Below are 57,671 nucleotides of genomic sequence, written 5' to 3' on the forward strand. Positions count from 1 at the left end.
TGTTGATCATCTTGCGCTTGATGTCGTCATCCATCTCCTCGAAGCCGTTCTTCGAGGCGACGACCGCGATCCCCAGGCCCTCCAGGCAGTCGTTGAGCAGACCCGAGAGCTCCACCAGGCGCGCGAGAGTCCCGTCGTACGCCGCATAGGCGCCCTCGGCCTCGCCCCAGGCGCCGCCGCCTCCGCCGAACTGGGAACGGGTCACCGGGTCTGCCTTCAGCTTCCCGGGCCCGGCGTAGGAGCCCTGTAGCTGGTCGATGAGTCCATCGACCTGCTTCCTGAAGGACTCCATGGAGTCGGCGCTGTACTTGACGGCCGCCGCCCGCATCCCGGACGCCATCCCACCCAACGAGGCTTCCATGCCCGCGCTCCTCCCCCGTGTGAACAACCGTGCGCGTTTTACCAAGTCTAGGAGTCCACTGTAGTCAGGAACGACGACAGTCCGCACCTCTCGGTTGCACAAGCAACGGACATCACATGGTTACGAATTGGGCACGGCCACAGCCGCCTGCGGGCGGATCGGGAGCCTGTTGACGGGGCGTCCGGTCGCCGCGCGCACCGCTGAGGCCACTGCGGCGGGTGAGGTGACGACCGGGACCGCGCTCGCCGCCTTCGCGCCGAAGGGGGCTACGACATCGCGTTCCTCGACGAGTTTCACGATGCGAATGTCCGGGGCATCCAGGGATGTCGGAAGTGCGTAGCCGGTGAAGTCGGGGTGCCGGACCAGGCCGCGGGCGGTGCGGAGGTTCTCCGTGAGGGCCGCGCCGACGCCCTGGGTGACGCCCGCTTCGATGCGGGTGGCGAGCTGGGCCGGGTTGAGGATGCGGCCGACGTCCTGGGCCACGGCCATCTCCACGACGCGTACCGCGCCGAGTTCGATGTCCACGTCCACCACCGCGCGGATCGCGCAGAACGCGAGGCCGACGAAGGCGTCGCCCTGGCCGTCCGCGTCGAGGGGCTCGGTGGGGTGGGGGCGGCACTGGGCGGTGGCCCAGAGTTCCTTGCCGTCCATCGCCTCCATGACCGTCGTCGAGAGCACTCCGTCGTACGAGGTGATCTTGCCGTCGGTGATCTGGAGCAGCTCGGTCGACATGCCGAACTTGTGGGCCAGCGGCTGGAGGAGCTGCGTACGGACCATCTTGGCCGCGCGCTCCACCGCCCCGCCCGAGACCCAGGTGTGGCGGCCGTGGGCGGACGGGCCCGCCGGCGGCTGGTCGGTGTCGACCGGCGCGACCTGCACGTCGTCGATGCCGAGGGTCTCCTGCACGATCTGCCGGGCGAGCGTGGAGAATCCCGAACCGGTGTCCACGGCCGAGCAGATGACCGTGGCCACCCCGTCCATGACCCGCACGGTCGCCGTCGAGACCTCGTCCATGCCCTCCGCTCCCAGCATGTGCACCATGCCGAGGGCGTAGCCCACGCCCCGCCGCACCGCGCCGGGTTCGCCCGCGCCCTCGGGGCCGCCGGGCAGCAACCAGTCGTCCTCCGGGGTGTCCTTGGGGAGCGGCGGGAGCGGGAAGTCTCGTACGGCCGCGAGGAGTTCGGCCACGGGGGCCGGGCAGGTCACGGTCTGGCCGGTCGGCAGGATGTCGCCGGTCGCCATCACGTTCCGCATGCGCAACTCGGCCGGGTCCACGCCCAGTTTGGCCGCCAGCTTGTCCATCTGCGCCTCGTAGGCGGCGCACACCTGCATCGCGCCCTCGCCGCGCACGTGTCCGGACGGCGGGTTGTTCGTCCGGACCGCCCAGCCCTCCACGAAGGCGTGCGGGACGACGTACGGGCCGCAGGCGAAGGCCACGGCCGCCGCGAGGGACTCGGACGACGAGTCGGCGTACGCGCCCGCGTCGAGCAGGATCTGCGCCTCCACCTTCACCAGGTGGCCTTCCGCGTCCGCGTGGTGGCGGTAGCGCAGCAGGGTCGGGTGCCGGTGGGCGTGGCCGAGGAAGGATTCCTCGCGCGTAGCGGTGAGCTTGACCGGGCAGCCGGTACGGAGCGCGAGCAGGCCCAGCGGGATCTGGAAGCCCGGGTCCTCCCGGTCTCCGGTGGCGCCGGGGACGCCCGTCACGACCACCTTGACCTGCTCGGCCTGGAGGCCGAAGCAGGCGGCGGCCAGGTCCCGGTCGGTGTGCGGGTCGGTCGAGGCCGTGTACAGCTCGACGCCCCCGTCGGGGCGGGGCACGGCCAGGCCGGCCTCCGCGCCGATCGGCGCCGGGTCCTGGCGGCCGATCCGGTACAGGCCCTCGACGATCACCTCGCCGGTCGCCTCCGGGTCGCCGAAGCGCAGCGGGATGTGCCGGATCAGGTTGCCGTCGGGGTGCAGCGCCTCCGCGGCGAAGGCCTTCTCGGGGTCGGTCACCGGGTCGAGGACCTCGTACTCGACGCTGATCGCGGCCGCGGCGAGCCTGGCCGTGTCCGGGTGGTCGGCGGCGACCGCCGCGATGGCCTCGCCGTGGTGCCGCACCAGGTCGGAGGCGAAGACGGGCCGGTCCGCGACGCGGCGGCCGTACGTCGCCGCGCCCGGCACGTCCGCGGCCGTCACCACGGCCCGTACGCCCGGCATGGCCGTCGCGGCCGTCGTGTCGACGGAGACGATCCGGGCGTGCGGGTGCGGGGAGCGCAGGATCGCGGCCCACAGCAGGCCCTCGGCCCACAGGTCCGCGGCGTACGGGAAGGTGCCCTCGGTCTTCGCCCGTGACTCGGCCTGCGGGAGCGAGGTGCCGAGGCCGTGCGCGGCCGGCTCCTGGTCCAGTGCCCCGGGGGTGTCCAGGACAGGGGGAACGGGAACGGCGGTGGTCGCGTCGCTGCTCACGCCATGCCTCCGTCGTGCGGGTGGGGAATCTGGTGCGGGACGCGGGCCTCGCCGGCGGCCTCGTGCCCGGTGGGCGCCGCGGCCGCGGCGCTCGCCTCGCGCTCGGCGACGACGTCCCGTACGGCTTCGAGGACGCCCCGGTAGCCGGAGCAGCGGCACAGGTTGCCCGCGAGCGCCTGGCGGGTCTCCAGCTCGGTGGGGGCGTGGTTGCCCTCCAGGAGGTCATGCACGGTCATGCACATGCCCGGGATGCAGAAGCCGCACTGGACGGTGCCGCACTTCGCCATCGCCCGCTGCACGTCGGACGGCTCGCCGTCGGTGGCGAGGCCCTCGACCGTCCGCACCTCGGACCCGGCGGCGGTCGCCGCCGGCACCAGGCAGGACGCGACCAGCCGGCCGTCGACCTTCACGTTGCACGCGCCGCACTCGCCCTGGGAGCAGCCGTCCTTGGCCCCGGCGAGGCCGAGGCGCTCGCGCAGGACGTAGAGCAGGGACTCGCCGATCCAGGAACCGGTGACGGGCCGGTCGGTGCCGTTGACCCGCAGGGTGTACGAGATGTGGGGGTGCTCGTCGCTGTCGGTGGAGTGCGCCTCGGGAGCGGGAGCGGTTACGGGGGCGGGATCCGGTGCGAAGGTCGTCTCGGCCGTGGCGTCCGGGTTCGTGTCCGCGTCGGGCTCGGGCTCCGACTCCGGCTCGGACTCGTCCCCGGCCTCCGCCACCGGCTCCTCCGGCAGCGCCCACGGCGCGGGCGCGCCGCCCGGCAGGGTCGCCGGGGCCTGGTCGTACGACGTGGGGAGCGCGGGCTCGACCGCCTCCGGTACCGCGATCTCCGGTACCGCGATCTCGGGTACGGCGATCTCGGGTGCGGCGACCGTCTCCGGGACGGCCGGGATCTCCCACTGGCCCGTGGAGGTGTCGACCGCGCCCGCCGAGCCCGCGAAGTTCCACTCCGCCGTCGCGTGCGGGTCCTGGCCGAACCCCTCCGCGTGCTGCTCCACGTGCTGGACGTACTCGCCCTGCTCGAAGTACTCGGTCCCCTGGCTCTGGCCCTGGCCCTGGCCGAAGTCCTGGGCGTGGTCCTGGCCCTCGTCGAAGTGCTGGACCTGCTCCGCCTGCGTCGGCAGGTGCACCGTCCACGTGCCCGTCGCCGCCGGGTCGGTCGCCGCCCCCGGGGTGAGCGGCTGGAGCGGCATGATCATCGGCGGTACGTAGCCGTGGCCCGGCGCCTCCAGGGGCACGCCGTCCAGCATGAAGTCGGGCGGCAGCTGGACGAAGGCGGTCGCGTCGCCGTCGTAGCCCTCGCTCTGCGGGATCGGCTCCCAGCCGCCCGGGTTCCCGTGCTGTTCGTCGTTGCTCATGCCAGTGCCCTCCCCAGTGCCCGTCGGGCGAGAGCGGCGACCGTGCGCCGCAGGTGCAGTACGGCGGGCGGCAGCTGTTCGTCGCCCGGCGGGTCAGGAATGCAGGCGGCGGCGACGTACTCGCCGAACGCCGTGAGTGCCTCCGGGGCCAGGCCCCGGTCGTTGTCCCAGTCCACCAGCGAGGCGATCCAGCGCTCCGCCTCCAGCGGGCGCAGCGGCATCGGGGCGACGGCGCCGACCGCGCAGCGCACCCCGCGGCGGGCCGGGTCGAGGACGACGGCGACGGAGGCGGTGGCGCGGGCCGGGCCGGTGCGGCCGGTGGCCTTGAGGAAGACCTGGGGGGCGTGGAGCAGCGGTACGCGGACGAAGCCGACCAGCTCGCCGGGGGCCAGCAGGTCGCGGCCGGCGAGCAGGTGGGAGACGGGGATCTCGCGGGTGCCGAGCGGGCCCAGGACGACGAGGTCGGCCTCCAGGGCGGCGAGCACGGGCAGCGAGTCGCCGGTCGGCGCGGCGGTGACCACGTTGCCGCCGAGGGTGCCCGCGTTGCGGATCTGGGGCGGTCCCGCGGCGCGGGCGGCGGCGGCGAGGGCCGGGATGAGGGCGGCGAAGTCGGGGCGGCCCATGCGGGCGTGGGTGAGGCCCGCGCCGAGGAGGGCGTGGCCGTCCTGGTACTGCCAGCCGCGGATCTCGTTGATGCGGCTCAGGCCGACGAGTCCGGCGGGGCGGAGCTGACCTCTGTTGACGGCGGCCATCAGGTCGGTGCCGCCGGCGACGGGCACGGCGGCCGGCATGGCGGTGAGCGCCGCCACGGCCTCGTCGAGCGAGGCGGGCAGCGTCACGGACTGCGCCGTCTGTGGTGCGTGCGTGGTCAACCCGCTGCCCCTTCCCGGTGTCCCGGTGGTCCCCGACTGTGCCCGGCGGTCGCGCCTGCGTGTGGGCGTACCGTACGTGCTCACAGGCCGGACGTGGCAACTCTGGCACATCTTCCGAGCCGTCCGGCGCGAGGGTCCGCGAAGGACTGTTCCGCCCGGGACGCCCCAGGAGCGACGGTAACTTCCCTTTCGCCGCTCTTGGGTGAACCGCGGGAGCGAGGTGCCTCACACGATCGGGGGCGTCCCTTCCAGGGGCCGGCCGAGCACTCCCGGACGCCGCTGCCGGGGGTGGGGGCCGGCGGGCGGGCGGTAGTCGACGCCGAGGGCGTCCAGGCGCCGGTAGTGGGTGTCCATCCGGCGGGCGAAGCCGGTGTAGTCGCGGGCTTCCGGGGCGGGCAGCGCGGACCAGGCGACCTCGGCGAAGGCGGCGAGGCGCGGGAAGACCTGGTAGTCGACGCGGGACCGGTTCTCCATGACCTCGGTCCAGACGTTGGCCTGGGTTCCCAGGATGTGGGCGGCGGCCTCCGGGGAGAGCCCCGGCGGGACGGGCTCGAAGCGGTAGACGTCCTCCAGGGTGCGGACGTACCCGATGGGCATCGGCTCGTCCTCGCCCGGCGCCTGACGGTGGTCCAGGTACACCTGCTGCTCGGGGCACATGACGACGTCGTGGCCGGCCTCGGCGGCGGCGATCCCGCCCGCGTACCCCCGCCAGGACGACACGGCCGCGCCCTCCGCGAGGCCGCCCTCCAGGATCTCGTCCCAGCCGATCAGACGGCGTCCGCGAGCGGCGAGCCAGCGGTCGAAGTGGCGGATGAACCAGGACTGGAGGCCGTCCTCGTCCCCCACCCCCAGCTCCTTGATGCGGGCCTGGGCGGCCGGGGAGGCCTTCCACTGGTCCTTGGGGCACTCGTCGCCGCCGACGTGGACGAAGGTGGACGGGAAGAGGTCGAGGACCTCCTCGAAGACGCCCTCGTAGAAGCGCAGGACGGCCTCGGTCGGCGCGAGGACGTTCGGGTTGATGCCCCAGGTGTCCCAGACGGTGAGCGAGGCGGTGTCGACGACGTCGGTGTTGCCGAGTTCGGGATAGGCGGCGATCGCGGCCTGCGCGTGGCCCGGGAGGTCGATCTCGGGGACGACGGTGATGTGCCGCTCGGCGGCGTACGCGACGATCTCGCGGATGTCGTCCTGGGTGTAGAAGCCGCCGTACGGGGTCTCGGTCCACAGCGGCGAGGCCCGGTGCCCCCACTTGGTACGGGCCCGCCAGGCGCCGACCTCGGTCAGCCTGGGGTGGCGCTTGATCTCGATGCGCCAGCCCTGGTCGTCGGTGAGGTGGAAGTGGAAGACGTTGAGCTTGTGGGCGGCGAGGAGGTCGAGCTGGCGCAGGACGTCGTCCTTGGGCAGGAAGTGCCGGGAGACGTCGAGGAGGAGCCCGCGCCAGCCGAAGCGGGGGCCGTCCTGGACCGTGACCGCGGGCAGCTCCCACGGCCCGTCCGCCACGGGCGCCTTGCGGTACGCCTCCGGGCCGAGCAGCTGCCGGAGGGTCTGGGCGCCCCAGAACACCCCGGCGGGGCCGCCGCCCTCGATGACGACCGCCGCGCCGCCGGCCGAGCCGTCCGCCGGGCCTCGGGTGGACAGGCGGTAGCCCTCGGGGCCGTGCTCCCGCGCCACCTCCTCGCTGATCCGCAGCCGGATCGCGTACGGGCCGGGGCCGTCGGCGAGCGGCAGTCCGGTGGCGGCTCCCAGGGCGGCGCGCAGCCAGCGGGCGGTGGACCCGGTGCCGGGGCCCGCGTCGAGCGTGGTGCGTTCGTCGAGCGCGACGCGGGCGGGGGCACTTTCACCGCGCTCGACGGTCAGCGGCGCGGGAATGAGGTTCACGTCGTCGGTCATCGCGTCAGTCCTTCACCGCCCCGCCGAGTCCCGAGACCAGGCGGCGCTGTACGAGTACGAAGAAGACGAGGACCGGGATCGTCATCACGGTCGAACCGGCCATGATGCCTCCCCAGTCGTTCTCGTCGGGCTTGAAGAAGACGAGCAGCGCCATCGGCAGGGTCGACTGCGAGGTGTCGCTGATGAGGAAGGACTTCGCGAAGAGGAAGTCGTTCCAGGTCGAGATGAAGGAGAAGACGCTCGTCGCCACGAGGCCGGGGAAGACGAGCGGGAAGAGGATCTGCCACAGGAACCGGGTGCGGCTCGCCCCGTCGATCTGGGCCTGCTCCTCCAGGGCCTCGGGGACCGCCTTGACGAAGCCCCTGAGCATCCAGATCGCGAAGGGGAGCGAGAAGGCGAGGTGCGGCAGGATCAGCGAGCCGAGGGTGTTGAGCTGCCCGAAGTCCCGCATGAGGAAGAACAGCGGGATGGTGAGCGCCTCGACCGGCACCATCTGGGCGACCAGGAACATGACGAGGAGCGTCGTCCGGAACCGGAAGCGGAACCGCGTGACCGCCGTCGCCGCCAGGAAGGCGATGAGCGCGGAGGCGAGGACGACCGTGCCCGCCACGATCAGCGAGTTGAGGAAGTAGCGGCCGAAGTCCTGCTGCTCGAAGACCCGCCGGAAGGAGTCGAGGGACGGGGAGAGCGTCCAGGGCCGGGGGTCGGTCGACTGGATCTCGCCCGCCGGCTTGAGGGCCGAGAGGACCATCCAGTACAGGGGGAAGGCGACGACCGCCGCGACGAGGAGGGTGACCGCCTCGGCGGCGAGGCGCCCGGGCCGCCGGATGCGGAAGGAGGACGGGGCGCTCACAGTTCTTCTCCCTGGCGTCGCAGGAGCCGCAGGTAGACCAGGGTCACGGCCAGCAGGATCAGGAGCATGACCACGCCGATCGCCGAGCCCAGGCTGTACTGGGACGAGGCGAAGGCCTTCTGGTACGCGTACACGTTGAGGACGAGGTTCTGGCCGGCGATGCCGCCGCCGTTGGTCATCACGTAGATCTGGGTGAAGAGTTTGAAGTCCCAGATGATCGACTGGATGGTGACGACGACCAGGATCGGCCGGAGCATCGGCGCCATGACCGAGCGCCAGATCCGCCACTGCGAGGCGCCGTCGAGGGCGGCGGCCTCCAGGACCTCCGACGGGATGGCCTTGATGCCCGCGTAGACGGTGACCATCACGAACGGGAAGGAACACCACACGACTTCGAGGAGTACGAGGGCGAAGGCGCTGTACCGCCCGTACGTCCAGGAGAAGTCGCCCAGGCCGAGGAGCCGGTTCACCGGCCCGAAGTCGGGGTCGAAGAGGAAGACCCAGACGGTGGAGCCGGTGACGGCGGGCGTGGCCCAGGCGCCGAGTGCGGCCACCATCAGGACGAGCCGGGGCAGGGCCCGGACCCGGGTCAGGAGGACCGCGAGGGCGCAGCCGACGGCGAGCGTGGTGACGACGCAGGCGGCGGCGAAGAGGACGGTGGCGAGGAGGACCTGCCAGAACTGGGGGTCGGTGAAGAGGGCCGTGTAGTTGCCGAAGCCCTTGAAGGACGTGGGTTCGCCGCCGCTGACCTGGGCCTGGGTGTACTCCAGGAAGGAGATGAGCCCGAGCTGGTAGACGGGGTAGACGAGGAGTCCGCCGATGACGACGAGGGCGGGCAGGAGGTACAGCCAGGGGGTCCAGGCGCTGGTGCGCCGGGCGGTGCGGGGGGCCCGCACGCGGCCCCGGGGGGCCGGGCGCGCGGTCGTGCCGGTCCGCTTCTCGGCGAGGTCGAGTGGGGTCGTCATGCGTCTCAGCTCGCCGGCGCGAAGGCCGCGTCCATCTTCTTCGCGGCGTCGTCGGCCGCCGCCTTGACGTCCTTACGGCCGCTCACGACCTCCTGGAACATCGTCGGCAGGACGAGGGAGGAGTCGATCTGGCCCCAGCCGGGGGACGCGGGGACGAACTTGGTGCCGGCGTCGAGGGTGTCGATGAAGGGCTTCACGAAGGGCTGGCGCTGTGCGGCGGCGGCCCGCACGTCGGTGTAGGTGGGCAGGAAGCCCATCGCGTCGAAGAGCTTGGCCTGGGTGTCCTTGCCGGTGAGGGACTTCAGGAGGTCGACGGCGAGGGTGCGGTGCGAGGAGCTCTTGAGGACGCCGATGTTGTTGCCGCCGGCGAAGGCCGGGGCGATCGAGCCGGGGGCCGTGCCGGGCAGCGGGACGACCGCGTACTTCCCCTTGACCGTGCCGGCCTCGACGGCCGCGTGGCTGAAGTCGCCGCCGATGGCCATGGCGGCCTTGCCGGAGGCGAAGGCGGTGACGGTCGCGTTGCCGCCCATCTGGGCGCACTTGGCGGCGGGGCAGTTGTCGTCGCCGAAGAGCGAGGTGTAGGTGGTGATGCCCTTGAGGGCGGCCTCGCTGTTGATCGCTGCTTTGTATGAGCCGTTGTTCTCGGTGGCCAGTTCGCCGCCCGCCGCCCAGACGAAGGGCATGGCTCCGTAGGTGTAGGCGCCGCCGACGGCGATGCCGTACAGGTCGGGCTTCGCCTTGCGGATCTTCTTCGCGGTGGCGATGAGTTCGGCCTGGCTCTTGGGGGCGGCGAGGCCGAGTTCCTTGAAGACGTCCGTGCGGTAGTAGAGGGCGCGGAGGCCGACGAAGAGCGGGGAGCCGTAGACCTTGCCGCCGACGGTGACGGACTGCCGGGCGGTCGGGTCGGTGTCCTTGGCCTCGTCCCAGGCCGCGAACTCGGCGCTGATGTCGGCGAGTCCGCCGTCCTTGACGTATCCGGCGGTGTCGGTGTTGCCGTACTCGATGAGGTCGGGCGCGGACTTGGGGTCGTTGAAGGCGGCCTTGACGCGCTGGGCGCGGGTCTCGACGGGGATGTACTCGACCTCGACCTTCGCGCCCTGGTTGCGCTTCTCGAAGGCGGCGACGGCCTGTTCGACGACCTGCTCCTTGGGCTTGTTGCTCACCTCCTGGAAGAGCCAGACGCGCAGGGTGCCGCTCTTCTCGTCCGCCGCGGCCTTGCCGTGGGCCGTCTGGGGTTGGGGCGCGCAGGCGGTGGCGGTGAGGCCCGCGAGCAGGAGTGCGGCGGCCGTGGCGGCGATGGGGGTCCCCCCTGCTCGAGCGAAGCCGAGAGCTCGGGGGCGGGCAGGAAGCTTCATGGGCGGATCCCCTCCAAGTGCGTGCGTTGCAGCATGCGCAATGCGCGTTTCGTTCTGCACAACACGCGTGAGGTTAGGCGCGCTTCCGGTGAGCCGACAAGAGGTCTCGACCACCTCAACCACTCCGTGACCGGCGAAAGCACCCTGTGCAACGGCGGAGCGCCCCGGAAACGCGGAACGGCCCCCGTCGCACGTGCCGAAGCACGCACGACGGGGGCCGTCCCCGACGTCAGGACCCGAAGGCTCCCCGCTTACTTGTCCTTGCCGCCCTTGTCCTTGTCGCCACCGCCGGCGCCCATGGACTCGTAGATCTCCTTGCACATCGGACAGACCGGGTACTTCTTGGGGTCACGCCCCGGTACCCAGACCTTTCCGCACAGCGCCACGACGGGAGTCCCGTCGAGGGCGCTCGCCATGATCTTGTCCTTCTGGACGTAGTGGGCGTAGCGCTCGTGGTCGCCGTCACCGTGGGACACCTGCGGAGTCGGCTCCACGAGGGTTCCCGTACCTGCCCCGCGCTCGGGCTCGAGAGTGCTCATAACCGCCAAGGGTACTGAAAGCCGTGGGGGTCAGTTGAGGGACGGGTCGTCGGGGTACGTCGCGATCATCGCGAGTTCGCCGCGCTGGCGCCGCAGGACCTGCCGCCAGAGGGTCTCGGGGTGCGGCGAGGAGACGTCGCCGGGCTCCGACTCGACCACGTACCAGGCTCCCTCGCCCAGCTCGGACTCCAGCTGGCCGGGGCCCCAGCCCGCGTATCCGGCGAAGATCCGCAGGGAGCCGAGGGCCGGTCCGAGCAGCTCGGGCGGGGCCTCCAGGTCGACGAGGCCGATCGCCCCGTACACCCTCCGCCAGCCGAGGGGGCCCTCGTCTCCGGGGATCACGGCGACGCCGAGCGCCGCGTCGAGCGAGACGGGTCCGCCCTGGAAGACGACGCCGGGCTCGCCGGCGAGTCCGGCCCAGGGCGCGAGGATGTCGCCGACGGTCACCGGCGTCGGCCGGTTGAGCACGACGCCGAGCGAGCCCTCGTCGTCGTGGTCGAGCAGCAGGACGACCGCGCGGTCGAAATTCGGGTCCGCCAGCGCGGGGGTGGCCACGAGCAGCCGTCCTGTGAGCGAGGACACCTCGGTCATGCGACACATGATCCCGCATCTTCGGCGTTCGCGGGGGCTGTCGGGCGCGATAGGGGTGCGGCGACGGCAAGTCGGCGGCCTTCGCAGTTCAGAAGGGCGCGGCGGGTCTTCCCGTACGGACGAACCACCACAAGCGGACGGTGACGCTCCGCAAGATCACGGGAACAGAGGGTGTTGTGCCGAATTCATTACATCTGACAGACCCCCCGACACACCCGATCGGGGTCTCATGGCCCCTTACCCTTTTCTCTGGCCACCCGACCGACCCCACCGGAACGCGAGATTCATGACCGGCAAAGACGATGTCCTGCTTGTCCACGGCGGAACCCCGCTGGAGGGCGAGATCCGCGTTCGCGGCGCGAAGAACCTCGTGCCCAAGGCGATGGTCGCCGCCCTGCTCGGCAGCGGTCCCAGCCGACTGCGCAACGTTCCCGACATCCGCGACGTCCGCGTGGTCCGCGGACTGCTCCAGCTGCACGGGGTGACGGTCCGTCCGGGCGAGGAGCCCGGCGAGCTCGTCCTCGACCCGACGCACGTGGAGTCCGCGAACGTCGCCGACATCGACGCGCACGCCGGCTCGTCCCGCATCCCGATCCTCTTCTGCGGCCCGCTGCTGCACCGCCTGGGCCACGCCTTCATCCCGGGTCTCGGCGGCTGCGACATCGGCGGCCGGCCGATCGACTTCCATTTCGACGTCCTGCGCCAGTTCGGCGCCACGATCGAGAAGCGGGACGACGGTCAGTACCTGGAGGCCCCCCAGCGCCTTCGCGGTTGCAAGATCCGCCTCCCGTACCCCTCGGTCGGCTCGACCGAGCAGGTGCTGCTCACCGCCGTCCTCGCCGAGGGCGTCACCGAGCTGTCGAACGCGGCCGTGGAGCCCGAGATCGAGGACCTCATCTGCGTACTGCAGAAGATGGGCGCGATCATCTCGATGGACACCGACCGGACCATCCGGATCACCGGTGTCGACCGCCTCGACGGCTACACCCACCGGGCGCTCCCGGACCGCCTGGAGGCGGCCTCCTGGGCGTCGGCGGCGCTGGCCACCGAGGGCAACATCTACGTGCGCGGCGCCCAGCAGCGCTCGATGATGACCTTCCTCAACACGTACCGGAAGGTGGGTGGCGCCTTCGAGATCGACGACGAGGGCATCCGCTTCTGGCACCCGGGCGGCTCGCTCAACGCGATCGCCCTGGAGACGGACGTGCACCCCGGCTTCCAGACGGACTGGCAGCAGCCGCTGGTCGTCGCCCTGACGCAGGCCTCCGGCCTCTCCATCGTCCACGAGACGGTGTACGAGTCGCGCCTCGGCTTCACCTCCGCGCTGAACCAGATGGGCGCGCACATCCAGCTGTACCCCGAGTGCCTGGGCGGCTCCGACTGCCGCTTCGGCCAGCGCAACTTCCTGCACTCCGCGGTCGTGAGCGGCCCCACCAAGCTCCAGGGCGCCGACCTGGTCATCCCCGACCTGCGCGGCGGCTTCTCGTACCTGATCGCGGCGCTCGCGGCCCAGGGCACGTCCCGGGTGCACGGCATCGAGCTGATCAACCGCGGCTACGAGAACTTCATGGAGAAGCTCGTCGAGCTGGGCGCCAAGGTCGAGCTGCCGGGCAGCGCACTGGTCTGACCGGGGCTGTACGGCCCCGAGCCGGGGCTGTACGGCGCCTCCCCAGGCCCGTACAGCACCCCCGAGGCCCGTACAGCGCCTTCTGAGGCGCAAACGGAAGGGCGGCCACCCCCTGACAGGGTGGCCGCCCTTCCTGCGCCTACAGGCTGCCTTACTTGCCCTTGGCGGCTTCCTTGAGCTTCGAGCCCGCGGAGACCTTCACGCTGTAGCCGGCCGGGATGTTGATCGGGTCGCCGGTCTGCGGGTTACGAGCGGTGCGAGCGGCACGGTGGGTGCGCTCGAAGGTCAGGAAGCCGGGGATGGTGACCTTCTCGTCGCCCTTGGCGACGACCTCACCGACGGTCTCGGCGAGAGCGGCCAGCACGGCGTCGGCGTCCTTGCGGGTCACCTCGGCGCGGTCGGCCAGGGCGGCCACCAGCTCACTGCGGTTCATGTTGTTACTCCCGTGTTCTTCTTGCCTGTGAGGCGTGCCACGCGGCGGAAGCCGCGTGATTGGGTACAGCGAAGCCGATGCTGCCAGGGCCTTCGGACAGTCCCCGGACCCGGGTCTAATGACAGACCCTCGCGCCCAAACACGCATCCTGCCCCCACCAGCGGCGGGAACGCCAATCCGGCACCCCCTGGGGTCACACGAAAAGCGCCGGAGCCCCGTAGTGGTGACGTTCCGTCGACTCCACGATTTCCGTGCGGAGCCGAAAAGCCACCCTAAAGGCGGGTTTGCGGCATCGCGAATCGCGACGCGCCGTCAGCGCCCGCTCGCCGCCTTGGCGGCGTTGCGCACCGCGCCCGCCACCGCGCCCGCGACCTTGTCGTTGAAGACCGACGGGATGATGTAGTTCGGGTTCAGCTCGTCCTCGGTGACCACGTCGGCGAGGGCCGAGGCCGCCGCCAGCATCATCTCCGTGTTGACGGTACGGGACTGGGCGTCGAGCAGGCCGCGGAAGACACCCGGGAAGACCAGGACGTTGTTGATCTGGTTCGGGAAGTCCGAGCGGCCCGTGGCGACGACGGCGGCCGTCTGGCGCGCGGCGGCCGGGTCGACCTCCGGGTCGGGGTTCGCGAGCGCGAACACGATGGCGCCCTCCGCCATGGCGGCGACGTCCTCGGCGCCCAGCAGGTTCGGGGCGGAGACGCCGATGAAGACGTCCGCGCCGACGACGGCCTGCTTGAGGGTGCCGGTGACGCCCTCGGGGTTGGTGTTGTCGGCGATCCAGCGCAGCGGGGTGCCCGGCGCGGCGTCGACGAGGTCGGGGCGGTCCGCGTGCACGACGCCCTGGATGTCGGCGACGACGGCGTGCTTGACACCCGCCGCGATGAGCAGCTTCAGGATGGCCGTACCGGCCGCGCCCGCACCGGACATGACGACCCGTACGTCGCCGATGCCCTTGCCCACCACGCGCAGGGCGTTGGTGAGGGCGGCGAGGACGACGATGGCCGTGCCGTGCTGGTCGTCGTGGAAGACGGGGATGTCGAGGGCCTCGCGCAGCCGGGCCTCGATCTCGAAGCAGCGGGGCGCGGAGATGTCCTCCAGGTTGATGCCCGCGAAGCCGGGGGCGATGGCCTTGACGATCGCGACGATCTCGTCGGTGTCCTGCGTGTCGAGGCAGATCGGCCAGGCGTCGATGCCGGCGAAGCGCTTGAAGAGGGCGGCCTTGCCCTCCATGACGGGCAGGGCGGCCATCGGGCCGATGTTGCCGAGGCCGAGGACGGCGGAACCGTCGGTCACGACCGCGACGGAGTTGCGCTTGATGGTGAGGCGGCGGGCGTCCTCGGGGTTCTCGGCGATCGCCATGCACACGCGGGCGACGCCCGGGGTGTAGATCATGGAGAGGTCGTCACGGTTGCGGATGGGGTGCTTGGACGCCATCTCGATCTTGCCGCCGAGGTGCATCAGGAACGTACGGTCGGAGACCTTGCCGAGGACGACGCCCTCGATGGTGCGCAGCTGCTCGACGATCTCGTCGGCGTGCGCGGTCGAGGTCGCGGCGATGGTGACGTCGATACGGAGCTTCTCGTGGCCGGAGGCGGTCACGTCGAGGCCGGTGACGGATCCGCCGTGGGACTCCACCGCCGTGGTGAGCTGGGAGACCGCGGTTCCGCTCGCGGGAACCTCCAGCCGGACCGTCATCGAGTACGAGACGCTGGGCGCCGTTGCCATGGCCGAGTTCCTCTGCTTTCCCTGAGCTTCGTTGCTACGCCGCCCCGGCTGGTTGCCTGGCGGCGCCCTCCGATGGTCGCACCTACCTGCCGGTAGCAGGTAATGCGGTCATTTTGTTTTCGGAAAGTAGTTTCCACCATACGAGAAGTGCCAGGGAAACAGAAGAGGCCCCGGTCACCGGAGGTGACTGGGGCCTCAACTTTGTGCGTACGTCTAAGTGGCACCGACCCGCCATGCTCGCCTCGCGGCAAGTGGTCCCTCAAAGGGACGAAGGTTGGGCCCGGGGGCTTGGATCGAGCCGGTGCCACGACAAGGCTAACAAACCACCCTGCTTGGTGATTCCAGCGCCACAGGTTGACCGGAAATCAACCCCTGACGGCCCTCCGAGCCCGCCCCTGACGGCCCCGAGCCCCGTCCCTGACGGGCCGGAGCCCGGCCCCCGGCGGGGCCTGACGGCGCGGGAGCTCAGTCCCGCAGCAGGTCCGGCACCCCCGCCTCGTCCGGCATGTCCCCCGGCCCCGCGATGACCGTGAGCTGCTGCGTCGCACGCGTCAGCGCCACGTACAGCACCCGCAGACCGGCCGGGGACTCGTCCGCGATCTCCGCGGGCGAGACGACCACCGTCGCGTCGTACTCCAGGCCCTTCGCCTCCAGGGAGCCGAGCGCCACCACCCGGTCGCCCAGCTCGGCGAGCCAGCGGGCGGCCTCGGCGCGCCGGTTCATGGCGACGACGACGCCGACCGTGCCCTCGACCCGCTCCAGGAGCAGCGCCGCTTCGGACCGTACGGTTTCGGCCAAGTCGCCCTTCCCCGCGGTCTCCCGTACCGGGACGAAACGGGGCTCGACGCCCGTCGAGCGGACCGCGCGCGGCGACTCCTTGCCCGGCATGGCGAGCGCGAGCACCTTGGCGGCGAGCTCGGCGATCTCCGCCGGGTTCCGGTAGTTCACGGTCAGCTCGAAGCGGCGCCGCGGCCGGGTGCCGAGGGCCTCGTCCCGCGCCTCCGCGGCCTCGTCCGGGTCCGACCAGGAGGACTGCGCCGGGTCGCCGACGACCGTCCAGGTGGCGTGCCGGCCGCGCCGCCCGACCATCCGCCACTGCATGGGCGTCAGGTCCTGCGCCTCGTCGACGATGACGTGCGCGTACTCGGTGCGCTCCGCGGCGAGCCGCTCGGCCCGCTCGCGCTGCGTCTCCTCGCGTACGGGCATGAGCTCTTCAAGGCCCGACAGCTGGTCCAGCGGGTCGTACTCCCGCTTCTTGCGCGGGCGTGCGGGGGCGCCGAGCAGGGTGTGCAGCTCGTCGAGGAGCGCCACGTCGTGGACGGAGAGCTCTCGGCGGCGCAGCGAGCGGGCGAGCCGCCGCACCTCGCCCGGGTTGAGGATCCGGCGGGCCCAGCGGCCGAGCCGCCGCTCGTCGGCCATCGCGTCGAGCACCCCTCGCGGGGTGAGCTCGGGCCACCAGGCGTCGAGGAAGCCGAGGAAGGAGTCCTCGGTGGAGACGTCCTCGTCGAAGGAGGAGCGGAGCTCGGCAGCGAGCTCGGGGTCGCTGTGCCGGCCGACGGCGCCGGACTTGGCGTACAGCGCGTCGAGGAGGAGCCTGCGGGCGCGGGGGCGCAGCAGGTTGACGGGGGCGGTGCCGCCGAGGACGTTGTGGCGGATGCGCCGGAGCTCGTCGGCCTCCAGCTCGATCCGGCGGCCGAAGGCGACGACCCGGAGCCGGTTGGGCGTCCCGGTGGGCGCCGCGGCCTCGTCGTCCTCGCCGAAGGCGAGCTGGGCCCGGGGCGCCGGGGTCTCCAGGGCTCCGCGGGCCGCCTTCCGCAGCACGTGCAGCATGCGGGAGGAGCCCTTGATCCGGGCGACGGCCGGTTCGTCGTAGGCGGTGGCCTCGGCGCCGTCGACCAGCGAGCCGACGGCGCGGATAGCGACCTGGCCCTCCTCGCCGAGCGAGGGCAGGACGCCCTCGGTGTACGAGACGAGGAGCGGGGTCGGCGAGACGATGAGGATGCCGCCCGCGTACCGCCGCCGGTCCTGGTAGAGCAGGTAGGCCGCCCGGTGCAGGGCGACGGCGGTCTTGCCGGTGCCGGGGCCGCCCTCCACGTACGTGACGGAGGCGGCGGGCGCGCGGATGACGAGGTCCTGCTCCGCCTGGATGGAGGAGACGATGTCCCGCATGGTGTGGCTGCGCGCCTGGCCGAGGGCGGCCATCAGGGCGCCGTCGCCGATCACGGGCAGCTCGCGCCCGTCGAGGGCGGCCCGCAGCTCCGGGCGCATCAGGTCGTCCTCGACGCCGAGGACCCTGCGGCCCTTGGAGCGGATGACGCGGCGGCGCACGACCCGGCCGGGGTCGACGGGCGTCGACCGGTAGAACGGCGCGGCGGCGGGCGCGCGCCAGTCGATGACGAGCGGGGTGTAGTCGGAGTCGAGGACGCCGATCCGCCCGATGTGGAGGGTCTCGCCGATGTCGGCCGTGTTGTCCGGGCGTACGGCGTCCTCGGCGGGCTCCACGGAGGTGTACGCGCCGTCGGGACCCTTCTTGCCGTCCTTGCCGTACAGCAGGTCGATCCGGCCGAAGAGGAAGTCCTCGAACTCGTTGTTGAGCCTGTTGAGGTGGATGCCGGCGCGGAACACCTGCGCGTCGCGCTCGGCGAGGGCGCCGGGCGTGCCGACCTGCCCCCGCTGGGCGGCGTCGTTCATCAGGAACTCCGCTTCGTGGATCTTCTCCTCCAGCCGGCGGTAGACCTGATCCAGATGTTCCTGCTCGACACCGATCTCACGGTCTCTGACCGTGTCCACGGCTTCCTGCGCGGCCACCTAAGGCCCCCTTCTGACGTGCACTGGGCAGCCGTCGAGCGTACGCCACCGGAAGGCACCGTGTCAGGCGCGATCACCGTTCACCGGGAGGGAGCCCGGAAAGCCGGGCGGCGGGTCGTCGTGCAGGAGTCGCTGGAAGAGGTGGTGGTCGCGCCACTCCCCGGCGATGTGGAGGTAGCGGGGCGCGGTGCCGATCGGGGTGAACCCGCCCTTGGCGAGGACCCGTTGGGAGACCACGTGGTCGAGGACGGTGCACGCCTCGATCCGGTGCAGGCCGAGTTCGTCGCGGGCGGCCCGGCAGGCCTCCTCGACGAGCGCGGTGGCCACGCCGCGGCCGGTGTGTTCCCCGTCGACCCAGTAGCCGAGGGAGCCGCTGCGGAAGGGCCCGAGGACGATCCCGGAGAGGATCGCGGCGCCGACAATGGTGTCCCCCTCGACGGCGAACCACCGCACACCGCCGTCCGCGAGCCGCTCGGCCTGTCCCTCGGGGGTGTAGTACCGCTCGGGTCGGTAGGGCTCCCAGGGCTTCATGTGTTCCCGGTTCCGCAGCAGGGCGGCGGCGAGGGCCGCCGCGTCGGCGGGGTCGGCGGGGCGGATGCGGAGTCCTTCGGCGATCATGCCCGTACGGTAACGCCCGCCCCCGGACGCCTCTACGGGGTGGCGTACTCGTCGCCCACGGGTCCGCATACGGGGGTGGCGTACTCGTCCTCCACGGGGCCTTAAGGGGTGTCGTACTTGTCGTCCGCCGCCGGGTCCAGGGCCAGCCGGTAGCCGCGCTTGACGACGGTCTGGATCAGTTTCGGGGTGCCGAGGGCCGTCCGGAGGCGGGCCATGGCCGTCTCCACCGCGTGCTCGTCGCGCCCCGCGCCGGGCAGCGCGCGCAGCAGGTCGGCCCGGGAGACCACCCAGCCGGGGCGGCGGGCGAGCAGCCCCAGGAGGGCCATCCCGGCGGGCGGGACCGGGCGCAGGCCGCCGTCGACGAGGACCGCGTGCCCGCGGACCTCCATCCGGTGGCCGGCGACCGGAAGGACCCGCGAGCGGGCCGGGAGCTCCTTGCAGAGCAGCTGGACGAGCGGGCCGAGCCGGAAGCGCTCGGGCTGGTAGGTGTCGATGCCCTCCGCCTGGAGCGGGAGCGCCGTCACGGGGCCCACGCACACCGCGAGCACGTCGTGCCGCAGCGCGGCGACGAGTTCGGCCCGTACGCCCCGCTCCTCCGCCCGGGAGAAGAGGGAGGCGGCGGCCGGGGCGCTGGTGAAGGTCAGCGCGTCCAGGGTGCGGGCGAGGGTCGCGTCGAGGAGCCGGTCCAGCGGGCCGAGGTCCTCCGGGGGCATCCAGCGGTAGACGGGGACGACGACGACCTCGGCGCCGCCGGCCGTGAGGGCCTCCACGAAGCCCGGCAGCGGCTCCCCGTGCAGCTGGAGTGCGATGCGCCGACCGGCGACGCCCTCGGCGAGGAGCCGGTCGAGGACCTCCGCCATGGACTCCGAGGAGGGCGACCAGGACTCGGTGAGTCCGGCGGCCCGTACGGCTCCCTTGACCTTCGGACCCCGGGCGAGGAGCTCGACCTCCCGCAGGACGGCGAGGAGCTCCTCCCCGTGGCCCCAGCCGTCGGCGGCCTCGACCCAGCCCCGGAAGCCGATCGCCGTGGTGGCGACGACGACGTCCGGGGCGTGGGCGACGAGTTCCTTGGTCGCGGCCAGGAGCTCGGTGTCGTCCGCGAGGGGCACGATCCGCAGGGCGGGCCCGTGGACGACGGCCGCGCCGCGCCGGCGCAGCAGCGCGATGAGTTCGTCCGCGCGCCGCGCCGCGGTGACGCCGACCGTGAAGCCGGCGAGGGGGCCGTGTTCTTGCTCGTCCATGGGGCCAGAGCCTGACGGGGATGCGTGACGGACTCGGTTCGCCCGTATTTCCTGGTCGTTACGGTCCGCGCCGGGCACCGTGGATCACACCTTCGCGTATCCGGGCCGGGTCCGCTCGTCCACGACCTCTCCCGCGGTCCCCTCCGCGGCCCCCTCGGCGGTCTCGGGCACGGCCGTCGGCCGGCGAAGGTATACCGCCCAGGTGACGACGATGCAGGCCGCGTAGAAGGCGAGGAAGGCGACGAAGGCGCCGGTGCCGGTGCCCGCGGTCTGGAAGGACTGGCGGAAGGCGAGGTTGATGCCGAGCCCGCCGAGCGCGCCGACGGCTCCGATGAGGCCCATGGAGGCGCCGGACAGCCGCCGCCCGTAGGCCTCGGCCGCCTCGCCGGAGAGGCCCTTGCGGTGCCCCTGGGCGAGGAAGATCGCCGGGATCATCTTGTACGTGGAGCCGTTGCCGAGGCCGCTGAGGACGAAGAGGCCGATGAAGCCGACGAGGAAGACGGCGAGCGACTCGACGACGGAGGCGTAGATCACCACTCCGGTCGCGGCGGCCATCGCCGCGAAGGTCCACAGGGTGATGCGGGCGCCGCCGTGCCGGTCGGCGAGGGAGCCGCCGATCGGCCGGATGAGGGAGCCGAGGAGCGGGCCGACGAAGGTCAGCGAGGCGGCCTGGAGCGGGGTGCGTCCGAACTGGGTCTGGAGCACCAGCCCGAAGGCGAAGCTGTAGCCGATGAACGAGCCGAAGGTGCCGATGTAGAGGAAGGCCATGATCCAGGTGTGGCGGGCCTTCACGGCCTCCCTCGCGGCGCCGGTGTCGTTCTTGACCGGGGCGAGGTTGTCCATGAAGAGCGCGGCGCACACGGCGGCGACGACGATCAGCGGCAGGTAGACGCCGAGCACGATCCTCGGGTGCATGGCCCCGGCGGTGCCGATGACGAGCAGGCCGACGAGCTGCACGACGGGGACGCCGATGTTGCCGCCGCCCGCGTTGAGCCCGAGCGCCCAGCCCTTCTTCCGCAGCGGGAAGAAGGCGTTGATGTTGGTCATGGAGGAGGCGAAGTTGCCGCCGCCGACGCCGGTGAGCGCGGCCACCAGGACGAACGTCGTGTACGAGGTGCCGGGCTCCATCACCGCGAAGGCGAAACCGGCGGGCAGCAGGAGCAACAGGGCGCTGAAGACCGTCCAATTGCGGCCGCCGAATCGGGCGACGGCGAAGGTGTACGGGATCCGGATCAGCGCGCCGACGAAGGTCGCCGTCGCGATCAGGAAGAACTTGCCGGCCGGGTCCACGCCGTACTGCGGGCCCATGAAGAGCACCATGACCGACCACAGGCTCCAGATCGAGAAGCCGATGTGCTCGGAGAGCACGGAGAAGAGCAGATTCCGCCGTGCGATCCGCTCCCCCTTCTCACGCCAGAAGGTCTCGTCCTCCGGTTCCCACCGTTCGATCCACCGACCGCCCATGTCGCACCTCCGCGGTGACGGGTCCTGGGGCGTCCACAGCCCCGGTCCACCTGCCACAGACGCTAGGGAGGGCGCGTTTCAGCCTGGTGCCGCGAGGTGACGGGGCTGGAACCTTGCTCTCACTAGGCGCAAGGGGCCCTTGTGAGCGCCCCCCTTTCCTTTTGGGGCTCGGTTCGCCGCCGGGGCGCTTCAGCCGGACTCACACCCCCGACCGTGCTCGGGGGTGTTCCCCGGCCGCGCCCCTTCGGCTCACTCGCCGGGTCTCGTGGGCACCGTCTCGGACAGCCCCGGCTCCCCCTCCGGCAGCCAGGTGCCCGGTGGGCGGTGCAGCCAGCCCTCCTGGGTGGCGATCTCCGTCGCGGCGGCGCGCAGGGCGTCCAGGCCGCGGTGGCGCAGTCCCTTGCGCCACACCAGGCTCACGGGTGAGAGGGGTACGGGGTCGACGAGCGGGCGCAGCACGCAGCCCGGCATGGGCGGGAAGTCGACGACGGCGAGGACCGGGTTGCGGTGCTTGTCCATGATCCGCCGGAACTCCTCGTGGCCGATCGCGAGCGGGGCGGGCGGGGCGACCTCGATGCCGCGTCCGGCGAAGAGCCGGGCGGCGAGGTCGGTCCACTCGGGCGTCCGGTCGTTCCCGGCACCCGCGTAGATGCGCTCTCCGGCGAGCCGGGCGAGCGGGACCTCGGGCAGGGCGGCGAGTTCGTGGTCCTCGGGAAGGATCACGGCCATCCGCTCGTACCGCACGAACTGGCAGTCCAGCCGCTCCCGCAGCCCCGCGGCCAGCCCTCCGTACCGCCCGAAGGAGGTGTCGAGCCGCCCGGCGAGGATCTCCCGCGCGGCGCCGGTGAGGCCGCTCTCGTAGCGGGCCATCAGCTCCTGCTCGGGGGCGAGTTCGCGGGCCCGGCGCAGCACGCGCTCGTGGGCGAGACCCGGGGTGTTGACGTCGACGAGGAGCGGCCGGGGCACGGCGCGGAAGGCGTCGCCGAGTTCGTCGTGGGCGGCCAACACCCGCCGCGCGTACGGGAGGAGGCGTTCGCCGTCGGGGGTGAGGGCGACCTGCCGGGTGGTCCGTACGAAGAGCTCGGCGCCCAACTCCCGCTCCAGGCGCCGGATGTCGCGACTCAGGGCCTGCTGGGCGACGTACAGGCGGGCGGCGGCCCGGGTGAAGTGCAGTTCCTCGGCGACGGCGGTGAAGGCGCGCAGGAGGCGGGGGTCGATATCGTGCGAGGGGCCCGAGAAGGTCACCGACGCATTTAACAACACAGGTGCGTGAATGGCCACCGATCAGGTGTTGGACCGGCGGGGACCGCGCCAGCGAGCCTTGATCCATGCCGCAACCGGACCTCACCCTCACCCCGGCGGGCCCGGCCCTCGCCCCTCGCTATCGCGAGCACCCGGCCTCCGGGCCCCTCACCCGCGTACGACACCGACCCCCGCACCGCCCCGCACCCCGCAACCCCTACCTCCGCCTCTTCGCCCTCCCCGGCACCCGCGCCTTCACCGCCGGGAACCTGATCGCCCGGCTCCCCATGGGCATGTTCGGCGTGAGCGCCGTGATCATGATCGCGGGCCGCTACGACTCCTACGCCCTGGCCGGTTCGGTCATCGCCACCGGCCTGGCCGCCGGGGCCCTGGCCGCCCCCTGGATCGCCCGGCTCGTCGACCGGTACGGCCAGGCGCGCGTCGCCGTCCCGGCCACGGCGTACGCGGTCCTGGGCCATCTGCTCCTGCTCCTCTGTGTCCACGAGAAGGCCCCCGCCTGGGCGCTCTTCCTCGTCGCCGCCACCACCGCCACCTCCCCGAACACGGGCGGCATGTCCCGGGCCCGCTGGGCCCACCTCCTCCGGGACGACCCGGACGCCCTGCACACCGCCAACGCCTTCGAGCAGGCCGTCGACGAGCTCTGTTTCATGCTCGGCCCGGTGCTGGCCGCGCTCCTCTGCTCGGCGCTCTTCCCGGAGGCGGGCACCCTCGCGGCCGCGGTGCTCTTCCTGTCCGGCGTGCTGCTCTTCGCCGCCCAGCGCTCCACCGAGCCTCCGATCGCACCCCGCACCGCCACCGGCTCCCCGCTGCGGGCCCCGGGCATGGCGCCGCTGCTCGCGGTCTTCCTCGCCACCGGGGCGATCTTCGGCTCCATGGAGGTCGTGGCGCTGGCGTTCGTGGACGGCCCCGTCGCGGGCCCCGTCCTCGCCCTCCAGGCCGCCGGCTCCTGCGCCGCGGGCCTCCTCTACGGCCGCGCTCGCCGCACGGCCCGGCTCCGCACCTGCCTGGCCGCGATGACCGTCCTCATGGCGATGCCGATGCTCGCCGCCTCGACCGGCTCGCTCCTCGCCCTCGCGGGCGGTCTGCTCGTGGCGGGTATGGCGACGGCCCCGACGATGGTCACGGGCATGGGCCTGGTCCAGCGCCTGACGCCGGCGTCCCGGCTCAACGAGGGCATGACCCTCGCGGTGACCGCGCTCCTCGCCGGCATCGCGGCGGGCTCCGCCACCGGCGGCTGGGCCGCCGACCACGCCCCCTTCCCGGCCTTCGGCTTCCTCGTCCCGATCGCGGCGGCGGCCCTGGCGCTGACGCTGTGCGGGGCGACCGGGGTGGGCGGCCCGCGCCCCCGCGTCCGGGCATGACAAAGGCCCGGCGGTCTTGACGACTGCCGGGCCTCTGCCCACATGGGATGAGGTGTCCGAGCGGGGCAGGCCCCCTCGGACGCTCGGTGGAGATGGCGGGAATCGAACCCGCGTCCAACGGTACGGAAACAGAGCTTCTCCGTGCGCAGTCCGCTACGAGTTTCTCAGCCCCGGAGATCACGCGGACAAGTCTCCGACGGGCTCAGTCACTGTTTGATTTCCTTCTCACCCCCGTGACCGGGGTGAGAAGTTTAGATCCCTAAATGACGCCAGGATCCGGGTCGGGACCACCCCCGGGCTGACGCTCCTCACAGAGGCTTCTTGTCGTTACCTAAAATTAGGCAGCGAGGGCGAAGCGGGAGTTATCGCTCTTGGAGTTGGCGATTATTGGTTGCGACATATGGTTTACGAGATCATTGCCGCTTCCTCGACACGCTTCCTCTGCATCGGTATCCGCTGTCGAAACCGATCATCCCCATGTTTATTTTTCAAAGCGCACCCCTTGCGAGGTGTGCAGAGCCCATCGTACGTGACCGACGGGCGCCGTCGCCAGCGTATTACCCGCCGACCCGCCGCTAGGCGATCTTGGCCGCGCGCTCCCTGCGCTTGGCCGCCGCGATGGCCCGGTTCGTCTCGCGGGTGTCCTGCTGCTCGCGCAGCGTCTGCCGCTTGTCGTACTCCTTCTTGCCCTTCGCGAGCGCGATCTCGACCTTGACCCGGCCGTTCAGGAAGTACAGCGCGAGAGGCACGATCGTGTGACCCGTCTCCTGCGACTTCGACTCGAGCTTGTCGATCTCCTCGCGGTGCAGGAGCAGCTTGCGCTTCCGCTTCGCCGAGTGGTTCGTCCAGCTGCCCTGCATGTACTCGGGCACATGGATGTTGTGCAGCCACGCCTCGTGGTTGTCGATCTGCACGAAGCCGTCGACGAGCGAGGCCCGGCCCATCCGCAGCGACTTCACCTCGGTGCCCATGAGGACCACGCCGCACTCATAGGTGTCGACGATGTGGTAGTCGTGGCGCGCCTTCTTGTTCTGAGCGATGATCTTCCGCTCGGGCGCCTTGTCCTGGTTCTTCTTCGCAGGCTTGCCCTGCACGTTCACGAGTCCCTTTGCCATAGTGCGGCCATTTTCGCACTACGAGCCCCCTCCGAGGCCACTCAATACCGTACGGGCCCGTTCCTCGGCCTTCTCGCCGGCCGTCAGGTCGGGGGTGATGCCCCGGCCGTCCACGGCGTGCCCGGCGGGCGTGCGGTAGTGGCCGACGGTCAGCTCGGCCACCGAGCCGTCCGGGAGCGCGCTCGGCATCTGCACCGAGCCCTTGCCGAAGGTCCTCGAGCCGACCGTGACCGCCCGGCCCCGGTCCTGGAGGGCGCCGGTCAGCAGCTCGGCCGCGCTCATCGTGCCGCCGTCGATCAGCGCCACCAGGGGCCGGCCGGTGTCGCCGCCCCCGTCCGCGTACACGGCCCGCTGCTCGCCCTCGACGTCGTACGTGGCGACCAGGCCACCGTCGAGGAAGGCGGAGGCGGCGACGGCGGCCTCCGCGACCAGACCGCCGGAGTTGCCCCGCAGGTCCAGGAGGACTCCGGCGCCGGCCGGGGCGTCCCGTACCGCGTCCCGCACGCGCGAGCCCGCGCCCTTGGTGAAGGCGGCGACCTTGATCAGGACGGCCCCGTCGTCGAGGCGGCGGACGCTGACCGGGTCCGTCGCGAGCCGGGCCCGGAGCAGGGTCTCCGTCCGGACGGCGCGGCCGCGCTCGACCCGGAGGACGACGGCCGATCCGGGGACGCCGTCGCCGCGGAGCAGGGAGACGACCTCGGAGACGGAGAGCGCGCCGACCGGGCGGCCGTCGACGGAGACGAGCCGGTCGCCGGCCCGGAGCCCGGCCCGCTCGGCGGGACCGCCGGGCTGGACCCGGGTCACCTTCACCCCGCCGCCCTCGGCGGCCCGGCCCGCGGAGAGCCCGACGCCCGTGTAGGCGCCGTCGAGGGCCTGCTCGAAGTCGGCGTACTCCTTCTTGTCGTACACCGCGCCCCAGCGGTCGCCGCTGCGGCTGACGAAGTCCTCCGCGGCCTGCTTGCCCGACTTCCCGTCGGCCATGGCCGCGGCGGCCGCACGGTTCAGGGCGGCGCGGTCCACCGTGTCCGTACGGACGGCGTCCGGCGACCCCGCGCCCGCGACGCCCTGCCGGGGCAGCGCCCCGGTGGCTGCGGCGGTCGCGAGGACCCCGGTGAAGACCAACGTCAGAACGGCCCCACGGAGCACTCCGCGGGGCCGGATACAGAGGCGGTGATCGACGCCGGCCGGCATGGCGCCCACTCTAGGACAAGTGAATGGCGCCGCACGGGCTTTGCCCGTACGACGCCATTCGCTGTCAGGGGTGTCTTCTCACACCTTCAGGTACTTGCGCAGCGCGATGAACGCGGCCACGGCCGGCATGAGCAGACCGATGGCGAGCACGAGCGGCAGCTTGGCGAGGACGGCGTCCCAGCCGATGAAGTTGACCAGCTGCATCTTCTCGGCGAGCGCGATGCCGTGGTCGATGAGGAAGTACCGGCCGACGAGCAGCAGCACACAGGCGACGGCGCCGCCGAGGAGTCCGGCGAAGGCGGCCTCCATGATGAACGGCATCTGGATGTAGAAGCTGGACGCGCCCACGAGCCGCATGATGCCCGTCTCGCGGCGGCGACTGAAGGCCGAGACGCGGACGGTGTTGACGATCAGCATCAGCGCGATGACCAGCATCAGGCCCATGACGCCGAGGGCGGCGATGTTCATGCCGTTCATCAGGTCGAAGAGGTTCTGCAGGATGTTCCGCTGGTCCTGGACCGACTCGACGCCGTCTCGGCCCGCGAAGGCCGTGGCGACCACCTTGTACTTCTCCGGGTCCTTGAGCTTGACCCGGAACGACTCCTGCATCTGGTCCGGCGTGATGACGGACGCGATGGCGGTGTCGCTGTACTGCTCCTTGTAGTGCTTGAAGGCCTCGCTGGCGGACTCGTGGTGGACGTCCTCCACGATGTCCATCTCCCGCAGATCGGCCTCGATCTGCTCCTTCTGCTGTGTCGTGACCGCGCCCTTGGCGCACTTGGCCGCGGTGGCCGCGTCGGTCTTGTTGCAGAGGAAGATGGAGACGTTGACCTTGTCGTACCAGTAGTCCTTCATCGTGCTGACCTGCTCGCGCATGAGCAGCGCGCCGCCGAAGAGGGCGAGCGAGAGGGCCACGGAGACGATGACGGCGAAGGTCATCGTCAGGTTGCGCCGGAGGCCGACGCCGATCTCGGAGAGCACGAACTGAGCGCGCATGGTGACTGCTTTCCCCTACCTGTTCTTCGTCGGCCTGCTCAGTGCTGGTATCCGTAGACGCCACGCGCCTGGTCGCGGACGAGGCGACCCTTCTCGAGCTCGATGACGCGCTTGCGCATCTGGTCGACGATGTTCTGGTCGTGGGTCGCCATGACGACGGTGGTCCCTGTCCTGTTGATGCGGTCGAGCAGCTTCATGATGCCGACGGAGGTCTGCGGGTCGAGGTTGCCGGTGGGCTCGTCGGCGATCAGCAGCATCGGGCGGTTGACGAAGGCGCGGGCGATGGCGACGCGCTGCTGCTCACCGCCGGAGAGCTCGCCGGGACGCCGGTCCTCCTTGCCGCCGAGCCCGACCAGGTCGAGCACCTGCGGCACGGCCTTGCGGATCTCGCCGCGCGGCTTGCCGATGACCTCCTGGGCGAAGGCCACGTTCTCGGCGACGGTCTTGTTGGGGAGCAGGCGGAAGTCCTGGAAGACGGTGCCGAGCTGGCGCCGCATGTGCGGCACCTTCCAGTTGGAGAGCCGGGCGAGGTCCTTGCCGAGGACGTGCACCTGGCCTTGGCTCGCGCGCTCCTCACGCAGGAGCAGCCGCAGGAAAGTCGACTTTCCGGAGCCGGACGAACCGACGAGGAAGACGAACTCCCCCTTCTCGATCTCCAGGGAGACATCCCGGAGCGCGGGGCGGTTCTGCTTCGGATAGGACTTGGAGACGTTGTCGAATCGGATCACGGATGCACCACGGTCGGCCGGGAGTAGGTGTGCGTGACCTTACGCGAACGGGGATGGCCCGCGCAGTCGCGGTCCTGGCTTGCGTGCTTTATCCTTTTCGCCCTTCGGGGTGGAGGGCGGGCGCTCCGGTGGGGCGCGCCGAATCGTCCGGGAGCTGGCACAGTGGTAGGGGGAACGTCCGGACCCCTCCGGGCGTTGTCCTGGTGTGGATCCCAGTGCGGGAGGAGGAGAGCGCATGACCTACGACCGACTGGTGTGCGCCAACTGCGCGGGCCCGGTCGCCGAGGGCCGCTGCCGCGTCTGCCGCGCGAACCGGGAGCGTCTGACCCCCCAGGGGCTGACGCCCGCGATGCTGCTGACGCTGGCGATCGCCCTGCTGGCCGCGATCGCCCTGCTCGCCGCGATCCAGACGGCCTAGGCCTGCCGCCGGACGCATTGCCGGCCATGTCCTGCCGGACCGAGGGACGGCCACACACACGAGCCGAGCGCGGCGAAGGGCCGGGGAGAGCGATCTCCCCGGCCCTTCATCATGCGCGCGCTCTCACGCGCTCACGCGGTTCCGTCAGACGGCGGCGTTGCCGCCACCGCCGACGAGACGCGGCAGCATGCGGAAGCCGATGCCGCCGGCGATCATGGTCGCGGCGCCGATGATCAGGAACGAGGTCTCGGCCGCACCGGTCTCGGCGAGCTCCTCCTTGGCCTGACCCTGCTGCACGGGCTGCGAGCCGGCGTTGTTGGTGTCGGTGTTGTTGTTGCCGGTGTCCACGCACTCGGCACCGTCGAGGTCGACGGTGCAGGTGCCCGGGTCGCCCGCGCCGGAGTCGGTGGAGCCACCGTCGGTGCTGTCGTCCGGGGTCACGGGGCTGTCGGTCGAACCGCCGTCGGTGCCGCCGTCGGTCCCGTTGTCGGTCCCGCCGTTGCCGTTGCCGCCGTTGCCGTTGCCACCGTTGTGGTTGCCACCGTTGTTGCCGTTGCCGGGCTCGGTGGTCTCGCCACCGCCGGGCTCGGTGGTCTCGCCGCCACCGGGCTCGGTGGTCTCGCCGCCACCGGGCTCGGTGGTCTCCACCGGCGGGGTGGTCTCCACCGGCGGGGTCGTCTCCACCGGCGGGGTCGTCTCCACCGGCGGGGTCGTCTCCACCGGCGGGGTCGTCTCCACCGGCGGGGTGGTCTCCACCGGAGGCGTCGTCTCCACCGGCGGGGTCGTCTCCACCGGAGGCGTGGTCGGCGGCGGCGTGGTCTCGCAACCGGCGGAGCCGGGGAGGCACGTCTCCGTCGGGGTCGGCTCGTTCTCGCCGAAGGCGCCCACGGCCTGCGCGGCACCGGCCGCGGTCAGCGAAGCTCCGGCGGCGATCACCGCTCCGGCGGCGATGCGCGCGAATCGGATTCGCATCTGCTTGGTCATCTGGCTGCTACCCCCAGTAGCTCAAACTCGTCATGGGGCAGCGCTCGGGGCCCCGCGCAGCAGGGGCGGCGTCACGACTGGGCCGGCCCCCGTTCACACGCGCCCCAGAAATGCGCATGCCAGTACGTCACCCTTCCGAGTTTCCGATGAAGCGTCAAGGCCGTTGCGCGTGCGATGCCCGAAAGATCCACAAGTGCCCGCCATGAGACGATGCAACTGTGACGTAAACCCGTAACTCCGGGCCCGGCGCCACCAGTTCCCTTGTCGACAAAGCGCCCCGACGGCCCCGGTTCCGCTTGCGCCAGCGAATCCGCGCGACGGTACGGAACGAGTACGGACCCCGCACCGAGGAGGTGCGGGGCCCGTACTCGCACGGCTGAACGGGTCAGCCGGGGAAGCTACTTCTCCTGCTACTTGTCCTGCTGCTTGCGCCAGCGGATCCCGGCCTCCAGGAAGCCGTCGATCTCACCGTCCAGGACCGACTGCGGGTTGCCGACCTCGAACTCCGTACGGAGGTCCTTGACCATCTGGTACGGGTGGAGGACGTACGAACGCATCTGGTTGCCCCAGGAGCTGCCGCTGTCCTTGAGCGCGTCCATCTTCGCGCGCTCCTCCTGGCGCTGACGCTCCAGGAGCTTGGCCTGGAGGACGTTCATGGCGCTCGCCTTGTTCTGGATCTGGGAGCGCTCGTTCTGGCAGGAGACCACGATGCCGGTCGGGATGTGCGTGATGCGCACCGCCGAGTCGGTCGTGTTGACGCCCTGGCCGCCGGGGCCCGAGGCGCGGTAGACGTCGACGCGCAGCTCGGACTCGTCGATCTCGACGTGGTCGGAGGACTCGACGACCGGGAGGACCTCGACGCCCGCGAAGGACGTCTGACGGCGGCCCTGGTTGTCGAAGGGCGAGATGCGGACCAGACGGTGGGTGCCCTGCTCGACGGAGAGGGTGCCGTAGGCGTACGGCGTCTTCACCACGAAGGTGGTCGACTTGATGCCGGCCTCTTCCGCGTACGAGGTCTCGTAGATCTCCGTCGCGTAGCCGTGGCGCTCCGCCCAGCGCAGGTACATGCGCTGGAGCCGCTCGGCGAAGTCGGAGGCGTCGACGCCGCCGGCCTCCGCGCGGATGTTGACCAGGGCCTCACGCTCGTCGTACTCGCCGGAGAGGAGCGTGCGGACCTCCATCTCGTCGAGGGCCTTGCGGACGGAGGTGAGCTCCGTCTCGGCCTCGGCGAGGGTGTCCTGGTCGTCCATCTCCTCGGCGAGCTCGAAGAGCACCGCGAGGTCGTCGATGCGCCCGCGCAGGGTCTCGGCCTTCCGGACCTCCGCCTGGAGGTGCGAAAGCTTGCTCGTGATCTTCTGCGCCGCCTCCGGGTCGTCCCACAGGGACGGGGCCGCGGCCTGCTCTTCGAGCACGGCGATGTCGGCCCTCAGCTTCTCGAGGTCCAGGACGGCCTCGATCGACCCCATGGTCGAGGAGAGGGACTTCAGCTCTTCGGATACATCGACGACTGCCACGCGTCCAGCGTAACGGCTCCGGGCGGGGAGCCGAACCTTTGGCCGTGACGGGCCGTACGGCCGTCCCCTACGGCCGTCCCCTCCGGCTGTCCCCTACGGCCGTCCCCCTGGCCTGCCCCCTCCGTCTGACCCTGAGTCCGTCCCTACGGCTGGGAGGACTGCTTGGAGTCCTGCGGCGGCGCGTCCCCGTCCCCGGAGGCCACCAGGTAGCCGCCGGCGCCGAGCGCTCCGGCGACCACGACCGCCGCGACGGCGAGGGTGATCCGGCGCTTGCGGACCACGCCCGCCTTGTGGCGGGCCGAGCCGGGGCGCCGGGCGCCCGCCGGGCGGGGGGCCCGGGCGGTGCCGAGGGGGCCGCCGGAGAGTTCGTCGGGGGCAGGGACCCGCATGGAGGTGTGGGTGTCCCGGTTGGAGTCGGCGGAGGCGCCGGGCACCAGCGGGACGGCGGCCCGGCGCGGGCCGGGCTCACCGGCGCCCGTGCCGGTGGCGTACGCCTCCTCCTCGTACGGCTCCGAGGCCTGCGCGGACCCCGGTGCCGGGTCCGCGTCCGGCTCGTCCACGTCCAGCGGCGGGATGCCCTTGAGCAGCGGCAGGACGTCCTTGAGGCGGGCGGCGAGCTCGGAGGCGCGCAGCCGGGAGGCGGGGGCCTTCGCCAGGCACTGCACGATCAGCTGCCACAGCTCCTCGGGGATGCCGGGGAGCGGGACGACGGTCTCGGTGACGTGCCGGCGCAGGACGGCGCCGGGGTGGCCGCCGCCGAAGGGCGTGAAGCCGGCGAGCAGCTCGTACAGGACGGTGGCGAGGGCGTAGATGTCGACGGCGGCGCGCGGCGGGAGGCCCTCGACGATCTCGGGGGCGAGGTAGTCGGGGGTGCCGATGATCCGGGTGGCCTTGGTGCGGCCGGGGGTGTCGATCAGCTTGGCGACGCCGAAGTCGGTGAGGAGGGCGGGGTGTGCGCCGCCCGGGCCGAGCGGGCCCTCCATGTCGAGCAGGATGTTCTCCGGCTTGACGTCCCGGTGGACGACCCCGGCGGCGTGCGCGGCGGCCAGGGCGTCGGCGACGTCGGCGGCGATCGCGACGGCGGCCTCGGGGGCGAGCCGCCGCTCCCGGTCCAGGCGGGTGCGCAGGTCGGTGCCGCGCACGAGGTCCATGACGAGGGCGAGGTCGTTGCCGTCGACGACGAGGTCGCGGACCTTGACCACCCGGGGGTGGTCGAGGCCGAGCAGCGCGGTCCGCTCCTGGACGAAGCGGCCGACGAGCTCCTGGTCGGAGGCCAGGTCCTCGCGCAGCAGTTTGACGGCGACGGGCCCTTCGGGTCCCTCGCCGAGCCACACCGTTCCGGCGCTGCCCCGTCCGAGGATCTGGTGGGCGGTGTAGCGGCTGCCGATGTTCCGTGCCAAGACTGCTCCCTCAGCGGCTGCGGTTCGCGTCAAAGCTACGCGTCCGCAGCCGCCGGTCGTCACTTCCGAAGCGAAATCACCCTTCGGAAGTCGATAAATCGGCAGTATTACTGCCCCGTACCGCCGGTAGTACCCCCGGAGCCGGTGGCCTCGCCGATCGTGGAGACCCACTCCGTGACCTTCGAGATGCCGTCGCCGATGGCCTGCCAGTAGCCCTTGCCCTGGGCGACCCAGTCCTGGAGCGGGGTGAGCTCCCAGACGAGCCAGCCGGCGACCACGAACAGGACGATCGTGAACAGGCAGCCCTTGAGGCAGCCGAGGCCGGGGATCCGCATCGGGTTCGCGCCGCGCTGGCGCGGCGGGCGCGGCTCGCGCGGCGCGGGCGCCTGGGGCGGCGGCTGCGGCGGCGTGTACTGCTGCTGGGGCTGCTGCTGCGGCTGCGCGTACTGCTGCGGGGGCGGGGGCGGCGGCGCGTACTGCTGGGGCTGGTGCTGCTGCTGGTACTGCTGCGGCGGCGCGGGACGCTGCTGCTGGTGCTGCGGCGGCCGCTGCTGCCCGTACTGGCCGGGCTGCCCCTGCTGTCCGTACTGGCCGGGCTGGCCCTGCTGTCCGTACTGCCCCTGCTGGCCCTGCTGGCCCTGCTGCTGCGGGCGCTGCGGGCGGCGGCGCAGCGGGTCCTCGCTCGGGTCGAGGTACTGCACCTGCGTCTGCTCGTTGCGGTCGCGGGCCGCGCGCAGCTGGCTCTGCCAGGGGTGCGGGTCCTCGGACTGCGGCGGCTGGGACGGTACGGGCGGCATGACGGCCGTCGGGTCGGCGACGCCCGCCGGGCCGCTGGTCGGCATCACGCTGGTCGCGGCGGCGGGGTCGTAGTGCGCCGGGGCCCCGGCACCGCTGGGCAGCACCTGGGTGGCGTCGGCGGCCCCCGGGGTCTCCGGGACCGGCGCGGGCGCCGGGTCCGGGGCGAGGAGCGCCCCGACGCCGTCCGCGGCCTCGATCTGCGCGGGCGTGGAGTGGACGCCGATGCCGGCGGCGACGGCGCGCAGGCCCCGGGCGAGGTTCTCGGCGCTCGGCCGCACGTCGGGGTTCTTGCTGAGGCAGCGCTCTATGACCGTCCACAGCGGGCCGGGCACGGTCGAGGGGCGGCGCGGCTCCTCGCTGAGGTGCCGGTGGAGGACCTCGAGGGCGGTGCCGCCGGCGAAGGGGGGCCGGCCGGTGACGAGCTCGTAGAGCAGGATGCCCGCGCCGTAGATGTCGACGGCGGAGGTCTGCGGGCGCCCCTCGGCGGACTCGGGCGCCACGTACGCGGGCGTGCCGACGAACTCGTGCGTCCGGGTCAGGCCCGGGGAGTCCGCGAGGCGCGCGATGCCGAAGTCGGTGAGCATCGGGTGCATCTGGCCGCCCTGCTCGGCGAGCAGGACGTTGGCCGGCTTGAGGTCGCGGTGGACGACGCCGTCGGCGTGGCTGGCGGCGAGCGCGTCGGCGATCTGGGCCGTCAGGAGGGAGGCGGCGACCGGGGTGAGCGGTCCGCTCTCCCTGATGTACCGGTGCAGGTCGGGGCCGTCGACGAGGTCCATGACGAGGGCGAGGACATCGCCCTCGACGACCAAGTCCCGGGTGCGCACGATGTTCGGGTGGGTGAGCCGGAGGAGCACGGACCGCTCGCGCAGGAAGCGCATCACGATGTCCGGGTCGTTGGCCAGCTCCTCCTTGAGGACCTTGATCGCGACGGTCTCGCCGGGCTGGCCGGCCACGGCCGCCTCGGCGCCCGCCGTCTCCCGCTGGCGGGCTCGCCAGACGGTGCCCGTGGCGCCGCGTCCGAGCGGCTCCTCGAGCAGGTACTTGCTGCCGATAGGCCGCACGTCACGCGCTCCCTGCTGATCGTGGTCCTGGGGTGGTCTCGTGTGCTCCCCGGGGTCCCTGTCCTCTGTTGTGACCCGTCCGGGTGTCCGACCCACTTTAGTGCCGCCGAACGAGTCCCAGGCCGGTCGTCCACAGGCGAAATGTGCCCCGAACTTGTCCGGAAGAAGACGCTCCGCGGGCCGTGGCGGTTGCCAGGCATGCTCCAAAGGCATGCCCAACCAGGCATTTTTTGGACCACAGCCGACCATTCAAGATCACTTGTGGCCGACCCGGGGGCGTGTTGTCGGTGGCAGGTGCGAGGATGCCTACAGCACGTCGCATCAGTGGGGTCGGGAGCCCCCCGCGCCGTGCCGACCTGTACCGGACGACGCGTCCGTGCCGGGTGGGGGGAGTCACAGGGCGGTTCCCCTGCCGGGCATCTCGCGCAGAAGGGACCGCTGACGGCGATGCAGATCCGGCTGACCGTCCTCGCGCCGCACACCGGCCATGGCAGCCACGGCGGCCACGGCGCCGGGCGCGCCTGCGACGTTCTTGTCACGGCCCCCGCCGGGACGGCGCTCGCCGCCGTGGCCTCCGGTCTGGCCGCCGCCGTCACCGGCCCCGACACCTCCGCCTCGGGCACGACCGTGCTCTACGCGGGTGGGGACCGGCTCGACAGCAGGCGCTGCGTGCTCGGCGAGCCCCCGCTCGTCGACGGCGCGGTCCTCTCGCTCCAGGTCCCCGGCCCCGACGACCGGCTCGGCGAGACGGCGTCCGCCCGGCTGCACGTGGTGGCGGGACCGGACGCGGGCGGGGTGCACCTGCTGCACGGCGGACCGATCAGAATCGGCCGGTCCGTCGATGCCGACGTGCCGCTCGACGACCCTGACGTCTCGCGTGCGCACTGCACGGTGATCGTCGGCGACGACGGCCGCGTCACCGTCTCCGACCTGGGCTCGACGAACGGGACGACGCTCGACGGCGTGCCCGTCGGCGACCGCCCGGTCCGGCTCCGCCCCGGCTCCCTGCTGCGCCTCGGCGAGTCCGCCCTCCGCCTGACGGGCACCGGCGACGGCCCCGGGGGTACGGAGACGGTGGCGACCGCCCCCGACGGCGAGGGCCACCTGCGGGTCGCGCGCGGGACGGCCGGGCGGGCCGGGACCCCGGCGCCCTCCGACACGCCCTCGGGACGCGCGGGAGCTGCGGGACGCCCCGTCGACGACACCACCCACGGTGGCGCGCGCGGTGTCGCGTACGACACCGCGCAGCACGCTCCTCAGGACACCCGGCACGACGACGTGTACGCCGATCCGTACGCCGCCGGGTCCTACGACGACCGCCCCGCCTCCCCCGGCCACGCGCGCGCGGAGGAGCCCGAGGGCCCTCACGCCCCCACCGACGGCGAGGCCCACGGCAGAACCCGGGAGTCCCGCCGCCAGGGCGCCGCGCCCGCCCCTGGCCGCGCGGGCGGGAAGCGCGGGCTCGGCGCGTGGGCCCGGCGGCTCGCGGGCGGACGCGAGGAGCTCCCCGCCCCGGACGCCGACCCCAGGACCGCCCCGGACACCCACGCGGGCGCCCCCGTCGGCGCGCTGAGCGGCGCCCGTCCGGGCCCCGCCGGGCGGGACGCGGCCGGCGGCCCCGTACCCGTCGCCGACACCTGGCCCGACCCGGCCACCGTCCTGCTCGCCGCGCTCGGCCCCGGCCCCCGCCTCTGGGAGCGGGGCCAGGACCATCCCGAGTCCCTCGTGGTCCGGCTCGGCACGACCGACCGCGCCGAGCTCTCCGGGGTCCCGGTCACCGTCGGACTGCGCGAGGCCGGTTCGCTCGGTCTCGCCGGCCCCGCCGACCGGCTCGCCGGGCTCGCCCGCTCGGTCGTCGCCCAGCTCGCCGCCCTGCACTCCCCCTCCGACCTGGAGATCGTGCTGATCAGCGCCGACCGGAACCGCTCCCTTGAGGAGCGGCGCCGCGCCTGGGGCTGGCTCGGCTGGCTCCCGCACGTCCGCCCGGCCCACGGCCAGGACTGCCGCCTGCTCCTGGCGTACGACCGCGAGCAGGCCCAGGCCCGGACGACCGAGCTGACCCGCCGGCTCGACGACGGCCCCCTCGGCCCCGGCTGGCCCAGCGCCGACCGCGCGTCCGTCGCCGAGGCCGCCGCGCGCCACACCGGGACGGCGACGGTCGTGATCGTCGACGGGGACCCCGGGTCCGCCGCGCTGCGCGAGACGGTCGCGCGGCTCGCGGGCGCCGGGGCGGCGGCGGGCATCCACCTGCTGTGCCTCGCCGAGGCGCCCTCGGCCACCCCCGAGTCGCCGGTGGCCGCCACCTACGAGGCGGCCTGCGTCGCCTCCCTCGCCTTCCGCGAGTGCGGGGCCGCCGCGCTCCTGAGCGGCGACGTCGCGACGGCGCTGCGGCTGGTCCGCACCTCCGGCGGACGGGTCGCGGGCCACGGCACCGTCGGCGTGGTCGACGCGGTCTCCGTCGCCTGGGCCGACCGCTTCGGCCGGGCCCTCGCCCCGCTGCGTACGGAGACGGCGGCGGCGCCGCACGGCCGGGCCGCCGCGCTGCCCCCGACGGCGCGCCTGCTCGACGAGCTCGGCCTCGCCCGGGCGACCCCCGCCTCCCTGCTGGCCCGCTGGGCCTCCGCCGGGGACGGCACGGCCGTGCTGGGCGCGGGCCCGCGCGGCCCGCTCGCGGTGGACCTCACCCAGGAGGGCCCGCACCTGCTGATCGAGGGGCCCGCGGGCAGCGGCCGGACGGAGCTCCTCCGCTCGATCGCCGCGTCCCTCGCGGCCGGCGGCCGCCCGGACCGTCTCGGCCTGCTCCTCGTGGACGGCGCGGGCGGCGAGCGCGGCGAGGGCCTCGCGGCCTGTACGGAGCTGCCGCACGTCACCGAGCACCTGGTCGCCTCCGACCCGGTCCGGATGCGGGAGTTCGCGCAGGCGCTCGGCGCCGAGCTGAAGCGCCGGGCGGAGCTCCTGGGCGACGGCCACTTCGCCGACCGGCGCGGGGCCCGCGCCCCGCATGCCGCCGACCGGCTGATCGGCCAGCGCTCCCCGAGCGCGGCGGAATCCGTGCCCCAGGGCGCCCGCGCGACCGTCCGGGTGCCCGACGCGGGCGACCTGACGGACCGTCCGAGCGGCCGCACCCTGCGCACGGGCGACGGCACGATCGGCTCCCTGCCGAGCGCGCGCGGCTCCCGCACGCCCGACGGCGACCTCGGCGGCCGCCCGAGCGGCAGGATCACGTACTCGGGCGCGGACGAGCTCGGCGGCCGCTCCAGCGGGCGCACGCTCCGCACGGGCGACGGTGGCCTCCACGACCGCCCCAGCGGCCGGACCCTCCGCGTCGGCGACGACAACGACCAGCCCGGCGGCCGCACCCCGCACACCGGCGCGGACGACCTGGCCGGCCGCTCCAGCGGGCGCGTGCCCCGCGCGGACGACCTGGGGGGCCGCTCCAGCGGGCGCGTGCCCCGCGCGGACGACCTGGGGGGCCGCTCCAGCGGGCGCGTGCCGCACCCGGGCGCCGAAGACCTCGGCGGACGCTCCAGCGGACGCATGCCCTACCCCGGCGCGGACGACCTCGGCGGCCGCTCCAGCGGACGCATGTCCTACCCGGGCGCCGAAGACCTCGGCGGACGCTCCAGCGGACGCATGCCCTACCCCGGCGCGGACGACCTCGGCGGCCGCTCCAGCGGACGCGTGACCCGTGACGGTGGCGCGGGCGAGCGGGTCGGCGACCGGCCCGGCGGACGGGGCTCCTACGGCGGGGACGGCGAGAGCGGCGACCGGGCCGGTTCCCGCGCGCGCTCCGCGGCCGGGGACGCCTTCCTGGCCGACACGCCCAGCGGGCGGCTCCCCCGGCGCGAGGGCGGGTCCCTGGACGACCGGCCGAGCAGCCGCACCCTCCGCACGGGCGACGGCGACCTCGCCGACCACCCGAGCGGACGCGTACCGCACCCTTCGAGCGAGCAGCCCGGGGCCGCCGACCAGACCAGTGGGCGGATTCCGCGGCCCACGGCCGGGGAGTCCGGCTCCGCCCGGGCGGCGGGCGCCGGACCGCTGCCGCGGCTCGTCGTCCTCGTCGACGACTTCGACGCCCTGGTCGCCCCGGCGCTCGGCGCCCCCGGCCGGCCGGCCGCCGGGTCCGTCGTGCGGGCCCTGGAGGCCGTCGCCCGGCACGGTGAGCGGCTCGGGGTGCACCTCGTCGCGACCTCGTCCCGCCCGGACCGTACGGCCGACACGGAGCTGGCCCACGGGGCCCGGCTGCGGATCGTGCTCGACGCGCCCCCGGTGGCCGCGGGACCGGACGTACCGGCGGCCGGGCGCGGCAGGCTCGGTCACCCGGACGGCCGCGTGACCCCCTTCCAGTCGGGCCGCGTGACCGGCCGCATCCCGCGGACGGCGACGCTCCGCCCGGTCGTCGTCCCGCTGGAGTGGGAGCGGATGGGCGACCCGCCCACCCGCCGCCCGGTCCGCGAGCTGGGCAACGGCCCGACGGACCTGGCCCTCCTCGCGAGCGCCCTGGACCGCGCGGCCCGTTCGGTCGAGGCGACGCCGATACCGCCGCTCGCGCCCGCCACGCGCGCCTGACGGCACGTCACGAGGGCGTCACGATCGACCGCTTGACACGGAAGGCGGTATTGCGGGGGCTCCGTCACCCGGCGTAGACCTGTCGGCACGGGACAGCGACGCGCACGGGAGAGACGGGGCAGCGATGCGTACAACTCTTCGTCCACGCAAGGCCGCAGTGACCATCACGGCGCTCACGGCGCTCTCCGCACTGGCCCTCGCGGCCTGCGGAGGCGACGGCGGGACGCCCGAGGACCCGGGGAAGGCCACGTCCACCCCCGGCTCCTCCCTCAAGGGCGAGAAGATCGAGGTCGCCGCCGTCTGGACGGGCCCCGAGCAGGAGAACTTCACGAAGGTCCTCAAGGAGTTCGAGAAGCGGACGGGCGCGACCGTCACGTTCGTGCCGGCCCAGGACCCGATCGTGAACTTCCTCGGGACGAAGATCGCCGGCGGCTCCCCGCCCGACGTGGCGATGCTGCCGCAGGTCGGCGCGATCCAGCAGGCCGCCGCCCAGAAGTGGCTGAAGCCGGTCGGCCCCGAGGCCGCGGCCCAGCTGGCCGCGAACTACTCGCCCGGCTGGCGGAGCCTCGGCGCGGTCGACGGCACCCAGTACGGGGTCTACTTCAAGGCCGCCAACAAATCCCTGGTCTGGTACAACACCGCGGTCTTCGAGAACGCGGGCGCGACCGAGCCGAAGACCTGGAAGGAGTTCCTCTCCACCGCCGAGACCATCTCGGCCTCCGGTGTCACCCCGGTCTCCGTCGGCGGCGCGGACGGCTGGACCCTCACCGACTGGTTCGAGAACGTCTACCTGTCCCAGGCGGGCCCGGCCAAGTACGACCAGCTGGCGAAGCACGAGATCAAGTGGACCGACCCGTCCGTCGCCGCGGCCCTCACCACGCTCGCCGAGCTGTTCGGGAAGCCGGCGCTGCTCGCGGGCGGGACGAGCGGCGCGCTCCAGACCGAGTACCCGGTCTCGGTCACCCAGACGTTCACGGGCGGCGACCAGCCGAAGGGGGCGATGGTCTTCGAGGGCGACTTCGCGGCCGTCAACATCGCCCAGACGGAGGCGAAGATCGGCACGGACGCGAAGGCCTTCCCGTTCCCGGCGGTCGACGGCGGCATCGCTCCGGTCGTGACGGCCGGCGACGCGGCCGTCGCGCTGAAGGACACGAAGGGCGCGCAGGCGCTGCTCGCCTTCCTGGCGTCCCCGGACGCGGCGAGGATCTGGGCGGCCGAGGGCGGCTTCCTCTCCCCCAACAAGAACCTGGACCCGGCCACGTATCCGAACGACGTCCAGCGCGAGATCGCGAAGGCCCTCGTCGGCGCCGGTGACAACTTCCGCTTCGACATGTCGGACCAGATGCCGCAGTCCTTCGGCGGGACCCCGGGCAAGGGCGAGTGGAAGGCGCTGCAGGACTTCCTGAAGAACCCGAAGGACGTCGCCGGGGCCCAGGCGCGTCTGGAGGCGGACGCGGCGAAGGCGTACCGGGCCGCCGCGAAGAGCTGAGGCCCCGGCATGCCGAGGGCCACCACCTCCCGCGCACCCGCCGAATCCACGACCAGGAACGGGAAGGGGAGCAGGAACGGGCACCGGACCAGGAACGGGCACAGGAGCAGGACGGTCGCGGCGGGGTTCCTGCTCCCCGCCCTGCTCCTCCTCGGGGCGCTGGTCGTCTACCCGATCGGGTACTCCGTCCAGCGCTCGTTCTTCGACCGCTCCGGCTCCTCCTTCGTGGGTCTGGACAACTACCTCGCGCTCGTCACCGACGACTCGCTCCGCACCGCCGTGCGGAACAACCTGATCTGGCTGGTTCTCGCCCCCGCGGTCGCCACCGCCCTCGGTCTGGTGTTCGCCGTCCTGACCGAACGCGTCCGCTGGGGCACGGCGTTCAAGCTGGTCGTCTTCATGCCGATGGCGATCTCGATGCTGGCGGCCGGGATCATCTTCCGGCTCGTCTACGAGCAGGACCCGGACCGGGGCGTCGCCAACGCCGTCTGGGTCGGGGTCCACGACACGTTCGCCGAGTCCTCGGGCTTCCCCCGGGCCCGGCCGCTCCCCGTGCACCCGCTCGCGGCGGCCGGCGGCGGCGCGTTCGTCACCAAGGAGGCGGTACGCGCCGGGGAGCCCGTCCGGCTCCCGCTGATCGGGGTGGCCCCCGGCCGGATGCCGAAGGAGGCCCGCCCGGCACACGAGCCCACCTCCCCCTCGGCGGACACCGTCACGGGAACGGCCTGGCTGGACTTCACCCGGGGCGGCGGCGGAAAGCCGAACGTCGTCGACCCGGCCGAACTCGGCCTCGCCGGGCTGCGGATCGAGGCCGTACGGGACGGCACGGTGGTCGCCACGGCCACGGCGGCGGCCGACGGCACCTTCACCCTGCCCGCCGACCGCGCCGACGGAGCCGTACTCCGCCTCCCCGCGAGCAATTTCCGGGAGCAGTACAACGGCGTGGAGTGGCTGGGTCCCTCGCTCGTCACCCCAGCCGTGATCGGGGCGTACGTGTGGATGTGGGCCGGGTTCGCGATGGTGCTGATCGGCGCCGGGCTCGCGGCCGTACCCCGCGAACTCCTGGAGGCGGCGCGGGTGGACGGGGCGAACGAGTGGCAGGTGTTCCGCCGGATCACGGTCCCGCTGCTGGCACCGGTCCTCGCGGTCGTCCTCGTCACCCTGATGATCAACGTGCTCAAGGTCTTCGACCTGGTCTTCGTCATCGCGCCGGGCTCGGCGCAGGACGACGCGAACGTGCTCGCGCTCCAGCTGTACCGCTCGTCCTTCGGCACGGACGCGGACCTCGGGGTCGGCTCGGCCATCGCCGTCGTGCTGCTCCTGCTGGTGCTGCCGGTGATGGCGGTCAACATCCGCCGCATCCGAAGGGAGACCCGCCGATGACCGCACCCGCCGCAACCACCCCGACCGCCCCATCCGCCCCGTCGGCTTCAGACATCTCACGCACCTCGCACGTCTCCCGCGCCTCCCGGATAGCGGCGCGCACGGCCGGCGGCGCGGTCCGCGTCTTCCTCCTCCTGGCCGGCCTGTTCTGGCTGCTCCCGACGGTCGGGCTGCTGCTCTCCTCCCTCCGCTCGCCCTCCGACATCGCGGCGAGCGGCTGGTGGGAGGTGTTCACGGCACCGGCGCGGCTGACCACCGAGAACTACACCCAGCTCCTCGCGAACGGCACGATCACCGGCTCGCTCGTCTCCACCGTCCTGATCACCGTCCCGGCCACGCTCCTCGTCCTGGTCCTCGGCTCGTTCGCCGGGTACGCCTTCGCGTGGCTGGACTTCCCGGGCCGGGACTGGTGGTTCCTGGGGGTGGTGGCCCTGCTCGTGGTCCCGGTGCAGGTCGCGCTGGTCCCGGTGTCGAAGCTCTTCGGCGCGGTGGGGCTCTTCGAGACGACGGTCGGGGTCGTCCTCTTCCACACCGCCTTCGGCCTGCCCTTCGCGATCTTCCTGCTGCGGAACTTCTTCGCGGAGATCCCGCGCGAGCTCCTGGAGGCGGCGCGGCTCGACGGGGCGGGCGAGGTGCGGCTCTTCACGCGGGTGGTGCTGCCGCTCGGCGGTCCGGCGATCGCCTCGCTGGGGATCTTCCAGTTCCTGTGGGTGTGGAACGACATGCTGATCGCGCTGATCTTCGCGGACTCGCAGTCGCCGCCGATCACGGTGGCGCTCCAGCAGCAGGTCCGGCAGTTCGGCAACAACGTGGACGTGCTGGCGCCGGGGGCGTTCCTGTCGATGGTGGTGCCGCTCGCGGTGTTCTTCGCGTTCCAGCGGCAGTTCGCGTCCGGGGTGATGGCGGGCGCGGTGAAGTAGTCCTCCCGAGCGGCGCCTCAGGCCTCCCGGGCGGCGCCTCAGGCCTCCCGAGCGGCGCCTCAGGCCTCCCGGGCGGCCTTCAGGCCTTGAGCGCCGCCACCGCCGCGCGCGCGAGTTCGTCCACGTACTCCGCGGGCAGCGCCGTACGGACGACGACGAGGCGCCAGTACAGCGGTCCGACGACGAGGTCGAGGGCCTTGGCGGGGTCGGCGTCCTCGGGGAGCTCGCCGCGCGCGACGGCCTCGCGGACGATCCGGGTCATGACGCCCTGCTGGCCGTCGAGGAGCGCCTCCCGGATCGCGTCGGCGATCTCCGGCTGCCGTGCGGCCTCGACGAGCAGGTCGGGGATGACCCGTGAGGCGACCGGGTGGCGCAGGGCGTACGAGGCCATCTCCAGGAGCGCGCGGACGTCCCCGTCCAGCGAGCCCGTGGCGGGCACCGGCAGGCCCTGGGCGGCGAAGGCGCCGACGAGGTCGAGGACGAGGGAGAGCTTGGACTTCCACCGCCGGTAGACGGCGGTCTTGCCGACGCCCGCGCGGCGCGCGATGCCCTCGATGGACATCCGGGCGAAGCCGACGGCCGCGAGCTCCTCGAAGACGGCGGCGCGGATGGCCTCGGTCACGTCCTCGCGGAGTACGGCGGCTCCGGCGGGGGCGCGGCGGGGGGTCGGTTCGGTCATGAACGCCATCCTAACCAACGGCGACGTTACGACGATACGGTTGCGTTCCGACGTTCGAGCGTCCTAACCTCCACGTAGCGACGATACGGACCCGTTCCATCGCCGACGACACCCGCACCCTTCGTCGAAAGCGGCCCGCGTGACCACGACCCTCGCCCCACCCGTACGGGAAGACCGGCACAAGACCCCGCCCGAGGACCTGCGCGCGCTCGCCCTGCGCCACGGCCTGACCGTCAGCGGGGCCCGCCCCTCGCTCCCCGTCTACGTCCGGCAGCTCTGGTCCCGCCGCGACTTCATCGCCGCCTTCGCGACCGCCCGCCTCACCGCCCAGTACAGCCAGGCCCGCCTCGGCCAGGTCTGGCAGGTGATGACCCCGCTGCTCAACGCGGCCGTGTACTACGCGATCTTCGGCGTCCTCATGAACGCCAAGCACGGCGTCCCCGACTACGTCCCGTTCCTGCTCACCGGCATCTTCGTGTGGACCTTCACCTCCGACACGGTCCTCGCCGGCACCCGCGCGATCAGCGGCAACCTGGGCCTGGTCCGGGCCCTGCACTTCCCGCGCGCGAGCCTCCCGATCGCCCTCGCGCTCCAGCAGCTCCAGCAGCTCCTGCTCTCGCTCACCGCGCTCGGCACGATCCTCGTCGGCTGCGGCCAGTTCCCCACCTGGAGCTGGCTCCTCGCCGTCCCGGCCCTGCTCTGCCAGGCCCTCTTCAACACCGGCGCGGCGCTCGTCCTCGCGCGGCTCGCGGCCCGCACCCCGGACATCAGCCAGCTGATGCCGTTCGTGCTGCGCACCTGGATGTACGCCTCGGGCGTCATGTTCTCGATCCAGAACCTGGCGGGCGCCGGCCGCTTCCCGGACGCCGTGGTGCTCGCCCTCCAGTGCAACCCGGCGGCGGTCTACATCGACCTCATGCGCTTCGCGCTGATCGAGAGCTACACGGCGGCCCAGTTGCCGCCGCACGTCTGGGCACTGGCCGCCGGCTGGGCCCTGCTGGCCTTCGCGGGCGGCTTCATCTGGTTCTGGAAGGCGGAGGAGACGTACGGCCGTGGCTGAGACGAGCGAGACCGGAACGACGAGCGAGACCCGAACCCCGACCGTCGTCGTCGACGACGTCCACATCACCTACACGGTCCACGGCGGGCACACCGGCGGCCGGGGCAGCGCCACCGCCGCCCTCGGCCGGATGCTGCGCCGCGGCCGTACGGCTCCGGCCGGCCGCCGGGTCCACGCCGTGAAGGGCGTGAGCTTCGCCGCGTACAAAGGCGAGGCGATCGGCCTGATCGGTTCGAACGGATCGGGCAAGTCGACCCTCCTGAAGGCCATCGCGGGCCTCCAGCCCGTCGAACGCGGCCGGGTCTACACCCACGGCCAGCCCTCCCTCCTCGGCGTCAACGCGGCCCTGATGAGCGATCTGACCGGCGAGCGGAACGTGGTCCTGGGCGGCCTCGCGATGGGCATGAGCCGCACGGAGGTGCGGGAGCGCTACGACGAGATCGTCGACTTCTCCGGCATCAACGAGAAGGACGACGCCATCTCGCGGCCCATGCGGACGTACTCCTCCGGAATGGGTGCCCGGCTGCGCTTCGCCATCGCCGCCGCCAAGAGCCACGACGTCCTGCTCATCGACGAGGCCCTGGCGACCGGCGACGCGCGCTTCCGGCGGCGCAGCCAGCGGCGGATCGAGGAGCTGCGGGCGGAGGCGGGGACGGTCTTCCTGGTCAGCCACTCGAACTCCACCATCACGGAGACCTGCGAGCGGGCCCTGTGGCTGGAGGCGGGCACGCTGCGGATGGACGGTCCGGCGAAGGAGGTGGTGGCGGCATACGAGGAGTTCACGGGCGCCAGGGCGACAACTCCTAAGAAATAGGGCATAGCGGACTAGAGTGCCGAAGGATGACGAACGATCACCCGAAGCCGCCGCGCCGCCGGGCCCGGAACGACCCTCCGTCACCCACCGAGCCCCGCCCCTCCGCCGCTCCCGCACCCGTATCCGCCCAGGCTCAGGCGCAGACCCAGGCCGCCGCCACCGCGCCCCCTCCCCCCAACCTGACCAAGTCCCCCTTCGAATCGGAGACCTTCACCTCCGCCACCTTCGTCACGGTCGGCCGCGGCCCCACCCTCGCCCTCGCCGCGGTCTGGCTCCTCACCCGCGCCGGCATGCTCCTGCTGCTCCTCCGCGACGACATCGGCATCGGCGGGGTCGCCCGCGAGGTGGACCTCTACCGGCACTGGTACGGGCAGTTCGCGTCCGGGACCTTCCCGCCGGGCGACGTCACCTGGCAGTACCCGCCCGGCGCGGGCCTCGTGATCATGGCCCCGGGCATCGTCCCCTCCCTCACCTACTTCCAGGCCTTCGTCGCCCTCGCGCTCCTCGCGGACGCGGTCATCACCCTCGCCCTCGCCCACGCGGACAGCGAACGCCTCACCCACGGCGCCTGGTTCTGGGTCTGCGGCCTCCCGCTCCTCCTGCACCTCCCCCTCGCGCGGTACGACGTCCACACCACCGCCCTCGCCGTCCTCGCCCTGCTCGCCGTCAACGCCCGCTCGACGGCCGCCCACCAGCTCGGCGGGGCGCTCGCCGGGATCGGCGCGATGGTCAAGGTCTGGCCGGCGCTCACCCTGATCGGCACCCCCCGGGGCCGCACCACCCGCGAGGCCTGGACCGCCGCCGTCGTCGCCGCGCTCGCCCTCGTCGCCACCCTCGCGCTGCTCTTCGACGAGTCCTTCGGCTTCCTGCGCCAGCAGGGCAACCGCGGCATCCAGATCGAGTCCCTGGGCGGCACGGCCCTCGCGCTCGCCCGGGCCGCCGACGTCTGGCCGGGCCGGGTCGAGTTCCGCTACGGCTCCTTCGAGTACGTCGGCCCGTACGTCTCCACCCTCGGGCACTTCGCCCTGCTGCTCACCGTCATCGCCCTCGGCTGGCTGCTGCTCTGGCGCGTCCGGGCCCGGCGCTGGACCCCCGCGACCCCGCTCGACGCGGCCTTCACCGCCGTCCTGCTCTTCACCGTCACCAGCCGGGTCATCAGCCCCCAGTACATGGTCTGGCTGCTCGGACTCGCCGCCGTCTGCCTGACCTCCCGCAGCACCGTGATGCGCCCGGTGGCCCTGCTGCTGCTCCCGGCGGCCGGGCTGAGCTCGCTCGCGTACCCCACCCTGTACGCGGAGGTCCTCAGCGGCGCGCCCTCCGGCCTCACCGTCATGGTGCTCCGCAACGGCCTGCTGCTCGCGGCGGCCTTGCTCGCCGCCCGCAGGCTGTGGAAGGAGACGGTGACCACCCCGGCGGAAAGCTGAGCAAGGGGAAAGGGCCCCGCCGGAAAACCGGCGGGGCCCTTCCTCTTGCCGTCTACGACGACTAGACGACTAGCTGTGCGAACGCAGCAGCGTGCGCATGGTCCGCATGGCCACCGACAGGTTCGCCAGGTCGAAGGTGTCCGAGCCCTGGATCTCCTCCAGGGTCGTCCGCGCGCGGCCCAGGATCGCCGCGTTCTTCTCCTCCCAGGCCTTGAACCGCTCCTCGGGGCTCGACGTGCCGTTGCCCGCCGTCAGGACGTCCTGCGTGAGCGCGGCGTGCGCCGCGAACAGGTCCTCACGGATCGAGGCGCGGGCCATCGACTGCCAGCGGTCGCTGCGCGGCAGCTCGATGATCCGGTCCATGAGGTCGGTGATCCGCAGCCGGTCGGCCAGGTCGTAGTAGACCTCGGCCACCGCGAGCGGCTCCTTGCCCGTCCGGTCCGCGATCGCGACGACGTCGAGGATCGGGAAGGCGGACGAGAAGCCGGCGACCCGCAGCGCGAGCTCCTCCGGCACGCCGACCTCGGTCAGCTCGTCCAGGATCGACTGGTACCACTCCAGGTCCGAGCCGCGCAGCAGCTGCGGCAGCTTCGCCCAGACCTCCTCGACGCGGTCCGCGAAGAACTCGATGGTCTCGCTGAGTTCGAGCGGCTGCGGCCGGTTGTTGAGCAGCCAGCGCGTACCGCGCTCGACGAGCCGGCGGGAGTGCAGCCGCATCCGGGTCTGGACGTCGGCGGGCACCTGGTTGTCGAGGGCCTCGACGGCGTCCCAGACCTGGCTCAGGCGGAAGACCACCCGGGCCGCGGTCTGCGCGCGGACGATCTCCTCGATCGACGCGCCGGTCTCCTCGCGGAGGCGGTGCAGGAAGGTCGATCCACCGGTGTTGACGGTGTCGTTGACCAGGACGGTCGTGATGATCTCGCGGCGCAGGGCGTGGTTGTCGACGGCCTCGGTGAACTTCTCGCGCAGCAGCGTCGGGAAGTACGCGTGGAGCAGCCCGCGCAGGTACGGGTCGTCCGGCAGCCCCGTACCGATCAGCTCGTCGGCCACCGTGATCTTGGTGTACGCGAGGAGGACGGCGAGCTCCGGCTGGCTCAGACCCCGGCCGTTGTTGAGCAGCTCGCGGATCTGCCGGTCGTTGGGCAGGAACTCCAGGTCCCGGGAGAGGCTGCCGTCGCGGCCCAGACGGCGCATGAAGCGCTGGTGGGCGTGGAGCAGCGAGGGCGACTGGGTGACGGCGTTGGCCAGGGCCGTGTTCTGCGCGTAGTTGTTGCGCAGGACGAGCGTCCCGACCTCGTCGGTCATCTCGGCGAGGATCTTGTTGCGCTGCTTGACGGTCATGTCGCCCTCGGCGACGAGCCCGTTGAGCAGGATCTTGATGTTGACCTCGTGGTCGGAGGTGTCGACGCCGGCGCTGTTGTCGATGGCGTCGGTGTTGACCTTGCCGCCCTGGCCCTCGGGGCCGCCGGTGCGGGCGAACTCGATGCGGCCGAGCTGGGTCGCGCCGAGGTTGCCGCCCTCGCCGATGACCTGGGCGCGGACGTCCTGGCCGTCGACGCGGATGGCGTCGTTGGCCTTGTCGCCGACGTCGGCGTTCGACTCGACGGAGGACTTGACGTACGTCCCGATGCCGCCGTTCCACAGCAGGTCGACGGGGGCGTGGAGCACGGCCTTCATCAGCTCGGCCGGGGTCATCTTGGTGATGCCCTCCTCGATGCCGAGGGCGGCCCTGACCTGCGCGTTGACCGGGATCGACTTGGCGCTGCGCGGGTGGATGCCACCGCCCGCGGAGAGCAGCGACGTGTCGTAGTCGGCCCAGGAGGAGCGGGGCAGGTCGAAGAGGCGGCGGCGCTCGGCGTACGAGACGGCCGCGTCCGGGTTCGGGTCGAGGAAGATGTGCCGGTGGTCGAAGGCGGCGACCAGGCGGATGTGCTCGCTGAGCAGCATGCCGTTGCCGAAGACGTCGCCGGACATGTCGCCGACGCCGACGACCGTGAAGTCCTCGGTCTGGGTGTCGTGGCCCAGCTCGCGGAAGTGGCGCTTGACGGACTCCCAGGCACCGCGGGCGGTGATGCCCATGCCCTTGTGGTCGTAGCCGGCCGAGCCGCCGGAGGCGAAGGCGTCGCCGAGCCAGAAGCCGTACGACTCCGCGACGCCGTTGGCGATGTCGGAGAAGGTCGCGGTGCCCTTGTCGGCGGCGACGACGAGGTAGGTGTCGTCCTCGTCGTGGCGGACCACGTCGAGGGGCGGCACGACCTCGCCCGCGACCAGGTTGTCGGTGATGTCGAGCAGCGCCGAGATGAAGGTCTTGTACGAGGCGATGCCCTCGGCGAGCCAGGCGTCCCGGTCCAGGGACGGGTCCGGGAGCTGCTTGGCGACGAAGCCGCCCTTGGCGCCGACGGGCACGATGACGGTGTTCTTCACCATCTGCGCCTTGACCAGGCCGAGGATCTCCGTACGGAAGTCCTCACGGCGGTCCGACCAGCGCAGGCCGCCTCGGGCGACCTTGCCGAAGCGCAGGTGGACGCCCTCGACGCGGGGCGAGTACACCCAGATCTCGAAGGCGGGGCGGGGCGCCGGCAGGTCGGGGATGGCCTGCGGGTCGAACTTCATCGACACGTAGGAGTGCGGCCTGCCCTGCGCGTCCTTCTGGAAGAAGTTGGTCCGCAGGGTGGCCTTGATGACGGTGAGGAAGGACCGCAGGATCCGGTCCTCGTCCAGGCTCGCGACCTGGTCGAGGGCGCCGTCCAGCTCCTCCAGGATGCCGTCGGTCAGCTCGGTGCCGGCGCGCTGGCGCTCCGGCGCCATCCGGGCCTCGAAGAGGGAGACGAGCAGCCGGGTGGTGTGGACGTTGTTGCGGAGGGTGTCCTCCATGTAGTCCTGGCTGAACGTCGAACCGGCCTGGCGCAGGTACTTGGCGTAGGCGCGCAGCACCATCGCCTCGCGCCAGGTGAGCCCGGCGGAGAGGACGAGGGAGTTGAAGTTGTCGTTCTCGGCCTCGCCGGTCCAGGTGGCGGCGAAGGCCTCCTGGAAGCGCTCGCGGGCGTCGTCGCCGAGGTAGTCGCCGCCGTTGCCGGTCGGGGCCGGCATCCGCAGGCCGAAGTCGTAGACCCAGGCGTGGCTGCGGTCGGAGCAGCGCAGCTCGTACGGGCGCTCGTCGGTGACCTCGACGCCGAGCCGGTTGAGGACCGGCAGGACGGCGGAGAGGGAGATCGGGTCGCCGGTCTTGTAGATCTTGAAGCGGCGCTCGCCGGGTCCGGCGACGACGGGCTCGTAGAGGGAGAGCGCGAAGTCCTTGTCCGTACGGGCGAGGGCCTCCAGGTGGACCAGGTCGGCGACGGCCGCGCGCGGCGAGTGGTCGGCCTTGTAGCCCTCGGGGAAGGCGTTGCCGTAGCGGCGCAGCAGCTCGGCGGCGCGCTCCTCGCCGCACTCGGCGTTGAGCGCCTCGCCGAAGCCGTCGGCCCAGGAGCGGGCGGCCTCGACGAGCCGGGCCTCGATGCGGTCGACGTCGGCGTCGGTCAGCTTGGCGAGCTCGGTGCCGGGCTTGACGCGGACGACGAAGTGCAGGCGGGAGAGGATCGACTCGGTGTTCCAGGCGGTGAAGTCGACGCTGGTGCCGTCGAGCTCCTCCTTGAGGATGTCGATGATCCGCAGCCGGACGCGGGTGGTGTAGCGGTCGCGCGGCAGGTAGACGAGGGCCGAGTAGTAGCGGCCGTACTCGTCCTGGCGCAGGTAGAGCCGCAGCCGGCGCCGCTCCTGGAGGTACAGGACGCTGGTGACGATGGACTGGAGCTGGTCGACCGGGGTCTGGAAGAGCTCGTCGCGCGGGTAGGTCTCCAGGATCTGGAGCAGGTCGCGGCCGTCGTGGCTGTTCGGCGAGAAGCCGGCACCCGCGAGGACCTCCTGGACCTTGCGCTTGACGACGGGGACGCGCCGCACGGACTCGGTGTAGGCGGCGGACGAGAACAGTCCGAGGAACCGGCGCTCGCCGATGACGTTCCCGTCGGCGTCGAACTTCTTCACCCCGATGTAGTCGAGGTACGAGGGGCGGTGCACGGTCGCCCGGCTGTTGGCCTTCGTCAGGATCAGCAGCTTGTGCTCGCGGGCCTTCGCGCGGGCGTCGGCGGGCAGCCGACTGAAGGAGGGCGAGACGGGGTGGGCGTGGTGGCCCTGGTCGTCGCCGGTGTGCTGCGGGTCGGAGCGCAGGATGCCGAGGCCGGTGCCGGGCACGGCGGACAGGGCGTCGCCGTTGACGAGCTCGTACTCGCGGTAGCCGAGGAAGGTGAAGTGGTCGTCGGCGAGCCAGCGCAGCAGCTCGCGGGCCTCCTCCACCTCGGTCGGCCGCAGGTCGGAGGCGGTGGGCTCGGCCGGGAGGCCCTCGGCGATCCGCAGGGCGGCATCGCGCATCTTGTCCCAGTCCTCGACCGTCTCGCGGACGTCGGAGAGGACGCGCAGCAGGTCGGCGGTGATCTGCTTGAGGTCGGCGCGGTCGGTCTCGCGGTCGATCTCGACGTGGATCCAGGACTCGGTGATCGCGTCGTGCGGCAGCTCGCCCTGGATCTGGGCGGAGAGGACCTCGATGAGCTTGCCGGCGACGTCACGGCGGACGAGGACCTGCGGGTGGATCACGACGTGGATGCCGCGGCCCTGGCGGGACAGCTCGTTGGTGACGGAGTCGACGAGGAAGGGCATGTCGTCGGTGACGACCTCGACGACGGAGTGGCTGCTGGTCCAGCCGTTCTCCTCCACCGTCGGGGTGTGGACGCGCACGCTCGCGGTGCCCTGCGGGCGGTTCTCCGCGAGCCGGTAGTGAGAGAGTGCGGCGCCGAAGACGTCGACCGGGTCACGGTCGCCGAGGTCCTCCGGCGCGGTGTGCAGGTAGTAGCGCTGGAGGTATTCGAGCACGGTGTCCCGGTCCGGGCGCTCCCCGGCACCCTCCGGCCCCGTCGGAAGTCGCCCCCCGACCGGGCTGTGCTCAGCTACCCGAGCGGCCCTTTCGAGCAGCTCGGCCTTGGCTTCGTCCAGCTTGGTCTGCATGTCCTCTGACTCCTGTCGCGCGCCGTTGCGTGACGTCGGTGGAAGAAAGGGCACAACGCCACGACGCGGTGATTCCGGTCGAAGACGACGGTATGCCCGGATGAGAGATGCCCGGATCGTTATCGGCCACGGAGCGTGGCGCGTCCGGACGGGAAGGATCGGCGAACGCAGGGCCGACCCGGCCGCTGTCGCGGTCCGGGCGGCAGCCGGGGGCTTCGCTGCCCCCACGGCGTATCGCGCTGATCACGGCAAAAGCCTATCGCCCTCGCCCCCCGAACCGTCACGAGCCGTATGCGTACAAAAGCGCGGGCGAAGTTTGACGTTATGGACAGCGACACGTGTCCTCTTGGCAAAGCGCCCCGCCGGGGGCAGCGTGTGCGCAAGCATGGGCACAGCACGACAGACCGACCATCTGTGACCTGGGAGAGCCATGGCGAAGATCCTGATCGTGACCGGGGACGCGGCGGAGTCGCTGGAGGTGATGTACCCCTACCAGCGCCTGCTCGAGGAGGGATACGAGGTCGACATCGCGGCCCCGGCACGCAAGCAGCTCCGGTTCGTCGTCCACGACTTCGAGCCGGGCTTCGACACGTACACCGAGAAGCCGGGCTACACGTGGCCCGCGGACCTGGCCTTCTCCGAGGTCGACCCGGGCGCGTACGTGGCGGTGGTGATCCCGGGCGGCCGGGCGCCGGAGTACCTGCGCAACGACCCGGAGCTCCGCAAGATCCTGAAGGCCTTCTTCGACGCGGACAAGCCGGTGGCCCAGATCTGCCACGGCCCGCTCCTGACGGCGGCGGTCGGCGGCCTGGAGGGCCGCAGGGTCACGGCGTACCCGGCCCTGGAACTCGACATGCAGGCGGCCGGCGCCACCTTCCAGGACTCGGCCGCCGTAGTGGACGGCCTCCTCGTCTCCTCCCGAGCCTGGCCGGACCACCCCACCTGGATGCGCGAATTCCTGAAGGTCCTCCGCGCGAAGGGCTGACACCCCGAGGGGGTGGCCGCGCTCACGCGCCGCCACCCCGTTGTGGTCGTGCGCATACGGCGCCGCCGGCGGTGGTTGTGGGCGTACGGCGCCGCCGGCGGTGGTTGTGGGCATACGTTCCGCAAGGGCGGAACGGGTGGGCACAACCACCCACCGGGCCGCACCCGGCCCGCTCCCCGCCCACCACCGGACAGGCGCCGCCGCGCGGGCGCAGCCACGCGGGCACAGCCGCACGCAGGTGCCACCGCACAGGGGGGCGACGCACAAGGGGCGCCTGGGCGCCTGGGCGCCTAGACCAGCTCCTCCGCGACAGCCACCGCCTCCGCGAGCGAGTCCACCACCGGCACCCCCACCCGCTCCAACGACGCCCGACTGTGCGACCCCCCGGTGTACAGCACCGCCTTCGCCCCCACATGCGCCGCCGCCACCGCGTCATCCGCCGCGTCACCGATGACGACGACCCGATCCGCCGCCACCGCCCCCACCGCCCCCAGCGCGGCCAGGTGCCGCACCATGTGCCCGGACTTCCCGTCCGTCGACTGGTCGACCCGCCCGTCCATCCGGACGAACCGCTCCGCGATCCCGTGCCGCCGCACGAGCGGTATGAGCTCCGCGTGCGGCGCGAGCGACAGCAGCGACTGCGTGAACCCGGAGTCCTGCCGCGCCGCGAGCAGCTCCGCCGCCCCGGCGGTCAGCCCGCAGCCCTCCGCCCGCGCCCAGTAGTGCCGGTGGAAGGCGTCGTCCATGACGGTCCACTCCGCGTCGGTGGGCAGCCGCCCCATGAGCCGCTCGTAGAACTTGGGCACGGGCACCGTGTACAGCTCGCGGTACCGCTCCAGAGTGATCTGCTCCAGCCCGAGCTCGGCGAAGGCGGCATTCGTCGCCCCGATGACCGCGCCGATGTCGTCGAGCAGTGTGCCGTTCCAGTCCCAGACCAGGTGCTTCCCGTGCTTCCCCATGGAAAGACGGTACCGGCCGCCTACGACAGCGACCCCCACCCGGTCCCGCACCACGTGGCTATCCGAGCAGCCCGGGAATCTCCTGCACCCCGAACCACAGCAGCTCGTGGTCCTCGGCCCCGTCCACCACGAAGCGCGCGTCCTCGTCGCCCTGGTCCGCCGCCCCGAGCGCCGCGGCGGCCGCGGTGACGTCCGCCTCCGCGTCGTCCGCGTCGGCGTGCACCGCGGCGGCCTTGGCCAGCGGTACGGGACCGGCGATCCGGACCTCGCCGATCGAGCCGGCGTCCAGCCCCCGGTCGGGATCCGTGGCGGCGTCCTTGTCGGGCACGTCGACGGCGACGACGACCCGGCGCCGCGGCGCCCCGGGGTCACCGGCGAGGAGCCGCAGGGAGGCGGCGGCGGCCCGGTTGAGCGCCGCGTACTCCAGCTCCTCGATGTCGTCGGAGACGTACCACTCGCGCAGCACGGGGGTGACGGCGTAGGCGGTCAGCGGGCCGGGGCCCAGCTCGCCCGCCTTGTGCGCCTGTGCGAGACCGGGGAGGGTCAGGGGGACGTACACGCGCATGGCTGGCCGCTTTCGTAGACGGAGAGGCCCTCAGGATACGTGCGGAGTCCCCCTTCGGGCTGGCGGGCCGAACTCGCCGCCCGTCCACCGCCGACGGCCCCCGCCGAGCCCCTGAAGAGCCGCTTTTCCACCGCGTCACCCGGATAGGTGATTCGCCCGCGGAGCGGCCGCGCGGCCCCGGACTCCTTGCGGGGGCTCGGACCCCACCCGTACAAGATCCCCAACGGAAGTTACCGACTGGTACCAATCGGTTACGCAACGACAGGGGCTCGCCATGACCACCACGCACACCACAACCACCCCCATCGCCTCCGCACCCGCGACCGCCTCCCCCACGGCCACCACCCGCCCCCGCACGCCCCGCCCCCGCACCGCCCCCGGCGGCCCCGCCGGCACCCGCCCCCGCGGCAGCGCGGGCACCCACCCCCGTACCCCGCCCCGCGTGCTCCCCCCGTACACCGCCTTCGCGGAGCGCCTGCTCGCGGTGCTCAGCGGGGAGCGGCCGGTCCACTGGATGCTCGGCCACACCGTCGGGGAGGCGTACGAGCAGCTCGTCCGACTGGCCCCGACGACGCCCCTGCGGTCGCTCGGCCCCCGCCCCATCCTGCGCCGCTGTTCCGTACAGCTGGACCCCCACCGCACGGCCATGGAGGCCTTCGCGAGCATCGCGACCGGCCATCGCGTCCGGGCCATGGCGTTCCGCCTGGAGCGCGGCCCCGACCAGCGCTGGCGCTGCGCCGCCGTCGAGCTCGACGGTCTGGGCGCGCCGCCCCGGCACCCATGACGAAGGGGCCGGCGCCCACCGGGCACCGACCCCTACGTCACAGCTTCACCGCATCACTTCTTGCGACGACGCCCACCGCTCGCGTTCTTCTGCGCCTTGCGGCGCTCCGCTCGCGTCATCCCGTCGCCCGACTCGTCGTCGGAGGCGAAGTCGCCCTCGACGACCCCGCCGTCACCGTCGACGGTCGGCGCGGAGAAGTGCAGCCGGTCCGGCCGCGCCGGAGCGTCGAGCCCCTTGGCGCGGATCTCCGGACGCCCGGCGCCGGACGGCACCGCGTCGCTCTTGTCGAGCGAAGGGGCGCTCGCCTGCACGGGGACCTCCTCGACCTGCTGCTCGACCTGGACCTCCAGGTTGAACAGGTAGCCGACGGACTCCTCCTTGATGCCCTCCATCATGGCGGTGAACATGTCGAAGCCCTCGCGCTGGTACTCGACCAGCGGGTCCTTCTGCGCCATGGCGCGCAGGCCGATGCCCTCCTGGAGGTAGTCCATCTCGTAGAGGTGCTCGCGCCACTTGCGGTCCAGGACCGACAGGACCACGCGCCGCTCCAGCTCACGCATGATCTCCGAGCCGAGCTGCTTCTCGCGCGCGTCGTACTGCTCGTGGATGTCGTCCTTGACCGACTGGGCGATGAACTCGGCGGTGATGCCGGCCCGGTCCCCGGCCGCGTCCTCCAGCTCGTCGACGGTGACCTTCACCGGGTAGAGCTGCTTGAACGCGTTCCACAGACGGTCGAGGTCCCACTCCTCCGCGAAGCCCTCGGCGGTCTCCTGGCGGATGTAGTCGTCGATCGTGTCGTCCATGAAGTGCTGGATCTGCTCGTGCAGGTCCTCGCCCTCCAGGACGCGGCGGCGCTCGCCGTAGATGACCTGACGCTGGCGGTTGAGGACGTCGTCGTACTTCAGGACGTTCTTACGCGTCTCGAAGTTCTGCGTCTCGACCTGCGACTGCGCGGAGGCGATCGCCCGGGTGACCATCTTGTTCTCGATCGGCACGTCGTCCGGCACGTTGGCCATGGCCATCACGCGCTCGACCATCTGCGCCTTGAACAGGCGCATCAGGTCGTCGCCGAGCGAGAGGTAGAAGCGGGACTCGCCGGGGTCGCCCTGACGGCCGGAGCGGCCGCGGAGCTGGTTGTCGATACGGCGGGACTCGTGGCGCTCGGTACCGAGGACGTACAGCCCGCCGAGGTCCTTGACCTCCTCGAACTCCGCCTGCACGGCCTTCTTGGCACGCTCGAGGGCGCCGGGAAGGGCCGCGGCCCACTCCTCGACGTGGTCGACCGGGTCGAGACCGGCCTGACGCAGCTCGGCCTCGGCGAGGTCGTCCGGGTTGCCGCCGAGCTTGATGTCCGTACCGCGACCGGCCATGTTCGTGGCGACGGTGACGGCGCCGCGGCGGCCGGCCTGGGCGACGATGCTCGCCTCGCGGTCGTGGTGCTTGGCGTTGAGGACCTCGTGCTGGACGCCGCGCTTGGAGAGCTGCTGCGAGAGGTACTCGGACTTCTCGACGGAGGTCGTGCCGACGAGGATCGGCTGACCCTTCTCGTGCTTCTCCGCGATGTCGTCGACGACGGCCGCGAACTTGGCGACCTCGGTCCGGTAGATCAGGTCGGACTGGTCCTTGCGGATCATCGGCCTGTTCGTGGGGATCGGGACGACGCCCAGCTTGTAGATCTGGTGGAACTCGGCGGCCTCGGTCATGGCCGTACCGGTCATGCCGGAGAGCTTCGTGTACAGCAGGAAGAAGTTCTGCAGGGTGATCGTGGCGAGGGTCTGGTTCTCGTCCTTGATCGCCACCCCTTCCTTCGCCTCGATGGCCTGGTGCATGCCCTCGTTGTAGCGGCGGCCGGCGAGGATACGGCCGGTGTGCTCGTCGACGATCATGACTTCGCCGTCCATGACGACGTAGTCCTTGTCCTTCTTGAACAGTTCCTTCGCCTTGATGGCGTTGTTCAAGTACCCGACGAGGGGGGTGTTCACCGACTCGTAGAGGTTGTCGATGCCGAGCCAGTCCTCGACCTTGGCGACACCGGCCTCGTGGATGGCGACGGTGCGCTTCTTCTCGTCGACCTCGTAGTCGCCGGTCTCCTCGATGCCCTTGAGCGGGTTGCCGGGCTCGCCCTTGGAGAGGCGGGTGACCAGCTTGGCGAAGTCGCCGTACCACTTGGTGGCCTGGTCGGCCGGGCCGGAGATGATCAGCGGCGTACGGGCCTCGTCGACGAGGATCGAGTCGACCTCGTCGACACAGGCGAAGTTGTGGCCGCGCTGGACGAGCTCGTCCTGGGACCACGCCATGTTGTCGCGGAGGTAGTCGAAGCCGAACTCGTTGTTCGTGCCGTACGTGATGTCGCAGGCGTACTGCTCACGGCGCTGGGCCGGGGTCATGTTGGCGAGGATGCAGCCGACCTGGAGCCCGAGGAACTTGTGGACGCGGCCCATCATCTCGGAGTCGCGCTCGGCCAGGTAGTCGTTGACCGTGATCAGGTGCACGCCCTTGCCGGAGAGCGCGTTGAGGTACGCCGGGAGGGTGCCGACGAGGGTCTTGCCCTCACCGGTCTTCATCTCGGCGACGTAGCCGAGGTGGAGCGCGGCGCCGCCCATCAGCTGGACGTCGTAGTGGCGCTGCCCGAGGACGCGCTTGGCGGCCTCGCGCACCGTCGCGAAGGCTTCGGGCATGAGGTCGTCGAGGCTCTCGCCGTCGGCGTACCGCTGCTTGTACTCCTCCGTGAGCGCCCGCAGGTCGGCGTCGGAGAGGTTGACGAAGTCCTCTTCGATGGAGTTGACCTGGTCCGCGATGCGGTGCAGTTTGCGCAGGATCTTGCCTTCGCCTGCACGCATGAGCTTGTTGAAGACGGACACTGAGGCTGGTCTCCTTGCCGGTCGGGCCTGGCACTGGGTCTTGTGATCGACGCGAGCGCGGGCACGGCAGGTGGTCCCCACCGCAACGGCCATCGTAAGCGAGACCGCCCTCGCGAAGGGAGGCCCGCAGTGCCCGAGCCGCGAGGCCACCCTCAAAGAGAACGC

At 72.3% G+C, this 57,671-nt stretch carries 42 protein-coding genes and 1 other RNA gene (1 of these 43 running past the window's edge); 12 read left to right on the plus strand and 31 right to left on the minus strand.

What is annotated here, in order from left to right; genetic code table 11:
- The 10 genes from ASC82_RS03535 to ASC82_RS03580 form a co-directional block, all read right to left on the minus strand.
- On the minus strand, nucleotides 1-361 hold the 5' portion of the coding sequence (locus ASC82_RS03535) for a hypothetical protein (RefSeq protein ID WP_056641199.1). 110 nt of this gene lie to the left of the window's left edge; the window shows 361 of its 471 coding nt (coding positions 1-361); its start codon is at nucleotides 359-361; its stop codon lies beyond the left edge, outside the window.
- A 120-nt stretch (nucleotides 362-481) separates the two neighbouring features.
- Nucleotides 482-2,767 (minus strand): molybdopterin cofactor-binding domain-containing protein, encoded by a 2,286-nt coding sequence (locus tag ASC82_RS03540; RefSeq protein WP_107105816.1) that lies wholly within the window; start codon nucleotides 2,765-2,767, stop codon nucleotides 482-484.
- A 38-nt stretch (nucleotides 2,768-2,805) separates the two neighbouring features.
- A complete protein-coding gene (locus ASC82_RS03545) occupies nucleotides 2,806-4,167 on the minus strand; it encodes a (2Fe-2S)-binding protein (protein ID WP_056641206.1) in 1,362 nt (453 codons plus the stop codon).
- A complete protein-coding gene (locus ASC82_RS03550; RefSeq protein WP_056641208.1) occupies nucleotides 4,164-5,039 on the minus strand; it encodes an FAD binding domain-containing protein in 876 nt (291 codons plus the stop codon). The genes ASC82_RS03545 and ASC82_RS03550 overlap by 4 nt, the downstream gene beginning before the upstream one ends.
- 225 nt (nucleotides 5,040-5,264) lie before the next feature.
- The gene (locus ASC82_RS03555) at nucleotides 5,265-6,926 is read right to left on the minus strand and encodes a beta-N-acetylhexosaminidase (RefSeq protein ID WP_056641210.1); all 1,662 of its coding nucleotides are present in this window, start codon (nucleotides 6,924-6,926) and stop codon (nucleotides 5,265-5,267) included.
- 4 nt (nucleotides 6,927-6,930) lie between these two features.
- Nucleotides 6,931-7,779, minus strand: a complete 849-nt coding sequence (locus tag ASC82_RS03560; RefSeq protein ID WP_056641213.1) for a carbohydrate ABC transporter permease — start codon at nucleotides 7,777-7,779, stop codon at nucleotides 6,931-6,933.
- Nucleotides 7,776-8,744: a sugar ABC transporter permease gene (locus ASC82_RS03565; protein ID WP_056641216.1), complete on the minus strand. Its 969-nt coding sequence runs from the start codon at nucleotides 8,742-8,744 to the stop codon at nucleotides 7,776-7,778. The genes ASC82_RS03560 and ASC82_RS03565 overlap by 4 nt, the downstream gene beginning before the upstream one ends.
- A gap of 5 nt (nucleotides 8,745-8,749) precedes the next feature.
- Nucleotides 8,750-10,099 (minus strand): extracellular solute-binding protein, encoded by a 1,350-nt coding sequence (locus ASC82_RS03570; RefSeq protein WP_056641219.1) that lies wholly within the window; start codon nucleotides 10,097-10,099, stop codon nucleotides 8,750-8,752.
- Nucleotides 10,100-10,350: 251 nt separating this feature from the next.
- Nucleotides 10,351-10,638, minus strand: coding sequence for a DUF3039 domain-containing protein (locus ASC82_RS03575; RefSeq protein ID WP_024761666.1), 288 nt, complete (start codon nucleotides 10,636-10,638; stop codon nucleotides 10,351-10,353).
- Between the two features lie 30 nt (nucleotides 10,639-10,668).
- Nucleotides 10,669-11,229 (minus strand): YqgE/AlgH family protein, encoded by a 561-nt coding sequence (locus ASC82_RS03580; protein ID WP_024761665.1) that lies wholly within the window; start codon nucleotides 11,227-11,229, stop codon nucleotides 10,669-10,671.
- 286 nt (nucleotides 11,230-11,515) lie between these two features.
- Here ASC82_RS03580 and murA point away from each other — a divergent pair, with 286 nt between their 5' ends.
- Entirely contained in the window at nucleotides 11,516-12,856 is a 1,341-nt protein-coding gene (gene murA, locus ASC82_RS03585; protein ID WP_056641222.1) for a UDP-N-acetylglucosamine 1-carboxyvinyltransferase, read from the plus strand.
- 151 nt (nucleotides 12,857-13,007) lie between these two features.
- Here the strand turns inward: murA and ASC82_RS03590 are convergent, their stop codons facing one another.
- From ASC82_RS03590 to ASC82_RS03620, 7 genes are all read right to left on the minus strand, one after another.
- Nucleotides 13,008-13,289, minus strand: a complete 282-nt coding sequence (locus tag ASC82_RS03590; RefSeq protein ID WP_017237029.1) for an HU family DNA-binding protein — start codon at nucleotides 13,287-13,289, stop codon at nucleotides 13,008-13,010.
- A 312-nt stretch (nucleotides 13,290-13,601) separates the two neighbouring features.
- Nucleotides 13,602-15,014 carry an NAD-dependent malic enzyme gene (locus tag ASC82_RS03595; RefSeq protein WP_056641225.1) on the minus strand — a complete coding sequence of 471 codons (1,413 nt, stop codon included), beginning with the start codon at nucleotides 15,012-15,014 and terminating at the stop codon, nucleotides 13,602-13,604.
- 465 nt (nucleotides 15,015-15,479) lie between these two features.
- Entirely contained in the window at nucleotides 15,480-17,822 is a 2,343-nt protein-coding gene (locus ASC82_RS03600) for a UvrD-helicase domain-containing protein (protein ID WP_056641228.1), read from the minus strand.
- A gap of 63 nt (nucleotides 17,823-17,885) precedes the next feature.
- On the minus strand, nucleotides 17,886-18,440 hold the full coding sequence (locus ASC82_RS03605; RefSeq protein WP_056641231.1) for a GNAT family protein: 555 nt from the start codon (nucleotides 18,438-18,440) through the stop codon (nucleotides 17,886-17,888).
- Nucleotides 18,441-18,541: 101 nt separating this feature from the next.
- Nucleotides 18,542-19,681 carry a uroporphyrinogen-III synthase gene (locus ASC82_RS03610; protein WP_056641234.1) on the minus strand — a complete coding sequence of 380 codons (1,140 nt, stop codon included), beginning with the start codon at nucleotides 19,679-19,681 and terminating at the stop codon, nucleotides 18,542-18,544.
- Between the two features lie 84 nt (nucleotides 19,682-19,765).
- On the minus strand, nucleotides 19,766-21,145 hold the full coding sequence (locus tag ASC82_RS03615) for a nitrate/nitrite transporter (protein WP_056641236.1): 1,380 nt from the start codon (nucleotides 21,143-21,145) through the stop codon (nucleotides 19,766-19,768).
- 249 nt (nucleotides 21,146-21,394) lie between these two features.
- Complete coding sequence (locus ASC82_RS03620; protein WP_157863428.1) at nucleotides 21,395-22,390, minus strand: LysR family transcriptional regulator; 996 nt, start codon at nucleotides 22,388-22,390, stop codon at nucleotides 21,395-21,397.
- An 83-nt stretch (nucleotides 22,391-22,473) separates the two neighbouring features.
- On the opposite strand from ASC82_RS03620, the gene ASC82_RS03625 reads away from it, so the two are divergent.
- On the plus strand, nucleotides 22,474-23,769 hold the full coding sequence (locus tag ASC82_RS03625; RefSeq protein WP_079039002.1) for an MFS transporter: 1,296 nt from the start codon (nucleotides 22,474-22,476) through the stop codon (nucleotides 23,767-23,769).
- An 84-nt stretch (nucleotides 23,770-23,853) separates the two neighbouring features.
- Here ASC82_RS03625 and ssrA read toward each other — a convergent pair.
- The 5 genes from ssrA to ftsE form a co-directional block, all read right to left on the minus strand.
- Nucleotides 23,854-24,246: a transfer-messenger RNA gene (gene ssrA, locus ASC82_RS29200) on the minus strand.
- A gap of 98 nt (nucleotides 24,247-24,344) precedes the next feature.
- The gene (gene smpB / locus ASC82_RS03630; RefSeq protein ID WP_056641239.1) at nucleotides 24,345-24,884 is read right to left on the minus strand and encodes an SsrA-binding protein SmpB; all 540 of its coding nucleotides are present in this window, start codon (nucleotides 24,882-24,884) and stop codon (nucleotides 24,345-24,347) included.
- A gap of 18 nt (nucleotides 24,885-24,902) precedes the next feature.
- Nucleotides 24,903-26,075, minus strand: a complete 1,173-nt coding sequence (locus ASC82_RS03635; RefSeq protein ID WP_056641242.1) for a S41 family peptidase — start codon at nucleotides 26,073-26,075, stop codon at nucleotides 24,903-24,905.
- Nucleotides 26,076-26,153: 78 nt separating this feature from the next.
- Nucleotides 26,154-27,071, minus strand: a complete 918-nt coding sequence (gene ftsX / locus ASC82_RS03640) for a permease-like cell division protein FtsX (protein WP_056641245.1) — start codon at nucleotides 27,069-27,071, stop codon at nucleotides 26,154-26,156.
- Nucleotides 27,072-27,109: 38 nt separating this feature from the next.
- Nucleotides 27,110-27,799, minus strand: coding sequence for a cell division ATP-binding protein FtsE (gene ftsE, locus ASC82_RS03645; RefSeq protein WP_024761477.1), 690 nt, complete (start codon nucleotides 27,797-27,799; stop codon nucleotides 27,110-27,112).
- A gap of 235 nt (nucleotides 27,800-28,034) precedes the next feature.
- Between ftsE and ASC82_RS03650 the strand changes: the two genes are divergently transcribed.
- On the plus strand, nucleotides 28,035-28,217 hold the full coding sequence (locus tag ASC82_RS03650) for a hypothetical protein (RefSeq protein WP_056641248.1): 183 nt from the start codon (nucleotides 28,035-28,037) through the stop codon (nucleotides 28,215-28,217).
- A gap of 144 nt (nucleotides 28,218-28,361) precedes the next feature.
- Here the strand turns inward: ASC82_RS03650 and ASC82_RS03655 are convergent, their stop codons facing one another.
- From ASC82_RS03655 to ASC82_RS03670, 4 genes are all read right to left on the minus strand, one after another.
- Entirely contained in the window at nucleotides 28,362-29,189 is an 828-nt protein-coding gene (locus ASC82_RS03655; protein WP_347336064.1) for an LPXTG cell wall anchor domain-containing protein, read from the minus strand.
- A gap of 422 nt (nucleotides 29,190-29,611) precedes the next feature.
- A complete protein-coding gene (prfB, locus tag ASC82_RS03660) occupies nucleotides 29,612-30,715 on the minus strand; it encodes a peptide chain release factor 2 (RefSeq protein WP_056641254.1) in 1,104 nt (367 codons plus the stop codon).
- A gap of 143 nt (nucleotides 30,716-30,858) precedes the next feature.
- The gene (locus ASC82_RS03665; RefSeq protein WP_056641257.1) at nucleotides 30,859-32,115 is read right to left on the minus strand and encodes a serine/threonine-protein kinase; all 1,257 of its coding nucleotides are present in this window, start codon (nucleotides 32,113-32,115) and stop codon (nucleotides 30,859-30,861) included.
- A gap of 107 nt (nucleotides 32,116-32,222) precedes the next feature.
- On the minus strand, nucleotides 32,223-33,974 hold the full coding sequence (locus ASC82_RS03670) for a serine/threonine-protein kinase (protein ID WP_056641259.1): 1,752 nt from the start codon (nucleotides 33,972-33,974) through the stop codon (nucleotides 32,223-32,225).
- A 447-nt stretch (nucleotides 33,975-34,421) separates the two neighbouring features.
- On the opposite strand from ASC82_RS03670, the gene ASC82_RS03675 reads away from it, so the two are divergent.
- From ASC82_RS03675 to ASC82_RS03690, 4 genes are all read left to right on the plus strand, one after another.
- A complete protein-coding gene (locus ASC82_RS03675; RefSeq protein WP_056641262.1) occupies nucleotides 34,422-38,546 on the plus strand; it encodes an FHA domain-containing protein in 4,125 nt (1,374 codons plus the stop codon).
- Between the two features lie 124 nt (nucleotides 38,547-38,670).
- The gene (locus tag ASC82_RS03680) at nucleotides 38,671-40,035 is read left to right on the plus strand and encodes an ABC transporter substrate-binding protein (protein ID WP_056641265.1); all 1,365 of its coding nucleotides are present in this window, start codon (nucleotides 38,671-38,673) and stop codon (nucleotides 40,033-40,035) included.
- Nucleotides 40,036-40,044: 9 nt separating this feature from the next.
- A complete protein-coding gene (locus ASC82_RS03685) occupies nucleotides 40,045-41,418 on the plus strand; it encodes a sugar ABC transporter permease (protein WP_242427530.1) in 1,374 nt (457 codons plus the stop codon).
- The gene (locus ASC82_RS03690) at nucleotides 41,415-42,338 is read left to right on the plus strand and encodes a carbohydrate ABC transporter permease (protein ID WP_056641267.1); all 924 of its coding nucleotides are present in this window, start codon (nucleotides 41,415-41,417) and stop codon (nucleotides 42,336-42,338) included. Before ASC82_RS03685 ends, ASC82_RS03690 begins: the two co-directional genes overlap by 4 nt.
- A 79-nt stretch (nucleotides 42,339-42,417) precedes the next feature.
- Here the strand turns inward: ASC82_RS03690 and ASC82_RS03695 are convergent, their stop codons facing one another.
- Nucleotides 42,418-43,017 carry a TetR/AcrR family transcriptional regulator gene (locus ASC82_RS03695; protein ID WP_056641270.1) on the minus strand — a complete coding sequence of 200 codons (600 nt, stop codon included), beginning with the start codon at nucleotides 43,015-43,017 and terminating at the stop codon, nucleotides 42,418-42,420.
- Between the two features lie 139 nt (nucleotides 43,018-43,156).
- Here ASC82_RS03695 and ASC82_RS03700 point away from each other — a divergent pair, with 139 nt between their 5' ends.
- From ASC82_RS03700 to ASC82_RS03710, 3 genes are read left to right on the plus strand one after another with little or no spacing between them, the layout of a single operon-like run.
- Nucleotides 43,157-44,077: an ABC transporter permease gene (locus ASC82_RS03700; protein WP_056641272.1), complete on the plus strand. Its 921-nt coding sequence runs from the start codon at nucleotides 43,157-43,159 to the stop codon at nucleotides 44,075-44,077.
- Complete coding sequence (locus ASC82_RS03705; RefSeq protein WP_056641274.1) at nucleotides 44,070-44,891, plus strand: ABC transporter ATP-binding protein; 822 nt, start codon at nucleotides 44,070-44,072, stop codon at nucleotides 44,889-44,891. Before ASC82_RS03700 ends, ASC82_RS03705 begins: the two co-directional genes overlap by 8 nt.
- Before the next feature lie 26 nt (nucleotides 44,892-44,917).
- Nucleotides 44,918-46,315: a glycosyltransferase 87 family protein gene (locus ASC82_RS03710; protein ID WP_107105802.1), complete on the plus strand. Its 1,398-nt coding sequence runs from the start codon at nucleotides 44,918-44,920 to the stop codon at nucleotides 46,313-46,315.
- Between the two features lie 69 nt (nucleotides 46,316-46,384).
- Here the strand turns inward: ASC82_RS03710 and ASC82_RS03715 are convergent, their stop codons facing one another.
- On the minus strand, nucleotides 46,385-51,352 hold the full coding sequence (locus tag ASC82_RS03715; RefSeq protein WP_056641276.1) for an NAD-glutamate dehydrogenase: 4,968 nt from the start codon (nucleotides 51,350-51,352) through the stop codon (nucleotides 46,385-46,387).
- 430 nt (nucleotides 51,353-51,782) lie between these two features.
- Between ASC82_RS03715 and ASC82_RS03720 the strand changes: the two genes are divergently transcribed.
- Nucleotides 51,783-52,337: a DJ-1/PfpI family protein gene (locus ASC82_RS03720; protein ID WP_024758793.1), complete on the plus strand. Its 555-nt coding sequence runs from the start codon at nucleotides 51,783-51,785 to the stop codon at nucleotides 52,335-52,337.
- Between the two features lie 290 nt (nucleotides 52,338-52,627).
- Here the strand turns inward: ASC82_RS03720 and ASC82_RS03725 are convergent, their stop codons facing one another.
- Together ASC82_RS03725 and ASC82_RS03730 are read right to left on the minus strand one after the other, a co-directional pair.
- A complete protein-coding gene (locus ASC82_RS03725) occupies nucleotides 52,628-53,296 on the minus strand; it encodes an HAD hydrolase-like protein (protein ID WP_056641561.1) in 669 nt (222 codons plus the stop codon).
- A gap of 58 nt (nucleotides 53,297-53,354) precedes the next feature.
- The gene (locus ASC82_RS03730) at nucleotides 53,355-53,861 is read right to left on the minus strand and encodes a hypothetical protein (protein WP_056641278.1); all 507 of its coding nucleotides are present in this window, start codon (nucleotides 53,859-53,861) and stop codon (nucleotides 53,355-53,357) included.
- A 274-nt stretch (nucleotides 53,862-54,135) separates the two neighbouring features.
- Between ASC82_RS03730 and ASC82_RS03735 the strand changes: the two genes are divergently transcribed.
- Entirely contained in the window at nucleotides 54,136-54,645 is a 510-nt protein-coding gene (locus ASC82_RS03735; protein WP_347336065.1) for an Rv3235 family protein, read from the plus strand.
- A 53-nt stretch (nucleotides 54,646-54,698) separates the two neighbouring features.
- On the opposite strand, the gene secA is transcribed toward ASC82_RS03735, so the two are convergent.
- On the minus strand, nucleotides 54,699-57,506 hold the full coding sequence (secA, locus tag ASC82_RS03740) for a preprotein translocase subunit SecA (RefSeq protein ID WP_056641281.1): 2,808 nt from the start codon (nucleotides 57,504-57,506) through the stop codon (nucleotides 54,699-54,701).
- Nucleotides 57,507-57,671: the final 165 nt, after the last annotated feature.

The organism is Streptomyces sp. Root431, from assembly GCF_001426585.1.
Lineage (GTDB): Bacteria > Actinomycetota > Actinomycetes > Streptomycetales > Streptomycetaceae > Streptomyces > Streptomyces stackebrandtii.

What these genes read in the sequence shown, in the direction of transcription:
- ASC82_RS03690 (WP_056641267.1), top strand. Translation starts at nt 41,415, where the DNA reads ATGACCGCACCCGCCGCAACCACCCCGACCGCCCCATCCGCCCCGTCG.
- ASC82_RS03725 (WP_056641561.1), bottom strand. Translation starts at nt 53,296, where the DNA reads ATGGGGAAGCACGGGAAGCACCTGGTCTGGGACTGGAACGGCACACTG.
- ASC82_RS03595 (WP_056641225.1), bottom strand. Translation starts at nt 15,014, where the DNA reads ATGGCAACGGCGCCCAGCGTCTCGTACTCGATGACGGTCCGGCTGGAG.
- ASC82_RS03655 (WP_347336064.1), bottom strand. Translation starts at nt 29,189, where the DNA reads ATGCGAATCCGATTCGCGCGCATCGCCGCCGGAGCGGTGATCGCCGCC.
- murA (WP_056641222.1), top strand. Translation starts at nt 11,516, where the DNA reads ATGACCGGCAAAGACGATGTCCTGCTTGTCCACGGCGGAACCCCGCTG.
- ASC82_RS03575 (WP_024761666.1), bottom strand. Translation starts at nt 10,638, where the DNA reads ATGAGCACTCTCGAGCCCGAGCGCGGGGCAGGTACGGGAACCCTCGTG.
- ASC82_RS03625 (WP_079039002.1), top strand. Translation starts at nt 22,474, where the DNA reads ATGCCGCAACCGGACCTCACCCTCACCCCGGCGGGCCCGGCCCTCGCC.
- ASC82_RS03565 (WP_056641216.1), bottom strand. Translation starts at nt 8,744, where the DNA reads ATGACGACCCCACTCGACCTCGCCGAGAAGCGGACCGGCACGACCGCG.
- ASC82_RS03650 (WP_056641248.1), top strand. Translation starts at nt 28,035, where the DNA reads ATGACCTACGACCGACTGGTGTGCGCCAACTGCGCGGGCCCGGTCGCC.
- ASC82_RS03685 (WP_242427530.1), top strand. Translation starts at nt 40,045, where the DNA reads ATGCCGAGGGCCACCACCTCCCGCGCACCCGCCGAATCCACGACCAGG.
- ASC82_RS03715 (WP_056641276.1), bottom strand. Translation starts at nt 51,352, where the DNA reads ATGCAGACCAAGCTGGACGAAGCCAAGGCCGAGCTGCTCGAAAGGGCC.
- ftsX (WP_056641245.1), bottom strand. Translation starts at nt 27,071, where the DNA reads ATGCGCGCTCAGTTCGTGCTCTCCGAGATCGGCGTCGGCCTCCGGCGC.
- ASC82_RS03610 (WP_056641234.1), bottom strand. Translation starts at nt 19,681, where the DNA reads ATGGACGAGCAAGAACACGGCCCCCTCGCCGGCTTCACGGTCGGCGTC.
- ASC82_RS03735 (WP_347336065.1), top strand. Translation starts at nt 54,136, where the DNA reads ATGACCACCACGCACACCACAACCACCCCCATCGCCTCCGCACCCGCG.
- ASC82_RS03590 (WP_017237029.1), bottom strand. Translation starts at nt 13,289, where the DNA reads ATGAACCGCAGTGAGCTGGTGGCCGCCCTGGCCGACCGCGCCGAGGTG.
- ASC82_RS03730 (WP_056641278.1), bottom strand. Translation starts at nt 53,861, where the DNA reads ATGCGCGTGTACGTCCCCCTGACCCTCCCCGGTCTCGCACAGGCGCAC.
- ASC82_RS03635 (WP_056641242.1), bottom strand. Translation starts at nt 26,075, where the DNA reads ATGCCGGCCGGCGTCGATCACCGCCTCTGTATCCGGCCCCGCGGAGTG.
- ASC82_RS03695 (WP_056641270.1), bottom strand. Translation starts at nt 43,017, where the DNA reads ATGACCGAACCGACCCCCCGCCGCGCCCCCGCCGGAGCCGCCGTACTC.
- ASC82_RS03570 (WP_056641219.1), bottom strand. Translation starts at nt 10,099, where the DNA reads ATGAAGCTTCCTGCCCGCCCCCGAGCTCTCGGCTTCGCTCGAGCAGGG.
- ASC82_RS03680 (WP_056641265.1), top strand. Translation starts at nt 38,671, where the DNA reads ATGCGTACAACTCTTCGTCCACGCAAGGCCGCAGTGACCATCACGGCG.
- ASC82_RS03580 (WP_024761665.1), bottom strand. Translation starts at nt 11,229, where the DNA reads ATGACCGAGGTGTCCTCGCTCACAGGACGGCTGCTCGTGGCCACCCCC.
- ASC82_RS03675 (WP_056641262.1), top strand. Translation starts at nt 34,422, where the DNA reads ATGCAGATCCGGCTGACCGTCCTCGCGCCGCACACCGGCCATGGCAGC.
- ASC82_RS03555 (WP_056641210.1), bottom strand. Translation starts at nt 6,926, where the DNA reads ATGACCGACGACGTGAACCTCATTCCCGCGCCGCTGACCGTCGAGCGC.
- ASC82_RS03710 (WP_107105802.1), top strand. Translation starts at nt 44,918, where the DNA reads ATGACGAACGATCACCCGAAGCCGCCGCGCCGCCGGGCCCGGAACGAC.
- ASC82_RS03605 (WP_056641231.1), bottom strand. Translation starts at nt 18,440, where the DNA reads ATGATCGCCGAAGGACTCCGCATCCGCCCCGCCGACCCCGCCGACGCG.
- ASC82_RS03720 (WP_024758793.1), top strand. Translation starts at nt 51,783, where the DNA reads ATGGCGAAGATCCTGATCGTGACCGGGGACGCGGCGGAGTCGCTGGAG.
- ASC82_RS03615 (WP_056641236.1), bottom strand. Translation starts at nt 21,145, where the DNA reads ATGGGCGGTCGGTGGATCGAACGGTGGGAACCGGAGGACGAGACCTTC.
- ASC82_RS03545 (WP_056641206.1), bottom strand. Translation starts at nt 4,167, where the DNA reads ATGAGCAACGACGAACAGCACGGGAACCCGGGCGGCTGGGAGCCGATC.
- smpB (WP_056641239.1), bottom strand. Translation starts at nt 24,884, where the DNA reads ATGGCAAAGGGACTCGTGAACGTGCAGGGCAAGCCTGCGAAGAAGAAC.